Origin of the sequence: Shewanella sp. POL2 (assembly GCF_000282755.1) — a bacterium.
In the GTDB taxonomy this organism is placed as follows: Bacteria; Pseudomonadota; Gammaproteobacteria; order Enterobacterales; family Shewanellaceae; genus Shewanella; species Shewanella xiamenensis.
Genome location: NZ_AKZL01000034.1, coordinates 1 through 48,936 on the forward strand (window position 1 = coordinate 1; position 48,936 = coordinate 48,936).

At 47.0% G+C, this 48,936-nt stretch carries 41 protein-coding genes, 3 tRNA genes and 1 pseudogene; 22 read left to right on the plus strand and 23 right to left on the minus strand.

Annotated features, from left to right (window positions below):
- The first annotated feature begins 43 nt into the window (after positions 1-43).
- The 3 genes from SHEWPOL2_RS10925 to SHEWPOL2_RS10935 all read left to right on the plus strand — a co-directional run bounded on the left by SHEWPOL2_RS10925 (position 44) and on the right by SHEWPOL2_RS10935 (position 432).
- Positions 44-119, plus strand: a tRNA-Ala gene (locus SHEWPOL2_RS10925).
- A 63-nt stretch (positions 120-182) separates the two neighbouring features.
- A tRNA-Glu gene (locus tag SHEWPOL2_RS10930) sits at positions 183-258 on the plus strand.
- A 98-nt stretch (positions 259-356) separates the two neighbouring features.
- Positions 357-432 (plus strand) — tRNA-Glu (locus SHEWPOL2_RS10935).
- 354 nt (positions 433-786) lie between these two features.
- Here the strand turns inward: SHEWPOL2_RS10935 and SHEWPOL2_RS10940 are convergent.
- On the minus strand, positions 787-2,616 hold the full coding sequence (locus tag SHEWPOL2_RS10940; RefSeq protein ID WP_037428204.1) for an ABC transporter ATP-binding protein: 1,830 nt from the start codon (positions 2,614-2,616) through the stop codon (positions 787-789).
- Positions 2,617-2,797: 181 nt separating this feature from the next.
- Between SHEWPOL2_RS10940 and SHEWPOL2_RS10945 the strand changes: the two genes are divergently transcribed.
- From SHEWPOL2_RS10945 to SHEWPOL2_RS10975, 7 genes are all read left to right on the plus strand, one after another.
- Positions 2,798-4,423, plus strand: a complete 1,626-nt coding sequence (locus tag SHEWPOL2_RS10945) for an AlkA N-terminal domain-containing protein (RefSeq protein ID WP_037428206.1) — start codon at positions 2,798-2,800, stop codon at positions 4,421-4,423.
- 107 nt (positions 4,424-4,530) lie between these two features.
- Positions 4,531-5,097 (plus strand): methylated-DNA--[protein]-cysteine S-methyltransferase, encoded by a 567-nt coding sequence (locus tag SHEWPOL2_RS10950; protein ID WP_037428207.1) that lies wholly within the window; start codon positions 4,531-4,533, stop codon positions 5,095-5,097.
- 37 nt (positions 5,098-5,134) lie between these two features.
- Positions 5,135-6,418, plus strand: a complete 1,284-nt coding sequence (locus SHEWPOL2_RS10955; RefSeq protein WP_037428208.1) for a DEAD/DEAH box helicase — start codon at positions 5,135-5,137, stop codon at positions 6,416-6,418.
- A gap of 66 nt (positions 6,419-6,484) precedes the next feature.
- Positions 6,485-6,955 carry a dual specificity protein phosphatase family protein gene (locus SHEWPOL2_RS10960; protein WP_037428210.1) on the plus strand — a complete coding sequence of 157 codons (471 nt, stop codon included), beginning with the start codon at positions 6,485-6,487 and terminating at the stop codon, positions 6,953-6,955.
- A gap of 135 nt (positions 6,956-7,090) precedes the next feature.
- Complete coding sequence (locus SHEWPOL2_RS10965) at positions 7,091-7,990, plus strand: chemotaxis protein CheV (RefSeq protein WP_037428212.1); 900 nt, start codon at positions 7,091-7,093, stop codon at positions 7,988-7,990.
- Positions 7,991-8,159: 169 nt separating this feature from the next.
- Entirely contained in the window at positions 8,160-9,386 is a 1,227-nt protein-coding gene (sstT, locus tag SHEWPOL2_RS10970) for a serine/threonine transporter SstT (RefSeq protein WP_037420273.1), read from the plus strand.
- 77 nt (positions 9,387-9,463) lie between these two features.
- Entirely contained in the window at positions 9,464-9,988 is a 525-nt protein-coding gene (locus tag SHEWPOL2_RS10975; protein WP_037428213.1) for a CIA30 family protein, read from the plus strand.
- A gap of 65 nt (positions 9,989-10,053) precedes the next feature.
- On the opposite strand, the gene SHEWPOL2_RS10980 is transcribed toward SHEWPOL2_RS10975, so the two are convergent.
- Positions 10,054-11,433, minus strand: a complete 1,380-nt coding sequence (locus SHEWPOL2_RS10980) for a Gfo/Idh/MocA family oxidoreductase (protein WP_037428214.1) — start codon at positions 11,431-11,433, stop codon at positions 10,054-10,056.
- Between the two features lie 336 nt (positions 11,434-11,769).
- On the opposite strand from SHEWPOL2_RS10980, the gene SHEWPOL2_RS10985 reads away from it, so the two are divergent.
- On the plus strand, positions 11,770-12,204 hold the full coding sequence (locus tag SHEWPOL2_RS10985; protein WP_037420263.1) for a hypothetical protein: 435 nt from the start codon (positions 11,770-11,772) through the stop codon (positions 12,202-12,204).
- Between the two features lie 133 nt (positions 12,205-12,337).
- Here the strand turns inward: SHEWPOL2_RS10985 and SHEWPOL2_RS10990 are convergent, their stop codons facing one another.
- From SHEWPOL2_RS10990 to SHEWPOL2_RS11000, 3 genes are all read right to left on the minus strand, one after another.
- Positions 12,338-13,009, minus strand: a complete 672-nt coding sequence (locus SHEWPOL2_RS10990) for an RluA family pseudouridine synthase (RefSeq protein WP_037428215.1) — start codon at positions 13,007-13,009, stop codon at positions 12,338-12,340.
- Positions 13,010-13,088: 79 nt separating this feature from the next.
- A complete protein-coding gene (locus SHEWPOL2_RS10995) occupies positions 13,089-13,538 on the minus strand; it encodes a protein disulfide oxidoreductase (protein ID WP_172588067.1) in 450 nt (149 codons plus the stop codon).
- A gap of 124 nt (positions 13,539-13,662) precedes the next feature.
- Positions 13,663-14,277 (minus strand): acyl carrier protein phosphodiesterase, encoded by a 615-nt coding sequence (locus SHEWPOL2_RS11000; RefSeq protein WP_037428216.1) that lies wholly within the window; start codon positions 14,275-14,277, stop codon positions 13,663-13,665.
- A 188-nt stretch (positions 14,278-14,465) separates the two neighbouring features.
- Here SHEWPOL2_RS11000 and SHEWPOL2_RS11005 point away from each other — a divergent pair, with 188 nt between their 5' ends.
- From SHEWPOL2_RS11005 to SHEWPOL2_RS11045, 9 genes are all read left to right on the plus strand, one after another.
- Positions 14,466-14,672, plus strand: coding sequence for a hypothetical protein (locus SHEWPOL2_RS11005; RefSeq protein ID WP_037420254.1), 207 nt, complete (start codon positions 14,466-14,468; stop codon positions 14,670-14,672).
- 64 nt (positions 14,673-14,736) lie between these two features.
- The gene (gene queA / locus SHEWPOL2_RS11010) at positions 14,737-15,774 is read left to right on the plus strand and encodes a tRNA preQ1(34) S-adenosylmethionine ribosyltransferase-isomerase QueA (protein ID WP_037428218.1); all 1,038 of its coding nucleotides are present in this window, start codon (positions 14,737-14,739) and stop codon (positions 15,772-15,774) included.
- Positions 15,775-15,935: 161 nt separating this feature from the next.
- The gene (gene tgt / locus SHEWPOL2_RS11015) at positions 15,936-17,060 is read left to right on the plus strand and encodes a tRNA guanosine(34) transglycosylase Tgt (protein ID WP_011622165.1); all 1,125 of its coding nucleotides are present in this window, start codon (positions 15,936-15,938) and stop codon (positions 17,058-17,060) included.
- Positions 17,061-17,086: 26 nt separating this feature from the next.
- The gene (yajC, locus tag SHEWPOL2_RS11020) at positions 17,087-17,419 is read left to right on the plus strand and encodes a preprotein translocase subunit YajC (protein WP_037428220.1); all 333 of its coding nucleotides are present in this window, start codon (positions 17,087-17,089) and stop codon (positions 17,417-17,419) included.
- Between the two features lie 17 nt (positions 17,420-17,436).
- Positions 17,437-19,287: a protein translocase subunit SecD gene (gene secD, locus SHEWPOL2_RS11025; protein WP_037428225.1), complete on the plus strand. Its 1,851-nt coding sequence runs from the start codon at positions 17,437-17,439 to the stop codon at positions 19,285-19,287.
- Positions 19,288-19,299: 12 nt separating this feature from the next.
- Positions 19,300-20,247, plus strand: coding sequence for a protein translocase subunit SecF (gene secF / locus SHEWPOL2_RS11030; protein ID WP_037420245.1), 948 nt, complete (start codon positions 19,300-19,302; stop codon positions 20,245-20,247).
- A 261-nt stretch (positions 20,248-20,508) separates the two neighbouring features.
- Positions 20,509-20,826, plus strand: a complete 318-nt coding sequence (locus tag SHEWPOL2_RS11035; RefSeq protein ID WP_037420242.1) for a DUF2007 domain-containing protein — start codon at positions 20,509-20,511, stop codon at positions 20,824-20,826.
- A 320-nt stretch (positions 20,827-21,146) separates the two neighbouring features.
- Positions 21,147-22,058, plus strand: coding sequence for a bifunctional precorrin-2 dehydrogenase/sirohydrochlorin ferrochelatase (locus SHEWPOL2_RS11040; protein WP_037428227.1), 912 nt, complete (start codon positions 21,147-21,149; stop codon positions 22,056-22,058).
- Positions 22,059-22,143: 85 nt separating this feature from the next.
- Positions 22,144-22,689: a YaeQ family protein gene (locus SHEWPOL2_RS11045; protein ID WP_037428228.1), complete on the plus strand. Its 546-nt coding sequence runs from the start codon at positions 22,144-22,146 to the stop codon at positions 22,687-22,689.
- 44 nt (positions 22,690-22,733) lie between these two features.
- On the opposite strand, the gene SHEWPOL2_RS11050 is transcribed toward SHEWPOL2_RS11045, so the two are convergent.
- The 17 genes from SHEWPOL2_RS11050 to SHEWPOL2_RS11130 form a co-directional block, all read right to left on the minus strand.
- The gene (locus SHEWPOL2_RS11050; RefSeq protein ID WP_037428229.1) at positions 22,734-25,163 is read right to left on the minus strand and encodes a S8 family serine peptidase; all 2,430 of its coding nucleotides are present in this window, start codon (positions 25,161-25,163) and stop codon (positions 22,734-22,736) included.
- Between the two features lie 585 nt (positions 25,164-25,748).
- On the minus strand, positions 25,749-26,147 hold the full coding sequence (locus SHEWPOL2_RS11055) for a rhodanese-like domain-containing protein (RefSeq protein ID WP_037428230.1): 399 nt from the start codon (positions 26,145-26,147) through the stop codon (positions 25,749-25,751).
- A gap of 25 nt (positions 26,148-26,172) precedes the next feature.
- A complete protein-coding gene (locus SHEWPOL2_RS11060) occupies positions 26,173-26,385 on the minus strand; it encodes a DUF2892 domain-containing protein (protein ID WP_037428231.1) in 213 nt (70 codons plus the stop codon).
- A 41-nt stretch (positions 26,386-26,426) separates the two neighbouring features.
- Entirely contained in the window at positions 26,427-29,669 is a 3,243-nt protein-coding gene (locus SHEWPOL2_RS11065; protein ID WP_037428232.1) for an efflux RND transporter permease subunit, read from the minus strand.
- Between the two features lie 35 nt (positions 29,670-29,704).
- Complete coding sequence (locus SHEWPOL2_RS11070; RefSeq protein WP_037428233.1) at positions 29,705-30,718, minus strand: efflux RND transporter periplasmic adaptor subunit; 1,014 nt, start codon at positions 30,716-30,718, stop codon at positions 29,705-29,707.
- Between the two features lie 187 nt (positions 30,719-30,905).
- Positions 30,906-31,622 (minus strand): SIMPL domain-containing protein, encoded by a 717-nt coding sequence (locus SHEWPOL2_RS11075; RefSeq protein WP_037428234.1) that lies wholly within the window; start codon positions 31,620-31,622, stop codon positions 30,906-30,908.
- Positions 31,623-31,781: 159 nt separating this feature from the next.
- Positions 31,782-32,168, minus strand: coding sequence for a VOC family protein (locus SHEWPOL2_RS11080; protein ID WP_037428235.1), 387 nt, complete (start codon positions 32,166-32,168; stop codon positions 31,782-31,784).
- A 100-nt stretch (positions 32,169-32,268) separates the two neighbouring features.
- A complete protein-coding gene (locus tag SHEWPOL2_RS11085; RefSeq protein ID WP_037428236.1) occupies positions 32,269-33,564 on the minus strand; it encodes an outer membrane protein transport protein in 1,296 nt (431 codons plus the stop codon).
- A 339-nt stretch (positions 33,565-33,903) separates the two neighbouring features.
- Positions 33,904-35,355 carry a sodium/proline symporter PutP gene (gene putP / locus SHEWPOL2_RS11090; protein ID WP_037428237.1) on the minus strand — a complete coding sequence of 484 codons (1,452 nt, stop codon included), beginning with the start codon at positions 35,353-35,355 and terminating at the stop codon, positions 33,904-33,906.
- A 158-nt stretch (positions 35,356-35,513) separates the two neighbouring features.
- Positions 35,514-36,218: a DUF3379 domain-containing protein gene (locus SHEWPOL2_RS11095; RefSeq protein ID WP_037420207.1), complete on the minus strand. Its 705-nt coding sequence runs from the start codon at positions 36,216-36,218 to the stop codon at positions 35,514-35,516.
- Positions 36,211-36,774, minus strand: coding sequence for a sigma-70 family RNA polymerase sigma factor (locus SHEWPOL2_RS11100; protein WP_037428248.1), 564 nt, complete (start codon positions 36,772-36,774; stop codon positions 36,211-36,213). The genes SHEWPOL2_RS11095 and SHEWPOL2_RS11100 overlap by 8 nt, the downstream gene beginning before the upstream one ends.
- A gap of 79 nt (positions 36,775-36,853) precedes the next feature.
- Positions 36,854-38,515 (minus strand): BatD family protein, encoded by a 1,662-nt coding sequence (locus SHEWPOL2_RS11105; RefSeq protein WP_037428238.1) that lies wholly within the window; start codon positions 38,513-38,515, stop codon positions 36,854-36,856.
- Positions 38,509-40,575, minus strand: a complete 2,067-nt coding sequence (locus tag SHEWPOL2_RS11110; protein ID WP_037428240.1) for a VWA domain-containing protein — start codon at positions 40,573-40,575, stop codon at positions 38,509-38,511. Before SHEWPOL2_RS11110 ends, SHEWPOL2_RS11105 begins: the two co-directional genes overlap by 7 nt.
- The gene (locus tag SHEWPOL2_RS11115) at positions 40,575-41,591 is read right to left on the minus strand and encodes a VWA domain-containing protein (protein WP_037428241.1); all 1,017 of its coding nucleotides are present in this window, start codon (positions 41,589-41,591) and stop codon (positions 40,575-40,577) included. The genes SHEWPOL2_RS11110 and SHEWPOL2_RS11115 overlap by 1 nt, the downstream gene beginning before the upstream one ends.
- Positions 41,585-42,178 carry a DUF4381 domain-containing protein gene (locus SHEWPOL2_RS11120; protein ID WP_037428243.1) on the minus strand — a complete coding sequence of 198 codons (594 nt, stop codon included), beginning with the start codon at positions 42,176-42,178 and terminating at the stop codon, positions 41,585-41,587. Before SHEWPOL2_RS11120 ends, SHEWPOL2_RS11115 begins: the two co-directional genes overlap by 7 nt.
- A gap of 60 nt (positions 42,179-42,238) precedes the next feature.
- Positions 42,239-43,222 (minus strand): DUF58 domain-containing protein, encoded by a 984-nt coding sequence (locus SHEWPOL2_RS11125; RefSeq protein WP_037420190.1) that lies wholly within the window; start codon positions 43,220-43,222, stop codon positions 42,239-42,241.
- Positions 43,223-43,317: 95 nt separating this feature from the next.
- Entirely contained in the window at positions 43,318-44,274 is a 957-nt protein-coding gene (locus tag SHEWPOL2_RS11130; RefSeq protein WP_037420187.1) for a MoxR family ATPase, read from the minus strand.
- Positions 44,275-44,546: 272 nt separating this feature from the next.
- On the opposite strand from SHEWPOL2_RS11130, the gene fadI reads away from it, so the two are divergent.
- Together fadI and fadJ are read left to right on the plus strand one after the other, a co-directional pair.
- Entirely contained in the window at positions 44,547-45,857 is a 1,311-nt protein-coding gene (gene fadI, locus SHEWPOL2_RS11135; RefSeq protein WP_037428244.1) for an acetyl-CoA C-acyltransferase FadI, read from the plus strand.
- A gap of 5 nt (positions 45,858-45,862) precedes the next feature.
- Positions 45,863-47,980 (plus strand): fatty acid oxidation complex subunit alpha FadJ, encoded by a 2,118-nt coding sequence (fadJ, locus tag SHEWPOL2_RS11140; RefSeq protein WP_037428249.1) that lies wholly within the window; start codon positions 45,863-45,865, stop codon positions 47,978-47,980.
- A 745-nt stretch (positions 47,981-48,725) separates the two neighbouring features.
- Here the strand turns inward: fadJ and SHEWPOL2_RS11155 are convergent.
- Positions 48,726-48,936: pseudogene (locus SHEWPOL2_RS11155) on the minus strand (hypothetical protein); the annotation flags it as partial.

The following is a 48,936-nucleotide window of genomic DNA, read 5'->3' on the forward strand; positions in this document are numbered from 1 at the left end:
AATTTCTGCGATATACTGAGTTTCAGTTTTGTCGAAAGAGTTTGGGGCTATAGCTCAGCTGGGAGAGCGCTTGCATGGCATGCAAGAGGTCGACGGTTCGATCCCGTCTAGCTCCACCAATTTCGCCATATTAAGCGAGAGCACTGTTAGTCATAATAGTTGTCAAATTAATATGTCCTTGTGTCCCCTTCGTCTAGAGGCCTAGGACACCGCCCTTTCACGGCGGTAACAGGGGTTCGAATCCCCTAGGGGATACCACTCTATCCCTAATAAGATAGAGTGCATCACAAATGACTAACGAGTTGTTTGAGATAAATAGCAAGACCTCAGTTATGAGGAAAAACATAAGTCCTTGTGTCCCCTTCGTCTAGAGGCCTAGGACACCGCCCTTTCACGGCGGTAACAGGGGTTCGAATCCCCTAGGGGATACCACCTCAACTAAGGTTAATCGCTAACGTTAGTTGAAGACAATAAACCATCGAAAGATGGTTTTTTTGTATCTATTATTTTATCGTGCCACAAGCCACAAGCCACAAGCCACAAGCCACAAGCCACAAGCCACAAGCCACAAGCCACAAGCCAAAAGCCACAAGCCAAAAGCCACAACGTTTATTGGTTTCCTCTGTTTCTATTGGGTTTAGACTTGCTTGCTGCATATAGGGATAAAGTCTTGGAACGATGTCTCGCTGTTAGTATGCAACAACGCTATTTAGGACGGGGCAGAACAAAATAAAAAGGCGACTTAATGTCGCCTTTAAAATCAGTTCATTAAGTTACAACTCGACACTATTCAACCCCTAAAAATCCGCCAGTTTGGTGAGCCCATAACTGGGCATAGATACCGCCAGCAGCAATCAGCTCTTGATGGGTTCCTTGTTCAACAATCCGACCTTGATCGAGCACGATTAATCTATCCATTGCGGCAATAGTCGATAATCGATGGGCGATTGCAATTACGGTTTTGCCCTGCATCAATTCGTACAAGCTTTCTTGAATCGCAGCTTCAACTTCAGAGTCCAAGGCAGAAGTGGCCTCATCGAGCAGTAAAATAGGGGCATTTTTTAATAGCACCCTAGCAATCGCGATACGTTGTCTTTGTCCGCCAGAGAGTTTCACGCCGCGTTCACCGACTTGTGCATCTAAACCATGATTGCCATTAGGGTCGGTTAGTTCATTAATAAAATCATGGGCCTGAGCTTGTTTAATCGCATGTTCGAGTTGGATTTCGCTCGCCCCTGGATTGCCGTACAGAATATTTTCACGAATCGTGCGGTGCAGTAGGGAAGTGTCTTGGGTGACCATACCAATCTGTGAACGTAGCGAATCCTGTTTGACGGACTTAATGTCTTGTCCATCGATACAAATTTGGCCTTTCTCAACATCGTAAAAGCGCATTAACAGATTGACTAAGGTAGACTTACCCGCGCCCGAGCGGCCAACTAGACCGACTTTTTCGCCCGCTTTGATCGTGAGGTTGAGTTCGTCGATTACGCCAGTATTTTCACCATAATGAAAGCTCACCTGATTAAAATCGATCCGACCTTGTTCCACTACTAAGGTGTTTGCATCTGGCGAGTCTTGAATGAGTGTGGTCTTGGAAAGGGTGTTCATCCCATCGGTGACTGTACCAATATTTTCAAATAATGAACTGATTTCCCACATGATCCACTGCGACATCCCATTGAGGCGCAGCGCTAAACTCACGGCAATTGCAATTGCACCCACCGAGATAGCATTGTCACTCCAGAGCGCGATTGACACGGCGGCAATACTGAACGCGAGTAAGTAGTTAATGATTTGTACACTGACGCTGATCCCTGTGACGAGGCGCATCTGGCGATAAACCGTGTCGAGGAAACTGCGCATACTCGCTTTAGCGTAATCAGCTTCTTTATCCGTATGGGCAAACAGTTTTACCGTGGTGATATTGGTGTAACTATCAACAATGCGTCCAGTCATCGTCGAGCGGGCATCGGCCTGTTCGGTTGAGACTGTTTTAAGCCGAGGCACAAAGTACCATTGCAGACCAATATAGAGCGCTAACCAAATCAACATCGGGACCACTAGGCGGACATCGGCACTGGCCACCATCACCAGCATGGAGGTGAAGTAGACTAAAATGTATACCAGTACATCGAGGAGTTTCATCACGGTTTCACGCACCGCAAGGGAGGTTTGCATCACCTTAGTGGCAATACGGCCAGCAAAGTCATTCTGATAGAAGGAGACGCTTTGTTTGAGCAGATAGCGGTGCGCAAGCCAGCGGATCGACATGGGATAATTACCCAGCAAGGTTTGATGCATGATTAGTGCATGAAATAGCACTAATAATGGCATCACCAGTAGGACCATTACACCCATTAATATCAGCGTTGAACCTTCATCCTGATAGAGCGTCTCTGGGCTTTTTTTCACTAACCAATCGACTAATTGTCCCATAAAGCCAAAGAGTGAAACTTCGAGCATGGCGATGAAGGCTGTCAACACTGACATTAATATCAGCGGTAATTCATAACCCTTAGTGTAGTGGCGGCAAAACGCATACACCCCCGTGGGAGGCTTGGTTGGTTCGCCATCCGGTAGGGCTTCCACCCAAGATTCAAATCGTTTAAACATGAATTGACTCTATTTTATTGAGAAAAGTAAATGGGGAAAACGTCGAGGTGTCTAGCATATAGGATCTTGCACTTTAAAAGCACGCGATGATCCAGTTCCGTTTTCCGCGAGTGTGCTAGCATAGGGTGACGTACAGTAACCGACAAGTACAAAATTGTGAATAAGATTGTCGGATAGCCAAATGAAGCTGATAGCAGTGAGTCCAAAACCAACCACTAAACCACTAGTCGTGCCGGTAGTAAACGATTTGCAAGAGTGCTACTTATCCGCGACGATTTGCCGCGAGGCTCGCATCAGCCGTGATCCACGTTTTGACGGTAAGTTCTTTGTGGGCGTGTTAAGTACGGGCATTTACTGCCGAACGGTGTGCCCTGCCGTTGCACCTAAAGAAGAAAACGTACGTTATTTCGACTCGGCCATTAAAGCCGCACAGGCGGGGCTGAGGCCTTGCCTACGTTGCCGCCCCGACAGTGCACCAGGCTCTAATCCGTGGAAAGGGACAGGCACAACCCTAGACAGAGCTATAGGTTTGATTGAAGCTGGCGCCTTATCGGGTGAGCATGGATTAACGGTCGAGGCCTTGGCGGACAAACTGGGGATCAGCAGCCGTTATCTAAATAAGTTATTTACCTCTGGATTTGGCACTTCGCCTAAGCAATTTGCACTCTATCGTCAGTTAATGTTCGCAAAACAGTTGTTGCATCAGACGCAGCTGCCCATCACTCAGGTTGCGCTTGCCGCAGGCTTTAACAGTATTCGCCGTTTCAACGAGGCATTTCAACAGACTCTGCAATTAACGCCCACACAGTTAAGAAAATCCAGTCTGAAGTCGACTGCCAAGTTAGAGGAAGAGGAGAGAACTAATAAGGCTAGTCCGCAGGAGATGCCAGCGCACAGTTTGAGTCTATATCAGTATTACCGACCGCCGCTCGATTGGCCGGCGCAGTTAGCCTTTTATCGCCTGCGCGCCGTGGCGGGAATGGAGTGGTTTAGTGAGGGGGCAAATCATGACTCCAACGACATGATGTCCCAAGATACACTTGAGTATGGTCGCACCTTGCAACTTGAGGATATCTGCGCAGTGGTGCGTATCGCCCATGAGGCACATTTGCATCGCTTTAAAATCACACTGACATTAACACCCGACTCGCCCTTGGCCGGCCTACAAAAACTCATCACCCAAGTGCGGCGCATTTTAGATCTCGATGCAGATATGCAGCTGATTGAGCACAACCTACAGCGTTTGACCGATCTTAAGTTAATCCCTAAATCAGGTCTTAGGATCCCGGGAGCAGGATCTTTATTTGAGGCGGGTTGCCGAGCCGTTTTAGGTCAGCAGGTGAGCGTAGTGCAGGCCACTAAGTTACTCAATTTATTGGTCGAAGCCTATGGCGAACGTTTTAGCTTAAACGGGCAAGAGTATCGCTTGTTCCCTACACCGCAGCTGATCCGTCATGCATGCCTCGATGAGCTTAAAATGCCTGGCGCGCGCAAACTGGCGCTCAATGCGCTTGCTGCGTTTATCTGTGAACACCCAGAAGCCACAGCCGATGAGTGGATTAGGGTAAAAGGCATTGGCCCCTGGACCATTGCCTATGCCAAATTACGTGGGCTTGGCGATCCAAATATCTTCCTGCACACGGATTTAATTGTGAAAAAGCAATTACTGGCGACGATGGGTGAGCAGACAGGGTTAGATACTGAAGCGCAAAAACAACTGGATTATTCAGCGATTGTTGAGCGGATAAGTGCAGATATCGCCCCTTGGGGGAGTTATTTGACCTTCCTGCTGTGGTCCAATGCATAGGACATTTCAGGCCATGTTTATTGATTCAGTACCGAGGCTCTATATGAGAGCCACTATTTGAAACACAGTACGAAAACACTGTACTAAAGCCGCTGACGAGAACCACTATGAGCCCGAATTTATCGCAACTGATTAGCGCCCCAACGGCCAAAGATTATCAGCCCTGCGCTGTCGATATTTTAAGTACCCCTGTGGGAGTACTACAACTTAATGCCAATGCCTACGGATTGAGCCATTTAACGGTCGTCGGGTCGAGTCGTACCGAGATCCCCCTAAAGGTCGCAAGTGATGACGAACTGGTGCGGGCTAAAAGTCATATTGATCAGGCAAAGGCGCAGCTTCTGGATTATTTTCGCGGTGAGCTAACCCAGTTCCACTTAAGCTTAGCGCCCAAAGGAACCGAATTTCAGCAGCAGGTGTGGCAGGCCTTGGTGCAGGTCGGTTATGGCCAGAGTTGCAGTTATGGCGAGATCGCCCAGCGTATCGCAAAACCCAAAGCCGTTCGGGCAGTTGGCGCGGCTAATGGTGCCAACCCCATCGCGATTATTGTGCCCTGTCACCGTATCATTGGTAAAAATGGTCAATTAACGGGTTATGCCTATGGACTTACGATGAAACAGCAACTGTTAATGCTGGAATCGACAAGCAAGGGCGCGCATTTTACGTTAGAATAGCGGTCATATTTGTTATTGATGAGCCATGTAATTTTTTATGACCCAAGCTTCTTCCTCCGTTGCCAGCTTTGCCGAACTTGGCATTATTGCCCCCTTATGTAATCGACTCTCTGAGCTGGGTTATGTTTTTCCCACTCCGATACAGGCGGCTACCATTCCTGCCGTACTCAGTGGACAGGACGTGTTAGCAGGGGCGAATACAGGTTCTGGAAAAACCGCTGCTTTTGCAGTGCCGTTATTGCAGCGATTAAGTGAAGCGAAAAGTGATGATAAGTCGGCAGGCCAAGTGCGGTGTTTGGTGCTCGTACCTACCCGCGAATTGGCGCAGCAAGTGGCCGACAGCTTTTTATCCTATGCATCCCACTTCAATGGCCAACTTAAGATAGTCGCGGCCTTTGGTGGTGTGTCTGTCAATCTGCAAATGCAAAGCTTACGCGCTGGCGCCGATGTGTTGGTCGCAACTCCTGGGCGTTTACTGGATTTATTAGCCAGCAATGCGCTTAAGTTAAATCGCGTCTCGGCCTTAGTGCTGGATGAAGCGGACCGCATGTTAAGCCTTGGGTTTACTGATGAATTAAATCAAGTGCTTGAGGCGCTCCCTGCCAAAAAACAAACCTTACTGTTTTCGGCGACATTCCCCGAAGAAGTGCGCGCGCTAACGACCCAATTACTCCATCAACCGCTTGAGTTTCATCTGCAAAGTGAGCAAGAAAGCACCATTGTGCAGCGTGTGATAACCGTTAACCGCGAGCAAAAAACAGCGTTATTGGCCCATTTGATTAAACAGCATCAATGGTCACAGGCGTTAATTTTTGTCAGTGCTAAAAATACCTGTAACCACCTCGCGCAAAAGTTGTCAAAACGGGGAATTAGCGCCGAAGTCTTCCATGGCGATAAAGCTCAAGGTGCGCGGACTCGCGTCCTTGATGGGTTTAAAAATGGTGACATTAGTGTGCTAATTGCGACTGATATCGCAGCCCGTGGTATTGATATTGATAAACTCCCCGTCGTGATTAACTTTGATTTACCAAGAAGTCCAGCCGATTATATGCACCGTATTGGTCGTAGCGGTCGTGCGGGCGAGGTGGGCCTCGCGGTGACTTTAATTTCCCATGAGGAATATCACCACTTTGGTGTGATTGAAAAGAAAAACAAAATCAAACTGGTGCGTGAACAAATCCCCGGATTTGAAGCCAATGCTGAAATACCGCTGGATGTGTTAGCGCAGGAAAAACCTCAGGCCAAGCCCGAAGGCTCTGGCAAGAAAAAGCGTAAACAGTTACCCGTGGCGAATGTTGAGTTTTGGGGTAAAAAGTCTTAATTCCTCAGGTGTGAGTTATGCTTAGCATATCTTCAGGTTGTTTCGAATTGGTTTGGTAGAGGCAGTATGCAGCATTTATTTTGGTTAGTTGAAGGTAAAATCGCGGGCCGCAGTGGCCCTAATAAGGACCCTTGGGATTTAGCAGAGCTTAAAGCATCGGGGATCCGCGCCGTGTTATCCGTTAATGGCGGAGAAGGCTGCGAGCCCGGTAGTTTTCAGCACCATGGTTTGCGTTATGAATGTATCCCGTTTTCCAGAAACGTGCCGCCACAGGAAGGGGATATCGCCATTTGTGTCGCCCAATTACCCAGAGCGCTAGCCTTTATTCAACAATGTGAAGCCGATGATTTATCCGTGTTAATCCATTGCCGTTCGGGAAAAGATCGTACCGGGCTCATTATGGCTTATTACCTCATGGTTAATGGTGCTGCGCCGTTGCATGCCGTTAGCCAAGTGCGCAGCATTCGCGACATTGCTTTTAGCGCTGAGGGGTGGGATCAGTTTGCCTTCGATGTGCTCTATGCTTTGCAGGATTAGTCCTTGAGAAGGGAAGATTGTTCCAAAGATAAAGTAATTGGCTGATTTGATCACATTTGACCTTAGTCATCACTTTTAAGGCATGTTAAGGTTAATATACTGGCAGTTTAATTTGAGTGAGCGCTTAGTTTTATCATGAAAAGTAAGGCAAATCAGTCACAAGGGCTACTCCTTTTTCGGTTATCTCAACATCAGGTATTTGCCTTAGGCACGCTCAAAATTCGTGAATTAGTGCCTTACACGCCGCTGAGTAAGATCCCTAAATCTCATCCGACAATCATGGGTGCCGCGACCATTCGTGGTCATACTATCCCGGTGGTGGATATGGCGGCTGCCATTGGTTATCGGCCAATCAGTGATGAAGAACGTAAACATTGCTATATCATCATTACTGATTGCCAGCGCATGATTATCGGCTTTTTAGTGCGCGCCATTGATAAGATTATTGAGTGCAATTGGCGTGACATTGAAGCGCCATCGGCAAATTTAGGGAGAAATGCCTTTTTAACTGGAGTGACGCGCTACGATAACCAGTTAGTGCAGTTACTTGACGTGGAGCTGTTACTGTCTAAGGTGTTCCCCGATGCACCTGAGGCCAATCGAGCAATCCTAACGGATGTGCAGCGGGAGAAGTTAAAACCCATGCGGATTCTGTTGGTCGATGATTCTAAGGTGGCCCGTAAGCAACTTTCCGATGCGCTCGATTGTATTAATATTCCCTATTTCGTGACCCCTGATGGAAGAGAAGCGCTCTCTATTATGGAGCAGGCGGCTGCCGAGCGTCACCCGATTGATATTTTAGTTAGTGACATCGAAATGCCGGGGCTCGATGGCTATGAGCTGGCATTTGAAGTCCGAGATAATCCACTGTTGGCTAATGCTTATATTATTCTCCATACCTCGTTGTCGAGCGAAATCAGCGTCAGCCAAGCCCATCAAGTGGGGGCAAATGAGGCGCTGACTAAGTTTGATGCCCATGAGCTTGTGGAAGCCATGCTACGGGGGGCTGATTTAGCGGCTAAGCGGTCAAATTAGAGCGTGTTGGATTTTTGTAAGGGTTTTGCAGGGACTGGGTAATTTAATTCGCTTATTTCCCTGCAAAGCTAGACAAGTTCCATCACATCCTATAAAACCTTATTGGCCTCAATTTTGAAGGTGTGGGATGGGGAAACTCAGCCGAAATATAATAACGATAGGTTAAGTAATGAAACAAGAATCATCTTTTTTAGCCAAGTTGGCTAATAGCAGTTTGGTGCTGCAAATTCTCGTCGGGATTATCGCTGGTGTCGCTTTAGCCAGTTTTTCACATGAATGGGCCAAACAAGTCGCTTTTTTAGGTAGTTTATTTGTTGGTGCATTAAAAGCGATAGCGCCTATTCTAGTCTTTATTCTCGTGGCATCCTCCATTGCGAATCAAAAGAAAAATACTCAAACGAATATGCGCCCAATCGTGGTGTTGTACTTATTGGGTACCTTTGCTGCGGCATTAACCGCAGTGATTTTAAGTATGATGTTCCCGACTAATCTGGTGTTAGTTGCGGGTGTTGAAGGCACCAGTCCGCCACAGGGAATTGGTGAGGTGATTAACACCCTGTTGTTTAAACTGGTTGATAACCCCGTGAATGCCCTGATGACGGGGAACTATATTGGTATTTTGGCTTGGGGTGTGGGTCTTGGCTTAGCCTTACATCATTCGAGTGATTCAACCAAACAAGTGTTTGCGGATGTGAGCCATGGTATTTCGCAAATGGTGCATTTTATCATTCGGTTAGCGCCTATTGGTATTTTCGGTCTAGTTGCTGCCACATTTGCTGAAACCGGTTTTGCGGCAATTGCGGGCTACGCTCAGTTATTAGCCGTATTGCTCGGTGCGATGGCTATTATCGCCTTAATTATTAACCCGCTGATTGTTTACGTTAAAATCAAACGTAATCCCTATCCACTTGTGATCCGCTGTCTGCGTGAGAGTGGTGTGACGGCATTTTTCACCCGCTCAAGTGCGGCCAATATTCCAGTGAATATGGCATTGTGTGAAAAGTTAAATCTGCACGAAGATACTTATTCAGTCTCTATCCCGTTAGGGGCAACCATCAATATGGGCGGCGCTGCGATTACGATTACCGTACTGACTTTAGCAGCGGCACATACTTTGGGGATTCAAGTTGATCTGCTGACTGCCTTGCTGCTTAGCGTGGTAGCTGCGATTTCTGCCTGTGGTGCATCTGGTGTGGCGGGTGGTTCGTTATTGCTTATTCCGCTTGCTTGTAGCTTGTTTGGCATTTCTAACGATGTGGCGATGCAAGTGGTTGCTGTTGGTTTTATTATCGGCGTGATCCAAGATGCAGCCGAAACGGCACTGAATAGCTCTACGGACGTGATTTTTACCGCTGCTGCTTGTGAAGCCGCTGAAAACAAAGCTAAACTTGGATAAAGTGTGCTGTTGTTAGTGTAGAAGAAAGTATCATAGGAGCAGTCACTTCGGTGGCTGCTTTTTTTATGGGAGTAGTTATGATCCTTTTCGATTTTAAAGAGTTAAATGCGGCAAAGTCTTGGTATGGCGTTAATGATACTGTGATGGGCGGTTTGTCACGCAGTAAGCTCACCATCTCTCCGTTAGGCTATGGGATGTTTAGCGGCCATGTGTCACTCGCCAATGGTGGCGGGTTTGCCTCGGTGCGCTGTGAGTTTGAACCCAAAAATGTGAGTGAATTCACTGGGATTTATCTCGAACTCGACCGTGATAGAAGCAAGCACTACAAAGTGAATCTCAAAGATGCCGACACGCCGCAGAGTACGGTTTATCAAGCACCGATGCCCGATGCTAAGCATCAGTCTTTTGGCGTTAATGGTGGCAGTATTATTCACTGGCAACGTATTGAAATCCCCTTTACGGCGTTTCATCCCCAGTGCCGTGGCAAGCCGATTGAGCGTGCTGAGATTGATTTGAGCCGTCTCACAAGTATTGGGCTAGTGATTGGTGCGCAGCAAAGTGGTGATTTTGCATTAAAAATTAAATCAATAGGCTGTTATTGAGTCATAAGGGGATAAGCTAATGCTTGTCCCCTTAATCTACAGCTAAACGCTCAACTAAGCGCGATTTAGGCTCCCACAATCCCTAGGGGCTTAGCATGTTCCCATGCGCCGCGGGTAAAGTCGGGGAAGTTTACTGAGTTACTGCGGTTATTGAGTGATTGTTCACTTAAAATATTGACTACAGACCAAGCCGCACCATCATAGACATCCTGATCGAGTGCCTCGCCGTTACGTAGGCAATAGATCATTCGCCAAAGCATCACAAAATCCATGCCGCCGTGACCGCCGTTGATTTCGGCTTCTTTACCAATACGTTGCCACAGTGGGTGATCGTATTTGTCATACCACTTTTGCATGTCCATATCCCACTCGTGGTAACTCTGACCAAACCCCCCATTTTCGATTGCGATACGATTAGGGAAGCCAGCAAACACACCGTTAGTGCCTTGGATTAGATTATGGCGACTGTAGGGTCTTGGGGTGGTGGTATCATGTTGAACCATAATGGTTCTGCCTTTCACGGTTTTAATCAGGCTAGTGCTCATATCGCCATTAATGTATTTGAGCTGATTACGTTCATGATCGGCGGGAAATTCTCGCTTAGCATATAAAGCACGACCTAAAGCTGGCGAACTCATGGAGGTCAGGTAATCGAATCTGTCACCACGGTTGATATTCATATACTGGGAAATAGGCCCTAAACCGTGAGTGGGATATAAATTACCATTGCGTTTAGTATGCCAATAAGTGCGCCATGAGCCGGTTTTATGATCAATTTCTTTCATTTGCCAGCGCAGTTCATGGATATAAGCGGCTTCGCCGTGGAGTAATTCGCCAAATAAGCCTTGGCGCACCATGTTAAGCACCATCAGTTCTTCACGGCCGTAATTGACGTTTTCCATCATCATGCAGTTTTTCTGGGTACGCTCGGCGGTATCGATGATTTGCCAGCACTCTTCGACTGTGAGGGCGAGTGGTACTTCAACAAAGGCGTGTTTACCACTTTCCATAGTGTCGATAGCCATTGGAGCATGCCATTCCCACGGAGTGGAAATAATCACAATATCAATGTCATCACGGTTTAATAGCTCGCGATAGCTCAGATCATTGCCGGTATAGATCGCAGGTCTTGGCCGTTTTTGTTTAACGATATGCTCAACGGCTCTATCAATAACCGCTTGGTGCGTATCGCAAATGGCTTTTAGCTCCACGCCGTCTAAGTGACAAAACTGTTCGACATGGCTAAATCCACGCTCTCCCACACCGATAAAACCAACTCTAACCACCTCCATTTTAGGGGCAATGAGTCCAATAACTGATTTCCCACGACTGGGTTTCGGGGCAACGTTACTGGCGGTAGCGTCGAGGGCAATATTGGCCGTAACAAGGCCGGCAGTGACGGCGCCTGCGGCTTTCAGAAAATGGCGGCGATGAATATTGTGCATAGGCTTCCTGCTTTATTGTTGTTTATTTGTAGGGCGATTTTAATCCATCTTGTTATATCAGAATCTCACTGTAAGTGGACATTAAAAGATGTAACAAGCTCATTCATACGTAATTAAATAAACCGTATTGCAACAGGTTATTTATCTTTACTTTAGCGATAGGTAAATAGTGATAAAGATCGCGTTTTTATTTTCTAATTAAGCTACACTGCCCATTAATTAATCAAGCTAAATTATCTTTTAGTTTTTAAATGTTTAGCAAATTAAATTTAACCAAAAAATTACATTTTTTGATGAGTTTGACGTAATTTGCGACTCGGGGGAGTAAAGCGGTAAATGGGTTCTATGCTTAATGTACTACCACAACTGACGTTCACTTTAGGTGAGTGGGTATTGCATAAGGATATCAGGATGTCTGGGATTGAAAAACGCCGTCGCCTACATTGGCGGGAGACAGATATGCAAAATCGTGAAATTATTGGTCGTTGGTTAGATGAGCGTCCACTGCTAGGTGACAAAATTACCCTCTATAAAGAAGCGGATAAATATTATTTAGAAACTTGGTTCAGTGATGGCTGCCATAGCTTAGATGAAGTCAATTTAACTGATACGCCACAGGGCAAAAAAGTAGAAGATGTGGGCGGTAATTTCTTCGGTGAGTATTTTATGGTAACGCCTAATATGCAACTGCAATTTTGCAACGAACAGGGCAGTTATTTTCAAGTAGATAAATTAGTTGCGGATATTGATTTTAATCAGCGTGTTGCTTAAAACGGTTGTGATTTTTTAATGGCAACTGAGTTGGGCGAATAATATTCCCTCTCAAGCTTATCCCTGTGTAGCGGGATGGTCAGGTTTGGTTAAAACAGAGGTCGCTTAACGTGACCTCTTGTATTTTTGCCGATTATTCATTGAAAGGATGCTGACTGAAAAAATGCATCCTTTTACCCGAATACGGATGGGTAAAGCTCAAGCTTTGGGCATGGAGACACAGCCTCGGTCTGGCCTTGATCACCTCAGCATTACCATAAAATTCATCCCCTAAAATGGGATGCCCAAGGGCGAGCATATGTACCCTAAGCTGGTGGGTTCGGCCCGTTTCTGGGGTTAATTCCACTAAGGTGCTGTTTTCGCGTCTTTCAAGCACTCGGTAATGGGTAAGAGCACTTTTCGCGCCAGCCGTCCCCGCCGCTTGGGTCTTTTGATAGGGTGGATGCTCGGGGTCGGGGGCGATAGCTAAATCAATTATACCTGCATCCAGCTCGACCAGTCCCATGACCTCAGCAATATACACTTTCTCACTTTGTCGATCTTGAAACTGGGTTTTTAAGTGGGATTCGGCTTTTTTATTGCGCGCAAAAACCATAATTCCTGAGGTGGCGCAGTCGAGTCTGTGCACCAGAATCGTTTCAGGATAAAGACGTTGCAGCCGAGTGAGGGCACAATCGAAGGTATGTGCGGCTCTGCCGGGATTAGACAATAAGCCCGAAGGTTTATTAATAACGATCACATCTCTATCTTGATAGCGAAGATCTAACCAAGGGACTGAAGGGGGCTGGTAATCAAATATCTGCATCGTATCCTCATCTTTTGCGTGGCCATACTAGCAAAATATCAGTTACTAAGCAGTATATTCTCAACAATGTCATGGGGCATTAAAACTGCGCTAACCATAATCTAAACTTCATCCCCCAGGTAGACGTTACTCCTGAGGTAACGTAACGAATATTTCCTTGCGTATCGATAACATAAATGGCTGGAAATGCCATCGCGCCCCAGAGAGCACTCTGCGTTCCACTATCATCATTAAGTACCGGAAAGTGATATTGATGTTCATCCATAAAGGTTTGAATCTCACTATCACTACCTGAAGCAACGGCGACTGAAATCACCCGATGATTTTGGCTGATGGTCTCAACCATCGGCGATGTTACGCGGCATACTGGGCACCAGGTTCCCCAGAAATAGACTAATGTTGGCTCAGTTTGGGCTGTATTAAGTGCAAACTTGCCGCCATCAATGGTAATACCGCTTAATACTGGCGCTTGGCCTGTGACCATATCCCGTTGTAAATAGAGGCTTACCCCATAGAGCAGTAGCGCCATAATGGTTAAATCCCTAAGCTGCTTTAGCCAAAATCGAGGGCTTTGCAGTTTTTGTTTCCATCCCTTTGGATGAGGTGATTGCTCCCTTGAGCTTGCTCTTATCACTGAGATGGTCTCCTCGGGATTATTCGGGTAAATAGTCACTCGGAGTTTTACGGCTCCAAATACGGGTATAGGCCATCAACTGGGGGTAGAAGGTACGAAAGGCGGTTTCTGTCTCAATCTGCATTTGGGCTAAAATTTTATCCGCACCGTTAAATAAGGCACTGTGCGGATGACCTTTGGCCCTTTGGGTTAATGCCTGTTGAATGCCCTTAGGTGTGGCGTAGCCGTTTAACCAATCTTGACGGCGCATATCGGCGATAATGTCTAGGCATAGCTGAGGGTGATACACATCGCTTTGCGCGGCAAATTCTGCCAGTTCACTATAGGCTTTTTGGCTAAAATCAGGCAGTGACAGATGATGATATTCTTCCCAGTAGAAGGCTAAATAATAATCGAAACTGATGAACATCAAATCTGCTGCTATACTTGTTAACTGTTTAGGAAACAATGCGATGAGTTCTTGAGTCAACTCATGGGTCGCACAGAGCTGATTGATTTCATGGTTTAACCACAGTCCTTGGCGTAGTGCTTGTGGGGCATTGTCTATCGACGCGGTAATAAAATTGCCTGCTAGATTGGCACCAAGGTGGGTTTTACTGATATCAGCCAGATGTAAGTGTGTAAGAATGTTCATTTTTTGTGCTTGGTTAATCGCGTTGGTTCACGTTATCATGGGCAGGCGCGCTGAGGAAAGTGCAAATAGGCAAAAATCGTGTGCTTTTGTAAGGTAGTGCTAGATTCAGCATTTCTAACAGGAGTGTAAATGCTGATGCTAAAGACAGAAAATGCGCTAATCAACTAACCTGTTAAGGATCATGGACGATGTGGAACTGGTTCATCAAAATGCTTGGTAAAGACGAGCGTCCCAAACGTAAAAAAATGCTGGTTGATATTCCCTATGAGCAACATAGTTTCAGCATCGATCATTTTGCTCGCACTCGGGCTAAATATGATGTGGATGACGCATTGAGCTCAAATACGCTCAATGAGCAGGATGCAGTGACCGATATGGATATCGTGAACAAGTAATCTTGATCTTATTGGCCTCTAACCATAGACTAGCCGCCGTTCTAAGCTATCTAGAGGCCTTTGCATGCGCGTAACAGACTTTTCTTTCGATCTTCCCGACGAACTTATCGCTCGTTATCCCATGGCGCAACGTACGGCGTCACGTCTGTTAACCTTAGATGGCAATACTGGCACGCTCGCCGATAAACAGTTTACCGATTTGCTGGAGATGATTAATCCCGGCGATTTAATGGTATTTAACAATACCCGGGTGATCCCAGCACGTTTATTTGGCCAAAAGGCCAGTGGTGGCAAACTCGAGATTTTAGTTGAGCGTATGCTCGATGATAAACGTATCCTCGCCCATGTGCGCAGCTCTAAATCCCCGAAAGTAGATAGCATTATTCATCTCGACGGCGGTTATGAGATGAAGATGGCTGCTCGCCATGACGCCTTATTTGAACTCGAACTCTTATCCGATCTCACAATTTTAGAAGTGCTCGAAGCAGTAGGGCATATGCCATTGCCACCTTATATCGACCGTCCCGATGAGGATGCCGATAAAGAGCGCTATCAAACCGTGTATAACCAGAACCCCGGTGCGGTTGCCGCGCCTACGGCGGGTCTACACTTTGATGATGTCATGCTTGAGGCATTAAAAGCCAAGGGCGTAAATATCGCGTTTGTGACCTTGCACGTCGGCGCAGGCACCTTCCAACCCGTGCGCGTCGATAATGTGCTCGAGCACAAAATGCATTCTGAGTGGGCCAATGTGCCGCAGGATGTGGTGGATTTAATTGCCCAAACGAAAGCGGCAGGCAAACGTGTGGTTGCTGTGGGCACGACGTCTGTACGTTCACTGGAGAGTGCGGCCCGTGCAAGTGAAGGCGAACTTAAAGCCTTTAGCGGTGATACCGATATCTTTATCTACCCTGGGTATCAGTTCCAAATCGTCGATGCCATGATCACTAACTTTCACCTGCCGGAATCGACGCTCATCATGTTGGTTAGTGCCTTTGCCGGTTTTGATCATGTTATGGCGGCGTATCAACACGCAATCACGCAAAAATATCGCTTCTTTAGCTATGGCGATGCCATGTTTGTGACGAAAAAAGCTCACTAGACCAAGATTTTGTTTTAAAATAGCCGCCCACATTGAGTTTGGGCGGGTATTTTTTTCAGCCAAAGGTTGAACCTTTTTGAACTGTCCCTATCTCTATTGTTAATCAAAATGGCGCTTGCCATTAAAAATGTAGTCAGACTGTTTATCTGGCGAGGTGAATGATGAAATTTGAACTTGACACTACCGACGGCCGTGCGCGCCGTGGTCGCTTGATTTTTGAACGTGGTACAGTGGAAACCCCAGCATTTATGCCTGTAGGGACTTACGGTACGGTAAAAGGGATGACGCCAGAAGAAGTGCGTGCTACTGGCGCCGATATTCTGCTCGGTAACACTTTCCACCTGTGGTTACGCCCTGGCGAAGAAATCATGCGTAAGCATGGTGACCTTCACGATTTTATGAATTGGCAGCGTCCTATTCTGACCGATTCGGGCGGTTTCCAAGTGTTCAGTTTGGGTGACATTCGTAAGATTACTGAAGAAGGTGTGCATTTCCGCTCGCCAATTAACGGCGAGAAAATCTTCTTAGATCCTGAAAAGTCAATGCAAATTCAACATGCATTGGGCAGTGATGTGGTAATGATTTTTGACGAATGTACTCCGTATCCAGCAACCGAAGATGAAGCGCGCAAGTCAATGCAGATGTCACTGCGTTGGGCTAAGCGTTCACGCGACGAGTTTGACCGCCTGGAAAACCCCAATTCATTATTTGGGATTATCCAAGGCAGTGTTTATGAAGATTTACGCGACGAGAGCTTAAAAGGCTTAGTCGAAATTGGTTTCGACGGTTATGCCGTCGGTGGTTTGGCCGTAGGTGAGCCTAAGGAAGACATGCACCGCATTCTTGAGCATGTCTGTCCACAAATTCCTGCTGACAAGCCGCGCTATCTGATGGGGGTCGGTAAGCCAGAGGATTTAGTTGAAGGTGTGCGTCGTGGTATCGACATGTTTGACTGTGTGATGCCAACCCGTAACGCCCGCAACGGCCATCTGTTTACCAGTGAAGGTGTCATCAAGATCCGCAACGCGCGTCATCGTGATGACACTTCACCGCTCGATCCTAAGTGTGATTGTTATACCTGTAAAAATTATTCACGGGCGTACCTTTACCACTTAGATCGTTGTAATGAGATTCTGGGTGCGCGTTTAAACACCATTCACAACTTGAGATACTATCAAATGTTAATGGAAGGTTTGCGCGGTGCGATTGAGACGGGTACATTAGACGCCTTTGTGAAGGACTTCTATACCAGTCAAGGTCGCGAAGTACCAGAGTTAGTCGATTGATTTTTTGCTAATAAGAAGAGAAAACTATGTTCATTTCAAATGCATATGCAAATGCTGCTGGCACTCCACAGAGTGGTGGCACTATGGAATTGATTTTCATGCTGGTGATTTTCGGCCTGATTTTCTATTTCATGATTTTCCGTCCGCAATCGAAGCGTGTTAAAGAGCACAAAAACCTGATGTCATCACTTGGAAAAGGTGATGAAGTGCTGACCAGCGGCGGCATTTTAGGCAAGATTGCAAAGATCAGCGATGACAATGACTACGTGTTACTGAGCTTGAACGACACGACTCAAATTACAATTAAAAAAGATTACATTGCAGCTGTATTGCCTAAGGGCTCTATCCAGTCGTTGTAAGCCAAGAGGGCTCAGGCGTGTTAAATAAATACCCAATGTGGAAGAACATTATGGTGATGTTTATCATCGCCATAGGTTGTTTCTATGCCGTACCTAACCTGTTCGGTGAAGATCATGCGGTGCAAGTAGTGGCGACTCGAGGTGCTGAAGTCACGGCATCTACCCAAGCCAGAGTGAACGAGCTGTTAGCCAGTAAGGGCATTGCGGTAAAGCGTTCTGAGCTTGAAAAAGGCCAATTGTTGGTTCGCGTACAAAACGCGGATCAACAGTTGTTGGCCAAGGAAACTATCGCCGAAGACTTAGGTGATAAGTTTACCGTAGCACTTAACCTTGCCCCTGCAACACCTAAATGGCTCGAGTCTATGGGTGGTAGCCCAATGAAACTCGGTTTGGATCTTCGTGGTGGTGTGCACTTCCTGATGGAAGTGGACATGGGCGAAGCCATTCGTAAGATGGAAGAAGCCAAAGTGGCTGATTTCCGTTCACAATTACGGGAAGAAAAAATCCGTTACGCGGGCATTCGCAACAATGCTCAAGGTATCGAGATTAAATTCCGTGATGCTGAAAGTTTAGCCAGTGCAGAACGTTTCCTAAAATCTCGTAGCAACGATATGGTGTTCACCGATGTGAGCAAGGGTGAAGATTTTGCCCTGCAAGCCGTGATGAGCGAAACCTATCTCAAGCAGATTAAAGAAGAAGCGTTGCAGCAAAACATTACCACTATCCGTAACCGTGTGAACGAGTTAGGGGTAGCTGAGCCTGTGGTACAACGCCAAGGTGCCGAGCGTATTATCGTTGAGTTACCTGGTGTACAAGATACCGCTCGCGCCAAGGAAATTTTAGGTGCAACCGCATCGATTGAATTCCATATGGTGGACGATAAGGCTGACCCTAATGCGGCGCAATCTGGCCGTATACCCGCGGGTTCTGAGGTGTATCAACGCCGTGAAGGCGGTCAAGTGGTGCTGAAGAAGGAAGTGATGCTAACGGGTGATCATATCACTGGCGCACAACCCAGCTTTGACCAATATAGCCGTCCACAGGTAAGCATTAACCTCGACGCTAAAGGCGGTACCATTTTTTCTAACGTGACTAAGGACAATATCGGTAAACCGATGGCGACCTTATTCATTGAATATAAAGACAGTGGTGAACGTAACGCCGATGGCAGCGTCAAAATGCTGAAAATCCAAGAAGTGATTTCAGTAGCGACGATTCAAGCACGTTTAGGCCGCAACTTTGTGATCACTGGGTTAAGCCACGGTGAAGCACAAAACCTCGCGTTATTGCTACGTGCGGGTGCTTTGATCGCGCCAGTATCGATTGTGGAAGAGCGTACCATTGGTCCAAGCCTAGGTGCGGAAAACATCGAAAGCGGTGTGCAAGCCATGATCTGGGGTATGGCAGTCGTGCTTATCTTCATGTTGGTTTACTACCGCAGTTTTGGCTTTATCGCCAACTTGGCCCTAACGGCCAACTTAGTGATGGTGGTTGGGGTGATGTCTATGATCCCTGGCGCCGTGTTAACCCTGCCAGGTATTGCGGGTATGGTGTTAACTGTGGGTATGGCGGTTGATGGTAACGTACTGATTTACGAGCGTATTCGTGAAGAGTTACGTGCTGGTCGCAGTGTGCAGCAGGCCATTCACGAAGGTTACGGCAACGCATTCTCTACTATCGCCGACGCTAACATTACTACCTTCTTAACAGCATTGATCCTGTTCGCCGTAGGTACGGGCGCGATCAAAGGCTTCGCAGTGACCCTGATGATCGGTATTGCGACATCAATGTTTACCGCTATCGTGGGAACCCGCGCAATCGTTAACGCGATTTGGGGCGGTAAGCGCGTGAAGACGCTGTCTATCTAAGGGGAAGCGATAATGTTAGAAATTTTATCTTTAAAACGTACGGTTAACTTCCTCCGTCATGCGCTGCCTATCAGTATTATGTCGGCCATTTTGGTATTGGGTTCGCTTGTTTCTCTGGCGACTAAGGGGATCAACTGGGGCTTAGACTTTACTGGCGGTACTGTGGTTGAGATGGAGTTCACTCAACCTGTTGATTTGAACGTGTTGCGAACAAAACTGTCATCGCCTGAATTAGATGGCGCGATTGTGCAAAACTTTGGTTCAAGTCGCGACGTGTTAGTTCGTCTGTCGGTGAAAGAAGGCGTGAGCAGCGATGCTCAGGTTAAATCTGTGATGACAGCTGCTCAGCAAGTGGATGCAGGCGTTCAACAAAAACGGGTTGAATTCGTCGGTCCTCAGGTGGGTAAAGAACTGGCTGAGCAGGGCGGTTTAGCCGTGTTAGTTGCACTAATCTGTATCATGATCTACGTGTCGTTTCGTTTCGAATGGCGTTTGGCTGCGGGTTCAGTCGCGGCATTGGCCCATGACGTGATTGTGACCTTAGGGGTGTTTTCAGTATTTCAACTGGAGTTTGACCTAACAGTATTAGCTGGTGTGTTAACGGTAGTCGGTTACTCACTGAACGATACCATCGTGGTATTTGACCGTATCCGTGAAAACTTCCTCAAGATGCGTAAGAGCGATCCTGAAGAAGTCGTGAACGTTTCAATTACCCAAACCATGAGCCGTACCATTATCACGACGGGTACGACGCTGGTGACAGTTGTTGCGCTGTTCCTGAAGGGCGGCACCATGATCCATGGCTTTGCGACCGCACTGTTACTGGGTATTTTCGTTGGTACTTACTCTTCTATCTATGTGGCGAGTTTCTTAGCGATCAAACTCGGCATTTGCCGCGAGCATATGATGCCAGTTGAGATAGAGAAAGAAGGTGCAGATCAACCACCGATGATGCCGTAAATTGGTCTCAAATTAATCTATTTTAGATACCAATATTGTTAATAAAAATGCCACTTTTAAAGTGGCATTTTTTTCGCCATGATTACGCGCTTTCGATAATCTGCTATCAAACTCACAACTTTATAGTGACTAATGCTGTAAAACGTAAATGTTAAATTGATTAACAACTGGCGTAAAAAACAGCACTCGACAGGCTCAGTTATTTCACTGTAGGATGTCGGCTGCCGCTATTTTTAAAAGATAAATGCAGTAGGAAGTCGCATGGAAGAACGTAAAACATTAATTGCTGGTGGAAACCTATTACAGGCCCATACATGGAAGGGATTATTAGAAGCCTGCGGTATTCATGTGGAGTTGCGTGGAGAGGCCTTGTTGGGTGGCGTCGGTGAGTTACCTGCCAATCTTCACAATGTTGAGCTTTGGGTTCGAGAGTCGCAGCTGGCTAACGCACAAGCGCAATTAAGCGGCTTGGATGTGGTTAGTCCCCAATGGCAATGTGTACAGTGCCATGAGATGAATGAGGGCAGCTTCGAATTGTGTTGGCATTGTAGTGCTGAGCGTAGCGAGAGCCATAATTAATTTACTCATCAATCCATCTATCGTCGGGATCCATATTCCCGACTATCATTGCATATTTTTATTTAGATAAAAATTTTCTAACTTATTCATATTATTAAGTATTTATTGTTGAGTATCGTGTTAATCTACGCTGACTTATCATTTAGTTAGTACGATAAGATATGCCTGCATTATTCTGTCAGATAATGCGTTTATTCATAATGTTGAGTTAACGCTGTTTAGAATCAGAGCCTTGATTTTTATAGGCCAAAACAGATGTTAACCCTGTGCATGAAAATAATTGAAGTTTGTTTTTACTCAATATTTATTAGGCTTATACGATGCAATATTTCCCGTTATTTATTGATACCGTTAATCTGAATGTTCTGCTTGTTGGGGCAGGGGATGTAGCGAGTCGTAAACTTGCCTTGCTGACGCGTACCGAAGCGAATATCCATGTTATTGCGCCAGAGGTAAATTCTGAGGTGCAAGCCTATGCTGATAAGGGACGGATATTATTGTCACAACGATCAGTCGTGCAGGCTGATATTCAAAATTACGATCTTATTTATCTCGCAACGGCCAACGATAAACTCAATAGTGAATTAGCGACCTTAGCCACTGAGCGTGGTATTTGGGTTAATGCCGTGGACAATCCCGCTTTTTGCCGTTTTATTACGCCGTCCATCGTGGATAGAGGGCGCCTTGTTGTGGCGATCAGTACGGCAGGGGCCGCGCCTGTATTTGCCCGTACCATCCGAGCGAGATTAGAAGCCAGTCTACCGCAATCCTTGAAACCGCTATTTGACTTTGTGGCCGACAAACGTATCGAAGTACAACAACGCCTCACCAAAACCGCGACGCGTCGATTATTTTGGGAACGTTTTTTCGATACCAATGGTGATAGGTTTGATGCACGTACGCTAGAGCATTACCAAAATGCTTTTAACCATATCGTCAGCCGTGGAGAAATCCTGTTATTGGATGAGGCCACCCCCGTCGAGTTATTGCCGCTGGCGGCCATGCCGTTATTGCAGCGCCTCGACTGGATTTATAGCCAAGAGACCTTAACGGATGAATTATCAGAATTAGTTCGCCGTGATGCTAACCGCGGCGGATTACTCGCTCTGAGCGAAATAACTCACGAATATGAGCAGGGCACAAGAATGCTGATTGTTGCCGATACTCAGAAAATTAATCAGCTAAAGGCCCACTTTCCTGTCGCGAAGCATTTACGCCCCGGTGCGATTTAGTCTTCTTTATCGTAGTTTGTTTGAGCTGACGGCGAGTCTTAGGTAGACTCGCCGTTATTTTTTATCATTAAGCTTAGGATGTACTATGGCGCTTAAAGCGATCGTGTTTAAGGTCAATCTTCAGATCGCTGATATGGACCGGGGATATTATCAAGATCATCAACTGACGTTAGCTCAGCATCCTTCGGAAACCGATGGTCGCATGATGGTGCGTTTGCTGGCATTTATCCTCAATGCTTCCGAGACCTTAAGCTTTACTAAGGGATTGTGCGTCGATGATGAACCCGAACTGTGGGATAAGAGTCTCTCAGGGGAAGTCAACCTGTGGATTGAGTTTGGCCAAGCCGATGAAAAATGGCTGCGTAAGGCGAGCGGCCGTGCGAAAGCGGTGCAGCTGTTTACCTACGGCGGACGTAGTGTTCCTATTTGGTGGAAACAGAATCAAGCAGCATTAGAGCGCTATAAAAATTTGAAAGTATGGAATATTGCCGAAGAGTCAGTGACGGCGATGGAGGCGTTAGTGAGCCGCACTATGTCGCTGCAAGCTTCTATCAGTGAAGGACAAGTCTGGTTATCGGATAATGAGCATAGTCTGCTTATCGAACCAGAGATGCTTAAGGATTATCAATAATAAAAGAGCCTGCGATTGCAGGCTCTTGTGTTAATTCGCTGTGATTATTGGAATTTCAATTCCCAGCTATCGATATAACCTACGTCACCACGGCCGCTATCTACCGCTTTGAGTTTCCACACACCGCTCGACTCAACGCCAGTCATATCCACTGTGTAGCTCTTATTGATATTGTCAGTGCCAGAACCTGTTCTATTGTGCAATGTTGAAGTTTGACCACTTGGGCTGATCAATTGCACTTTTAAATCACCGATATAAGGATGAACAATATTAACCACAGCAGTAACCGTTCCTGAATTGCCAGTGCGGGTCACTGTAATTGGGCTCGTGATACCTGTGGTCTTGTTATCAGGAATATTGTAGTTATCGGTATTGGTGTAGCTTGCTGGCGTGGTAGGAGTACCACCACCGCTTTGGGCTGTGTAGCTTGCGGTTAACGATACACCGCTAAAGGCTGAATAGCCTTTCACCATCGCGTAGTAAGTACCTGATTGAACGTTGCTGATTGGGCAAGATTCACTGTTACCACCTTTGTATGGACGGCAATCGTAGTTTGAGGTCGTTGGCGCTGCGCCGTACTGTACGTACAGATCCGCATCACCCGTGCCACCGTTCATCACAAAGCCTAAGTTAGTTGCACCCTGTGGCACTTCAAATGAGAAATGCAGTTCTTCACTGGCGGCGCCGCTTAGACCTGTTTTTGGCACACCGTTCACTAACACGCTGTCAGTTGGTGTAGGGTCAACCGGATCCGTAGGACCATTACAGGACGCATCTAAGAAGGTTTTCGCTGCAACGGCATTGACCAGACCATAACCATAGTAATCATCACGGCCAGCTGTGCCTAAGTCTTCAGCAGTTTGCTTGAGTGCGTTACGCACCTGAGCAGCGCTACATTCTGGGTGATAGCTCCACACTAAGGTTGCCACGCCTGAAACATGTGGAGTCGCCATCGATGTACCGTTGTAGTACTCGTAGTCTTTATTACCTTGGTTGCTTACGGTAACGGTTGCGCCTAACTGGTTACGCAGTGCTAGACCGGTTGCACGGTCAACAGACACCGACACCATGTTGATTTCGCTGTTAGCATCGACCAAGAAGGGGTTTTGTAGTCCAGGTAAGGCAGTGTTACTGTACACGATAACAGCGCTAGCGCCCGCATTCTTACAGGCTTTTACCGCATTGATTTCTGGATAAGAAGTGCCTTGGTTACCCACACGCTCAACTAGACAGACTTTGTTGGTCATATTGCCGCAGTTGAAGGTTGAGCCGCTAACCGTACATTCGGCTAAGGTTGCGGTTGCCGTGCCATTGTATGGATTGGGCGCATAGTTAGTGCCTGATGGCGTAAAGCGATTGTGTGGCACAACGCCGGAGTTAAAGTATGACTGACCACCGATAGTAATATCGGCTAAACGTCCTTCACCGCGTGTAACGGTAGAGAGAATGGCTTCACCAGGACCCGAGATCTCGACTTGGTTGGTGTATTGCGAGAAGGCTGAGTGGTCTTTGTGATTATCAACAGACGCTACTGACATTACCGCATCGTACGAAGCGGGGTAGCTATGGGTATTGTTACCATCGTTACCCGCGGCTGCAATCAAGAGTACGCCGTTATTGTAGTGGGCGGCTAAGGCATTGCGCTCGGTTGTACTTGAGCCTGCGCCACCTAAACTCATGGTGACCACATTGGCGCCATTATTAACACAGGTATCGACCGCCGATACGAGTGAAGATGAGTAACCCCAGCCAGCTTCATTAAATACTTTAATCACATGGATATTGGCATTTTGATTTGGCATCACGCCAATAACGCCGTCGTTGTTGGCGATCGCTGCGATAGTACCGGCAACGTGGGTACCATGGGCATTGTTATTGCCAGGTTCAAACCAATTACCGGTGCCGGAGTTATTGGTACCTGTGACATTGTTACCGCTTAAGTCGCTGTGACCACGGTCATAACCTGAGTCGATAATACAGATGGTGCGGTTACCCGCTTGGCTATCGCTTAATTGGGTCGCACCCACAAAGGTTTGCCCCCAAGGGGTTGTTTCACTTAAAAAGCGGCGTGGCATGTCTTCTTCCACATATTCCACATCGGCGCGGGCTCTTAATGCCTTAATGCCATTGTTATCCAGCTTAACTGAGTAGCTGTTACTGCGGCCGATACGCTTCATTTCTTTGGCTTGCGCCTTGTTCAGCACACTGTGCTGGGCGCTAATTTCAGCCACTTGAGGCTGGTAGTTCATGGTGGTGGGCAATTGGTCGCTGACTTGAGCACTATCGACAGACATCAGAGCGGGAGCATCGGCATTTTTAAATTTAACGATATAGCGCTTAGGTAAAGGAGAGGTCTGTGCTTGCATCGCCGCGTTGAAACCCGGTACGTCGGGGGCAGCATGAACACTTGCTGAAATTGCAATAGCTAAGCTGGATAAACTCAGGGCTATTTTAGTGGTTCGGTTGATTGTCATGTTTTTCTTCCATGTTCAATTTAGAGTTAATCATTATTATTTTGTGCTTTTAAAGAATAACTACGACTCAGATGCTACTCGGTTAGTGAATTTATCTTTCGTGTAAGTATTTGTAAATTAAATGTTAATGGTATGGCGGTTGGTAAAATTGACTGAGGTAATAAACGAATTTATTGAATAAATAATCAATTGTTACAACTTATAACGAATGTGTTGGCACTATTTATGTTTATTTATGTGGAAAAGGTGAATAAGTAAAAGTGAATTCTAGCGGCTTTAACAGCGAATAATGGGCTGAGGTAGTTGTATAAATTATTGAAATTTAAATTTATAATTTTTTGGAATTAAAATGTGAGAAATCTGTAGTGTTTTTCGGTGTTTGATATTGAGTTTAATTCAAGTGATTGATTATGCAATTTTATTGAGTTAATGCGTCGGCGGTTTGGCATTTGCCAATTTATTGGCTTTTATGCATGAGCGCAACAGGATAATCGACTAGTGAGTGGTGGGTGAGATACATGAATCTCGGCAGAAATATAAAAAAGCGCCAACAGGCGCTTTTCCATCGTGAATCGAAACAGCAAGTTACTCTGTTTTAGGCTGAGCGTCGGCTAAGGTCTGATAACCGCCACCGTTATAGGTTTGAGTGTAACCCGCCGCGACTAAGGCTTCGGTCGCGATACTGCTGCGTCGACCGCTGCGGCAATACAACACCACTGGCGCATCTTTGGCGATACCGCGTTTAGCGAATTCTGCGGCGACTTGCTCAAAGGGAATATTAACCGCATTGGCTAAATGGCCCGCGGCAAATTCCTCAGGGGTGCGAACATCAAGCACCATGGCCCCAGCAGCGATTTTCTCCCATGCTACTTGAGGCTGTTGATCTGCCGCATTTGCTGCATGAGGTACTATGGAGAGTGACAAAAGACTCAATAGGGCTACTCCAAGTAATTTTTTACTGCCAAACAGTAACTTGTTAAACACTGACTTTCTCCTTTGCAAATCTGCATTAACGTTGTTTAGCGATTTCAGCTTCGGATTTGATGCCGAGTTTGCGTAATACCATTGCCGCTGGGCAAAAACCCGTGAAAGCGCTTTGGAATAGGTTAGCGCCTACGAAGGCGGTTAACCACAAAAAGTTATGGTGAACAAAAGCGGTTAATACCAAAGACAGTAACACCATAAATCCGGCAAAGGCCATAATGCTGCGTTCGAGTGACATAGCTTGCTCCTAGAGGCAGCGCGATGGCTGCCTATTGTGGGTTAATCGGCTGTTTGAGTTAAGTTTATGCGATTTTTCATCGCCGCGTAGTAAAGCACAGGGATCACGATTAGGGTCAGTAAGGTCGAGATAAAAATCCCGAAAATCAGACTGATCGCAAGCCCGTTGAAGATTGGGTCGTCCAAGATAAACAGGGCGCCAATCATGGCCGCTAAAGCGGTCAGCATAATCGGCTTGGCCCGCACGGCGCCCGAGTGGATGACAGCGCGCTCAAAGGGCACACCTGAGGCGGTTTCCTGATTGATAAAATCCACTAATAATATCGAGTTACGGACAATAATCCCCGCTAAGGCAATCATGCCAATCATCGAGGTGGCGGTAAATTGTGCACCAAGCAGGGCATGACCCGGCATCACTCCAATCACCGTCAGTGGGATGGGCGCCATAATGATAAGTGGCACGAGATAGGATCTAAATTGGGCGACGACCAATAAGTAAATTGCAATCATGCCCACGGCATAGGCGATACCCATATCTCTAAAAGTTTCATAGGTGATCTTCCATTCCCCGTCCCAAAGTACGGCCACTGAGTCTAAGCCTGTTGGTTGGTGGATATAATGCTGATCGAAACCTAAGCCACCGTCGCCGTCGATTTTGCCTGCCATGTCAAACATGCCATAGAGCGGACTGTCGAGCGGGCCTGCCATATCGGCAACCACCATCACCATAGGGATCATATTCTTATGGATAATAGGGGCATCGATTTTTCCGCGCTTGATGGTCACCAGCTCAGACACGGGCACGGATTGCCCAGTTTGGCTTTGTAACTTCATGTTTAGCACTTGCTCTAAATCGATTTTCGCCCCTTCTTGCAGTTGCAGGCGGATAGGCACGGGGTGTTTTTGCTGAGCAATATGCAAGTAGCTTACATCCTTACCGCCCACTGAGGTCGCAATTAAATCAACGATATTGCTATAGGGCACCGCCATCAGGCTAGCTTTCGAGCGGTCGATCATCACCTGCCATTTTTGCTGTGCTGCGGGTAAGAAGATATCAATATCGACCACATCTTGAGTCTCACGGAACAGTGACTGCAGATCATAAGCTGCTTGTTCACGAATCGCAGGACTTGGGCCATAGACTTCGGCCACAATCGGCGACCAGACTGGTGGGCCTGGTGGTACTTCAACCACTTTTATATTGGCTTGATATGGCGCACCTATTTGCTGTAGTTCCTCTCTCACTGAGAGTGCAATGCTATGGCTATCGCGTTTGCGATGCTTTTTATCGACTAAATTGACCTGAATATCGCCTAGTTCTTGGCTATTACGCAGGAAATAGTGACGCACTAAGCCGTTAAAGTTCATTGGCGCATTGGTGCCAGCATACAGCTGCAAATGTTCCACCTCAGGCACAGTGGCAAGGTAACGACTTAAATCCTGAAGTACGCGCTGGGTTTGTTCCACTGGTGTGCCTTCTGGCATGTCCACCATGACTTGGAACTCTGACTTATTATCGAAGGGCAGCATCTTTAACACCACGAGCTGACCTATGGGCAAGGCCACGGCGATACCGATCAAGACAAATACACCCGCAGCGAGTCCAATCCGTGCTTTACGGGCGCCTTTACCTAATAGGAAGGGGCCAATTAGACGGGTAAACAGGCGCACCATTTTACTTTCATTTATCACGGCATCGTCGCTGTGGACAGTTTCGGTCGCTGGGCCACTATGGTGTTTGAGCAGCTTACGGCTTAGCCAGGGCGTGACCACAAAGGCAACCACAAGGGAGATCAGCATGCCCATACTGGCGTTGATGGGAATCGGGCTCATGTATGGGCCCATTAATCCTGACACAAATGCCATGGGCAGCAGAGCGGCGATAACCGTAAAGGTGGCGAGAATCGTCGGGCCGCCGACTTCATCCACCGCAACGGGGATGAGTTCACTAAAGGATTTTTTACCCAGCGCCATATGCCTGTGAATGTTTTCCACTACCACAATGGCATCGTCGACCAAGATCCCGATGGAGAAAATCAGCGCGAAGAGTGACACTCTGTTGAGGGTAAATCCCCACGCCCATGAGGCGAATAGAGTGATCGCCAAGGTGATAATAATGGCGACACCGACCACTAAGGACTCGCGGGCGCCCATGGTTAAAAATACCAATACGACAACGGCGCTGGTGGCAAAAATCAGCTTAAGAATAAGGGTGTTAGATTTATCCGCCGCCGTCTCACCATAGTTGCGCGAAACAGTCACTTCGACATTGCTGGGGATCAACACATTCTTGACCTTAGCAATGCGATCAATCGTTGCATCGGCGATATCAACGGCGTTTTGCCCCGGTTGCTTACCTATGGCAATCGTCACCGCAGGGTAAATATCTGTCTTGTCACTGTGCCAAACGCTTTGAGTGGGAATATCACTCTTTAAACTGATGTCGGCAATGTCAGCCAAATAAACGGGGATGGGTTTACCCTGTTTATCCTGTGAAATACTTACCACGAGCTGTTTTACATCATCGATAGATTGTAAAAACTGACCTGCCTGAACCTTAATCTCTTGATTACCTTGCACTAAAGATGCTGGCATCGAGATGTGATTATTGTCATTCAGGCTCTGTCTCAACTTGTCGTAGGTGAGATTAAAGCTATTCATTTTGGCGGGATCGATGCGTACATTGGCCACTATCTCATGTTGGCCGACGGTGTATATCTCCCGCGTGCCCGGGATACGCTTGATTTCGGTTTCTAACCCTTGCGCAACATGGGTCAATTGTTCGGCAGATACCTGTTTATCCTTGGACCATAAGGTCAGGCTAACAATAGGCACATCATCGATACCGCGTGGTTTAATCAATGGTTCACCCACTCCCGCCCCTTGCGGCAGTTTATCCATATTGGAATAAATCTGGTTGTACAGACTCACTATGGCATCATTGCGGGTTACGCCGACTTTAAAGATCACAATGATCATGGCGCCATCGGGTTGGGAGAAAGAATAGAGCGTGTCTATCCCTTTGATTTCAGAGATCACTTGCTCGGCGGGCAGGGTGACTAAGTTTTCAACTTCGACCGGAGTGGCGCCAGGAAAGGGGATAAAGACGTCGGCAAAAGTGACGTCAATCTGCGGTTCTTCTTCCTTGGGGGTCACTAAAATGGCAAATAAGCCGAGCAACAAGCCTAACAGCGCCAGCAGTGGCGTGATGGCACTGTTTTGGAAGGCCGCCGCAATTCGACCAGAAATGCCAAGTGACGTCGAAGATTCAGTAGCGTGTTTCATTCAACAACCTCATCAAATTGATATCGCTAGGGAATTTATTGCTTTTGCTCAAGCAACACTTGGTAAGCATCCATGGCGATAATATCTCCGGATTTAAGTCCTGCGAGTATTTCTACTTCACCATTGACAGGTTCTGATACTCGTACCTGAGTAAGCACAAATTGCTCACCTTTTTTCAGGTAAACGCTACTGAGTTCATTCATGGTGATTAGCGCTGAAGTCGGTAGTTGGATTTTTTCTCGCTCGCCATTTTTAAATAGTGCCTTGGCCCAAGTTCCGGGTTGCAAGTTGGGTTCATCTTTTGGCAGGTTAATCCGCACTTGATAGCTATGGCTAACGGGATCGGCAAAACTAAAGATGGTGAGATCCTTAGAGAGGATTTCACGACCATCATTTAAGCGGACTATAAATTCGGGGGCACTTTTTAGCTGTTGAATATAGCGCTGCGGCACTTGGGTGATGGCGCGCATTTGGCTGGGTGAAAAACCGGACAGTAGCGGTTGACCGACACTCACGGTTTCACCCAACTCAACTAAACGCTCGGTAACAATCCCGCTAAATGGGGCCGATACTACAGTATATTTAAGCGACTCAGTTGCCTTGATAACTCGGGCCTTAGCCGCACTCACGGCTTGTTCGGCGGCCTTGGCATTGGCGGTCGCTTCATCCATAGCGCCTTTCGAAATCGCGCCTTGGGGGAAGAGTTCTTTATAGCGTTTATATTGGGCCTGCGCCTCCACGTTTAGCGCGGTGGCTTTGGCGAGATCGGCCTCATAGCTTGCCAGTTCAGCGCCTTGCTCTTTACTGGTGATCTCGAGTAAGGCCGCACCTTCAGGTACGACATCATTGACATCGTAGTTGAGCTTAACAATTCGCCCTGAGGTTTGTGCTGATACAGTTGCCGCTTTTACAGCCTCAATATTGGCATCTAAAGTCACCCAATTCGCGTAGGGCTTGCTTATTACTTCGAGGGTTTCTAAAGAAGATGCCTGCGCTGTAAAGGCAGAAAATGCTAATAATGTGAACAGAGTACGTGAGATTGCAGCCATACTAAATCATCCCAAAAATAATTCATGAGTAAATTCTAATGGAGTTGGTTTCAATAGGCAATCAATATTTATTAGAAAAAATTAATGTAATCGATTTTACTAATATAGGGGAAAAGGCGAATGAATCTTCCCATACATCAATCGCCATCGTCATCATTTTTAAGCCGCAATCAGAGCGGCTTAAATATCAGTCGTTTAAATAATAGGTCAGAGTTGAAACAATGCGAATTTGTTTTATATAAGGCGTGCTGCTGTCACGATCGGAAATCGTGAACTGGCCTTGGCTGGCACTCTTAATCTTACCCAGACGCGATTGTGAGTCCTTAGCAAACTTTTCGGCCACTTCCCGCGCATTTTGCGTTGCTTCCTGCACCATGGTCGGTTTGACATCATTGAGCGCCGTAAATAAAAACTCAGTGCGGTTTTCATAGTCTTGGCTGGCGATAGCAATGCCTTCTTTAACTAAGTTTATCATTTGCTTACGGGTGCTTAGCATGAGATCAATTTGTGAGGTATAGACAGAGAGATTAATCTTAGCCGAGTAACGATACCTGACATTGGGGTCGACATAGCCTTGGGCCTGACGGTCTTCGATGGATGGCAATGACACCGTAATCTCACTGTCGCTAAATCCACTTTCTTTAAGGAAGGCGACGACTCTATCGGTTTTTTGCTGAACAGTTTCATAAAGTTTAGCGAGGTTGTTGTCGACCTCAGTAAAGTTAATCGGCCAGATAGCGATATTGGCTTTGACTTCTTTTTCGGCCAAGCCTTTAACCGTGACTGTGCGCTCTAAGGCTTTCATCTCTAATAATGCTGAGCTGGCGCTTTGTCCAACATAAACCATGCCTGCACATAAAAAACCACCGAGCACGATGGTGGGAAGTAGATAATTGCGTTGCATAACAGACTCTCTTGATAGAATTCCTTCAGATACCTTACTTCAATTAGCTAGCTTTGTGCATAGGCAAATGCCTAACACATTCAACTTTATACTAAATGCTCAGGTGTTATTCAGGATTAGCATTCATGCTGTCGTAAAAGTGGCTTGTAAGTTAATCTGTTAGCTCATTGGTGGGATTGCACTAGGTTGCCACAATTCGACTTTATTACCATCGGGGTCAATAAACCAGCCGAAACGGCCGAATTCAGAGTCTTCAATATCGCCGATTTGCTCGCCGCCACCCTGCGTGACTTGAAGTAGGGCTTGCTCAAGATCGTCCACGATAAAGTTCACCATAAAGCTTTTATTAGTGGGGGCAAAATAGGTCGTGTTATCGTCAAACGGTGTCCATACATGGTAACTCGGGATGGATTTATCACTATGATAGAACGCCGCGCCTCCCCAGTTTTCAATAGGGATCTCAAGGTGAGTTTTATACCAGGTTGCTAAGGCAACGGGATCGGTACTTTTGAAGAAAATACCACCAAGTCCAATGACTTTTGCCATAAGGGTTATAGAGTGAGAGGAATATGGATTAACTTTAGGCAATAAATACGCAAGATACAAAAAAGCCGCAAAAATGCGGCTTTTTTGTGTTCGAAACAGCTTAGAACTGGTAGCTGTACTGTACTGAGTAGTACATACCGCTTGATTCAGTTACCGCGTTCACAGGGCCTGTGATTGCGCTGTTTTCAATCAGGTGAACTTCTTCACCCTTAATAAAGGCAATACCAAAGTCAAGGGTGTTTTGTGGATTGATGTGGTAGCTCATACCTGCTGTGTACCAGTTACGGTCAGAGTCTGGGAATGAAATCGAACTAATCTCGTCTACAACGCCTTGGTCATGCATATAACCCGCACGAACGGTAAATTGTTCGTTGATGGTGTAAGTACCACCTAAGCTGAATAACCATGAATCTTTCCATTGGTATTCTTTAAGGGCGATATCACCTACGCTTTTAGTGGCGCCTACAGCTGCAATTGTTGCTGTACCGTCTTTAGCTGTGATTTGATCAAAGTTGCCCCACTTACTGTATTGCGCGGTATAGTGCAGCGCAAATTTAGGCGTAATTTGATGGAAGCCCGCAACTTGGAAAATATCTGCTAGCGGTACATCTAAACTATCAAAACTGGTCGTAACAGGAACCGTACCCACACCAGGTATTGTTGTTGAGGTGATGGTGTTGATATCCCCTTCAACATTGACCGTTGGGCTGAAACGGTAGCTGATACCGAAACGGTTATCTTTATCTAACTCAACAGTGGCACCCACAATACCACCAAATGCCCAGCCGTCTGCGTCTACGTCAACCAGAGGCGTGGTGCCCATATTACGGGTTAAACGACCTTCACCATAGACGGCATCTACACCCGCACCGATACTGAACATATCGTTGATGCGGTATGACACGCTGGCGTTAAAGTTAACTGTAGTAACTTCAGTTTCACCAAGTAGGTCATAAGGTGCTGGTGAGCCTGCTGGCAAACTCTTCGAAAGTGAGCTGGCATCGGTACCTGTGCCGAAGTTAGAGAATGCCGCAAAACCTACGGCTAACTTATCGTCGATTGGGTGGATGTAGAAAATGTTTGGGATAACTTTAGAGCTACCCGCATCATCGATGCTGCCTAAGTCATAGGCGCCACCGGCAAAGTTAACGTCTTTAACGTCAACAGTAATATCGGCATAGGTTAAGCCGAAAGAGATCGCATCTTTATCAAATAATGCCATCGCTGCGGGGTTACGCGATAACACTGAAGCGTTGTCAGCAATAACAGCATCACCTGCAAAAGCACGACCCATACCAGTGGCCGATTGACTGTTTAATTGGAAACCCGAAGCGAAAGTCTGTGAGCTCGCCAATGCAACAGCAACAGCAAGCAACGTCTTGTTGAATGATTTCATTATTATTCTCTCATTATTTTGATATTGGATTTTGTTCGGTCCTAGTTACCAGAACAACGCGCAAATCCTTTTATAGTCTTCGGCATGTTAGGGATTGTGTGTAATCTCAACAAGTCCGACCAGATTTTAAATTTGTTAAATTTCAGTTAATTAAAACTAGGTTGTACTTTAGCTTGAACGAATGGTCTGGCCAGATGCTTGGTATCTATGACTTTTAATTGGTGAGGTGGTTTTAATTGAGGTTAATACTTTGTAATGAGGCGAAGGTTAATAAAATTATACAAATTGTAAAAAGCGTACACTTGTACGCTTTTTACAAGAAGAAGCGATATTCGGCGGTTATAACGCTGACTTAAATTGCTCAAATTCGGCGGTGATTTCATCGCTTGGTCGAGTGAGTTTACTCACAATTACACCGGCGATAATGGCAAACATAAATCCGGGCAAAATTTCATATAAGTCAAAAATACCGCCAGAAAGTTGCTTCCAAAATACCACGGTTAACGCACCGACGATAATCGTTGCGATAGCGCCATTACGGCTATAGTGCTTCCAAAACAGCGACAAAAGCACAACTGGGCCGAAGGCCGCACCAAATCCCGCCCACGCATAACTCACCAGGTTTAATACACTGCTTTCAGGATTCAAGGCGATAACACCAGCAATCACTGCAATTGCAAGTACGCCCATGCGACCAACCATCATAAGTTCACGATCATCTGCTTTAGGGCGTAACCATTTGCGGTAAAAGTCTTCGGTAATCACACTCGAACACACCAATAATTGAGAATCAATGGTACTCATAATGGCCGATAAAATGGCCGCAATCAGTAAGCCTCCTATCCAAGGATTAAATGCCGCCTGAGCTAAGTGAATGAAGACAGTTTCGGCATTTGCGAGTGGTTCATTGGCAAAATACAATGATCCCGCCAAGCCTGTCGCTAGTGCACCGAGCAGGGATAAAATCATCCAGCTCATGGCAATACGGCGTGACACAGGCAGCGCATCGGCACTACCGATCGCCATAAAGCGCGACAAAATATGTGGCTGACCAAAATAACCTAGTCCCCAAGCCAAGAGTGATAACAAACCAATCACGGTAGTTTTATCGCTGATTAATGCCAGCATGGCAGGATCGATAGATTCAATGCCTGCATGACTCTCGGGATGAGAAAATACCGCAAACGGAATGATCAGCAGGGCAATTAACATCAAACAGCCCTGAAAGAAGTCGGTCCAACTCACGGCAAAAAAACCGCCAATAAAGGTATAACCTACGATAATGGCTGAGCCTATTACCAAGGCTACGTTGTAATCTAAGCCAAAGACTTTTTCGAACAGAATGGCACCGCCCACCATGCCTGAGGAAGCGTAAAAGGTAAAAAACACTAGAATAGTGATCGCGGAAACCAGCTTGAGATAGCCCTGTTTATCGTGAAAGCGTTTCTCGAAAAAGTCAGGTAGAGTGAGGGCGTTATCTGCTAATTGGGTATAAATGCGTAAGCGTTTTGCTACAAATAACCAGTTTAGCCAAGCACCTATCACTAAGCCAATACCAATCCACGCTTCACCTAAACCACCTAAATATACCGCGCCGGGTAAGCCTAACAGTAACCAACCTGACATATCGGAGGCGCCAACGCTGAGTGCGGTTACGGCGGGGCCCATTTTGCGGCCACCTAAAATATAATCATCCACAGTATCGGTAGCACGGTAAGCCCAAAATCCGATGCCCATCATCAATACTAAATAGCCAACAAATGTGATTAAAATTGGGGTTTCAATCGTCATATTGTTTTTATCCCATCTTGTTATTATTAAAAGTGGCAAGCATGCTACCAGATGTTTGAGCAAGAACCCATTAGTAGATGGAGATGTGATCGAAATCCGACCTCCGATCGTGAAAAAATATCGGAGGTGGATTTAAGAAAGGTTTATATATTAGTTGGTTAGATAAAGGTATTGTTGATTTCGTCTTTTACAAAGCTAAGGTCTGCTTGATCCTCACCCACAAGCAAAATATAAGCATCGCGGGTTTCAAATCCCATTCCTTTATATTTGCCATCGGCAAAGGTGTTATCCAGCACCATGCGTTTTTCAATCGGCACAATAAACAGTGTGACTTTGCCTTTTTCTGCTTGTAAAACTAAATGCAGACTCTTAACACCTTGAAAATCACAGTAAGAGGTGTAGTAAACTTTGCCTGGTTGTTCGATAAATTTTGCATTTTGAAGGTTTTTCATCGAGGCAAGCTGCGCATTCACTTGGCTGAAATTGACATTCTGATCAACCTGCAACGCCACTCCTTCATGGTAGACATGGGCTAATGCATGCTCAGCTAAATCCACCGGACCTAAACGTAGCAGGCTAAAACTGATGCCCACGATAAAGGCTATAGAGGCAGCCATCGCCACTAAAAAACCCGTTTGACGGCGCTGTTTGTGGTGTTGTTGTAGTTGTTGGCGTAGGATGAGTTTATCGGCTAAGTCTTCCGGTACTTCCACTTTTAAGGCTTGGTTGAGTTTAGCATCGAAGCGTTTAAGCTCAGAAACAAGGGCCTGATGCTCAGGTTTGGCACGCATTTGCTCAAGAAACTCTGGGTCTTGATTATGAGGATCTTCATAAGCTTGACGTCTAAATTTAAGCTCATCCATTGGATTGACCTCTTACCTCTGTTTTCTCAAGTAATTCTTTCAATTGGTTCCTCGCCCGAAATAAGCGCGTCATTACTGTGTTACGATTCAGTTCCAACAGTTCGGCGATTTCATCCCCACTAAAACCACCAATCAATTGCAGTAGTAATGGCTCTCGATATTCGATATCCAGCTTAGCGATTTGCCTTCTCAACCAGTACTGCTCGGTTTGCTCTTCAGTGCTGGAGGCCATGTGATCTTCTAAGCTGTCTTGTTCGACATCGGCGTAATCAAATTGTTTGCGCTCGAATCGACGGGCATTTTCACGTCTTAAAATCGTGATTAGCCAAGCCTTCGCCGCTTTATCATCCTGAAGGGAATCTAAAGAGCGCCACGCCCGCAAGAAGGTTTCTTGGGTTATATCTTCAGCAACCGGCTTGTCACCGCACAACCAAAAGGCATAACGGAAAATATCGGCGTGCAGCGCCTTGACTAGGCTGTTATATCGTCGTTGTTTACTCAGCATGTCAGAAGAGACCGCAGGCTCAACGGATTTCTTTCGCCAGTTAGTAAACATTTTTTTGATTTTTTCTTTTATTTTACGATTCAAAATATTACACCTTATTCATTCGAGTAAGCCGTCGCGCCGTTTAGGATTAGCCGTTTGGATTTAGCGGCCGTAATGGCGTAGATGGCTGCACCATGGTTTTTAGATTGCCGCTTTTTACCGCGCTTAACAATGCTTTTACCGCGTCAGCCAGTTGTGTACCGCTATTGGCTTTTCCGCCGTAGGCCAATGCTTGTAATTGGCGAATAGCCTCTGCTAATTCATTCGATTGCGCGGCAATTTTATCGAGCGTCATAGGGCGAGCGGCCTGCTCACTAAAGTATTGCTGTAATTGCTGCAAAATATCGCTGACATGACCTCTAGCGCAGGCCTGCTCCAAGCCTTTAAGACCATTGCCAAGGACGAGTGGTTGAGGTTGAACCTGAGTGTTAACAGGTGTTTGGCGCTTAAGTGCACGGCGCCAAGCAACCAAGGTCACGCCCCATGCAATCAATGTTACTAGCCATAGCAGGGCAAACAGATTGGCGCTCCAACTACCTTCATTGCGGGTGCTGGTATTTGCTTGCCAGTTGGGTTCGATGGGCGTATCGACCACGGCGCCACCTTTTACTTCAATAGTGCGAGCGGGCAGGGTCGCGATTTCTTGGCGTTTAAGATGTGGATTCCACCAAGGTACTTTCACTTCAGGTAAGGTAAAAGTGCCTGCTTTACTGGGCACAATCGCTGAGGTAATACTGTATTGGGACACTATCTGCGCGTCACGCACAAAGCTCTGGCGCTGGGGTTTTTCGGGATAGGATTTGAGCTCTGGCGGCAGCCCTTGCACAATATCCGGTAGACTATTCTCATCGGCATTGGATGCCAACAAGGTGATTGTGCGGGTAATGGGACTACCAACAGTAAACTCTTTTACATCCTCAGGAAAACTCTCTTTTAATACTACCAAGTCGGCTACAAGCCATTGCCCCTGGAAGCTTGCTGGGGCCGGATTTACTTGAATGCTTAAGGACGGCGCACCTGCTTGCATAGGACGGCTTTCATTAAAGCCAAACATGCCACCGCGGCGTTGTGATTCTACTAATACATCACCAGAAAAGGTGGCGCCTTTAATGTTCACTTGGCCGGGCAAATCGGGAATGATGCCATAGGTGCGCTCAATGACGCGGTAACGACGGCCATCGATGATCTCCGAGCCGTCTTTATCTTCGCCAATTTGCTTAATCTGCGCGCCTTCGATAACGGGAGCATTAAGCACTCCGCGTTGCAGTTCGACCGCAAGGTAGAGCTTCACTTTATAGGTGATAAGCTGGCCGACGTAGGCCTCATCACTCAATACCTTAGCATCGATAAACAGATTCTTAGCCTGCTCAGGTTGCGCACCGGCTTCGACTACTTTGAGGGGAATTTCGGCGGAGCTGACGCCATCAATACTAAAGGATGGAATGGTCAGTTGACCCTTTTGCTTTGGCGCTAGCAGCACTTGCCAGCGGGTTTCTTTAACCGCGTCAAAGTTCATGATCTGAGTGCTGCGGCTCACGCTGGTGCGACCCACAATAAAATCCTTTAGCAGGATGGAGGTGTCGAGTTTACCTGTGTCGACCTCATCGTCGGCACTGACATTGAGCACAAAGTACTCTCCCTCCATTACTGGATTGCGATCGACCGACGCCTCGAGTTTGCTCAGGGCAAAGGCGGGATTGATAACCGCGATGCAAAGAATGAGGAGGATAAAAAATTGTCTGATTACCACTGTTCGTTATCCCTTGATATTTGGCCATTTTGACGGCGTTTTTGATATTCGAGTTGCATCTTGTTTCGCAGCAACACCTGCGGATCTTCACTCACGCCTCGCAGTGCTCGCTGCATCTCCGCGGGCAAAGGTTCACTGTTACTGGGCGGGGCTTCTAGTGTTTCACTGATGGCGGTTTCAGTGTCTTTATCTGCCTGCGACTGTTTCTCTTTATCCGCTTTTTGCGCTAGGGCTTGTTGCTGTTCTTGCTCAGTGTTGGACTTATCATCCGCAACCTTTGCCTGCATTTGGGCTTCGTTGCTGGCTTGCTCTTCTGCATTATCTTCAGCATTGTTATCGGCGCCATTTTGCTGATTGGCTTCTTGCTGTGCCTGCTGTTGTTCATTTTTAGCTTCTTGCTGATCTCGTTGTGCTTTATCAGCATCTTGCTGTTTATCCTGCGCGCCTGGCTCAGCATTATCCTGCTGCTCGGATGAGGTGTCTTGATCCTGCGACGGTTTTTCGTCCGCTTGGTCGGTATTATTTTGCTGTTGGGACTGTTGCTCTTGAGACTGCTCTTGAGCTTGGTCGTTTTGCGAGGATTGCTGATCTTGCTGCTGGTTTTGTCCTTGCTGCTGATCGTTTTGGTTCTGTCCCTGTTGGTTTTGGTCGCCCTGAGACTGCTGATCTTGGTTGTCAGCATTTTGCTGGGATTGTTGCTGATCCAGCAGTTTTTCCGCTAACTCAAGGTTGGCCTTGGCCTGTGGGAAATCGGGTTGCTTGTCGAGCGCTGCTTGGTACCGTTCTTTAGCTTTATCGGGTTTGCCCATTTGCATCAGCGCGTTGCCTTGATTGTAAAGCCCATTGGCTGAATTATCTTGCTCAAAGGTTTTTAGCGCTTGTTCGAAATTGCCTGCCTTATATTGCGCAGCGCCTTGCCATTGGGGCGTTTCAAATTTTTGGGCGGCATTGGCATAATCTTCGGCTTGATAGGCCCGCATCGCTTGCTGCTCTTGGGTGTGCCAGAGCGAATCCCAGGCGCTGGCGTGGGCGTTTTGCGGCAATGCGCCGAATAATAAACCAGTTAATCCCATCAACAGCCAGTTGGCGAGCATACCTTGCTTAAAGCTCAGCAGGGCAGGAATGAGTAAGAATAAGGCGAGGTAAGGGCCGAGATCCTGCCAGGTTTCACCATCGAGATCCGTGGCTTTGGCATCACCACTATCGCTTAACCAATGTTGAAGTTGGACAAGATCCTCACCATCGGCGCGATTGGGGATCATAGTGCCACTATGGTTATCGGCTAATTTCTGCAGCAAGCCAAAGTCGGTTTTCGCGACGACAACCTCATTACTGCTATCTCGTTGTAGTTGACCATCGGGTAAGCGAATTGGTGCGCCTTGGGGGCTACCAAATCCCATAATCGCGAGGCGATATTGGCTGCCTGATAAGGCTGAGTTGGCCTCATCGAATTGTTTAGGCGTGATGCCATCCGTCATCACAATAATATCGCCACGAAGATGTCCACCCTGTGCCAGCAGGTTTTTGGCTTGAGTTAATGCGGCGGCTAAGTTTGACCCTAACACGGGCATAATCTCAGGGCTTAAGGTGGGTAATAAATTGAGTAGTGTGCCCGTATCGCGGGTTAAGGGGCTTATGGTAAAGGCATCGCCGGCGAAGGCGATGAGCCCGGTTTCCCCTTCTTTTAGGCCGCGTAATAAATCCGTCGCCCTAAACTTGGCTTGGGTTAAACGGTTAGGTGCCAAATCGGTGGCAAACATGGAGACGGACATATCCATCACCAGCACTCGGCCTTGCTCCGCGGCGAAGACGGGCAAAGATTGTTTATTGAGGGCGGGTCCCGCTAACGCTAACACGGCGATAAACCAAGAAAAGGCCAAGATATACAGCGGCCTGCGGGACTTTTGCGCACCTTCTGTGACTAATATTTTGGCCAAATGTGGCGCAATATAACGATTCCATGCACTGTTAGTTGCATGCTGGCGCCAAAGCGTCCATAAAATAATCCCTAACGGCAATAGGGCGAGTAACCATTCAGGACGAATAAAATGCAGGCTCATTAACGGACATTCCCCCGCGGTGTGGCTGATAAAACAAGGGTTTTAGCGCGAGTAAAAAACGGTAACTGCGCTAGTGCAATCCAGAGACTGGTGAGCAGTGCTAATGCGAGCGGCCAGTAAAATAGCTCCGCTTGAGGGCGATAACTGAGTTGATCGCGGCTAACGGGTTCAAGTTTATCGATTTCTTGATAAATCTGCTCTAACTCCTGACTATTACGGGCGCGGAAATAGCGGCCGTGGGTGACATCGGCAATCTGCTGCAGTTGGTTTTCATCCAAATCCATTGACGGATTGACGCGCTCACGACCAAAGAGGGTGCGTCTTTCCATGACATCGGCGCCCACGCCAACGGTATAAATCGTCACTTTACGATTGGCGGCAATTTGGGCCGCTTGCTCAGGATCGATATTGCCGGCGTTGTTTGAACCGTCAGTCAATAAAATCAATACTCTGTTACTCTCATCCATTTTATCGAAACGTTTTACCGCGAGTGCAATCGATTCGCCGATCGCCGTTTGTTTACCAACGAGGCCGATTTGGGCCTCTTTTAAAAACTGGGCAACGGAACGTCTATCTTGAGTCAGTGGTGCCTGTAAATAGGCGTGATCGGCAAATAGAATCAAACCGATACGATCGCCTTTGCGGCGTTCAATAAACTCACTGACCACGTGTTGGATGAGGGTAAAACGGTCGACCACTTTGCCGTCGATCACCATATCTTCAATCTGCATACTGCCGGATAAATCCACCGCCAGCATGAGATCGCGACCTTGGCTAGGGAGCTCAATTGGATCACCAAGCCATTGTGGACGGGCGATAGCAAGCACTAACAAGCACCACATTAACCAATAGCGTTTACGGCTTTGGCGGTTGTGGCTAGTGATATTGGCCTTGCCCGTTTGACTAATACCGGGCAGTTGCAGGCGCGCACCTTCGGCATGTACTGATTGGCGACGCCAAAAAATAAAAGGTAAAGGCAGTAAAATGAATGCAAAAGGCCAGGCTAAAGTTAACATTGCTCCTCCGCAGGCTTTGCTGGAGCCGGTGTTAATGCTGCTGACGTAGCCGGGTTTGGGTTTGTAGCCGCGTGCATTATCGGTGCGCTTAATTTGGCTTTTGAGGCAAACCAGCTGCGGGCGAGGGCCTGTAACTCACGGGCCTCGTCGGCGTTTAGTGGTTTAGCCTGATGGCGCTTTTCCAATAAGGGTCCAATGCGGCCGCGCTGTTTTGCGGGCAAATGGCTATCTAACCAAGTTGCCCAAGCGGGGCCGTCGAGTTTCGCTATTTCTTCCCTTGGTAAGTAACTCAGTGCAGTTCGTTTTAATAGCTGATTGACTTCCGAGGCGTACTGGCTTGAATTGGGGTCAAGTGCTGCAAACAAACCTTGGGCGGCTTTTTTCGGCGCTAAGTAAGCGGCGCGTTTTTTAAGCCAAAGGATCGCGCTGATGATTAGCACCAGCAGGATAGCAAGTACTAACCAATAGCCTACGGCCCATGGCCAAGCACCAATAGGATCGGGGAGAATAATATCCTGCAAATCCGCCAACATGGGATTTGGCGTTACAGCCTTATCCGAGGCTGGCGGTAAAGTTTGTGGGTTCACGCTTTGGACTCACTTATTCTTTCTGTTCATTGTCAACTGAATTGCTTCTCTGCCATGTGGTTACTGCAGCAATGCTAATTGCTCTGCAAGCGGTAAGCCTGCATCGATAAATTGGGTGTGTACCCTAAGCTTTTGCATCATGGTAATAAAGTCATTCTGTTGCTGGTGTTGCAGCGCAAGCCACGCCTGATAGCTATGGCGAGTCAACACTAAGTCTTGCTCCCCATCTCGGACGGGTAAACTGAACTGTTTAGGCAAATTCAGGTTACCTTGCCTCAAAGGGTCTGTTATCAAATACGCGCCAATATCACAGTGGCGTTTGAGTTCTGTCAGCGGCGCGATACATTGCGGCGTAAAATGGCTGCCATCGGTGATGATCCAAATTAATGAGCCCGGTTTAGCGATGCGTTGCAACCGCTGGCAGGCGCGCAGGATATGATCAGGATCGCGCGGATGACTGCCGAGCTGATTGAGTTGCTGCTCGTGCACTCGGCGCAGGCCTGAGATGAGCTGCAATATCCCTTGGCGGCGACTGCGGGGTTTTAATTCAAGGTGCTCCGATTCGCAGGCGATTAAGGCGCCGAGTCGGTCGCCGTGGTTAATTGCGTTCCAGCCAAGCGTGGTAGCCAGATGCCCCGCTTGAACCGACTGTAACAGCAAACTCGAGCCAAAATACAGACTCTGGCTTAAATCGAGCAGCAGCAGAATAGGGCGCTCGCGCTCTTCGATAAAGAGTTTGGTGTGGGTTTGCCCAGTGCGGGCGGTGACGCGCCAATCTATGGTGCGGACATCATCACCTTGCTGATAATGGCGCACTTCGGCAAATTCCATCCCGCGGCCTTTGATTAGACTGCTGCGATGACCTGCCAGATTGGCGCGTGCCCGGCTGTGACGCTCTGGGATCGCCCGAGCTATGGTCTGGCAGGCGAGCAGTTCTTTCTCGGTTAAATGCAACCCGTCGGCAAACAAGGGCAAACCATTAAGAGGTAAGCCATGTTGTGCAACATCATTATGTAGGGATGCGTTTAGCGCACTGTTATTCATTCAAAGTCACTCATTTAAAGCCATTTATTTAACTTAACGTTAGTTTGTTCGCCACCTGAACACATAGCTATGGGACTGTTTTATGGCGTTCAGGTCTAAGGCACGGCGACTTGAGTCAAAATATGGTTAATCACTTGGTCGCGGCTGACCCCTTCGGCCTGCGCTTGATAGCTCAGCAGCAGTCTGTGCCTTAATACATTGGGCGCAACAGCTTGAATATCCTCGGGAGAGACAAAATCGCGCTCGTGTAACCAGGCTCTGGCGCGGGCGCAGCGTTCAAGCGAAATCGTCGCACGAGGACTCACACCGTACTCTAACCATTTGGCCAGTTCGTCGCTGTAACGCGCGGGTTGGCGGGTTGCCATAATAATTTCGACTATGTATTTCTCTAGCGGCTCAGCTAGATAGATTTCCATTGCTTCATCACGGGCGGCAAAAATATCCGCTTGAGCAATCGGCTCTGTGGTTGGCAACTCGTGGGTGAGTGCTTCCTTACGGGATTGACGCAAGATTTCGATCTCAGTGTCGCCACTTGGGTAATCCAAATTCAGGTGCATTAAAAAACGGTCGAGTTGAGCTTCAGGCAGCGGATAAGTGCCTTCGTTTTCCAAGGGGTTTTGCGTTGCCATCACTAAAAATAACGGTGGCAATTTATAACTATTTTTCCCCACAGTCACTTGACCTTCGGCCATAGCCTCTAATAACGCCGACTGCACCTTAGCGGGGGCACGGTTGATTTCATCGGCGAGGATCAGGTTATGGAAAATCGGACCAGCTTCAAATTCAAAGGTACCGGTTTGGGAGCGATAGATATCCGTTCCTGTTAAGTCGGCAGGCAGCAAGTCGGGGGTAAATTGGATCCGGTGAAAATCGCCTTCAACTCCGTCGCAAAGGGCTTTAACCGCGCGGGTTTTGGCAAGTCCTGGTGGACCTTCTACTAATAAATGGCCATTGGCGATGAGGGCAATGAGCAGATTTTCGGTCAGTACTGGCTGCCCTAAAACAACCTTATTTAGGTAAGTGCGTAATGCATGGAAGCGACTCAAAGGCATGATGCTACTCGTTTTTAGGTTGAAAATATCAATTGAAAATACGTGTGTGGGCTTAAGACAACGAATATGGTAAAGAATTCCCTAAGGGTTTGGCTAGTGTTAAAAAAACAAACAGGTGTTTAAAACTTGCTGACAAGAAGTTAGAATCAGATCACACTTTAATGGTCAGACCTGTTATTAGGCTTTTTTGGTGCCAAACAGCAGGGCAAACATGGAAATCGATAGCGCCGCCTGAAATCTCTCAGCGATAGCGCACATAAAGAGGGTGACAAATGAGTGATAGACAACAGGTAACTAATGCAAAGGGTGAGCGTATCGCTATTGTGGCGGGCTTAAGAACGCCATTTGCGAAACAGGCGACCGCATTCCACGGAGTATCGGCGCTCGATATGGGTAAAATGGTGGTTAACGAACTGCTTGTTCGTAGCGAACTGGATCCTAAATTGATTGAGCAACTCGTGTATGGTCAGGTGGTACAAATGCCTGCGGCACCGAATATTGCCCGTGAAATCGTATTAGGAACGGGTATGGATGTGTCTACCGATGCCTATAGCGTGACCCGTGCCTGTGCGACCAGTTTCCAATCCGCGGTGAATGTGGCCGAGTCAATCATGACCGGCAATATCGACATCGGCATTGCTGGCGGCGCCGATTCCTCTTCTGTATTACCTATTGGTGTGTCTAAAAAACTTGCTCATGCTTTAGTCGATCTGAACAAAGCCCGTACATTTGGCCAAAAATTACAGATTTTTCGCCGTTTAGGCATTAAAGATTTATTGCCTGTGCCACCTGCCGTTGCCGAGTATTCAACGGGTTTGTCCATGGGACAAACCGCCGAGCAAATGGCCAAGACTTACAACATCAGCCGCGCCGACCAAGACGCGCTGGCGCACCGCTCCCACACGCTGGCGAGTGAAACTTGGGCTTCAGGCCATCTGCGTGAAGAAGTGATGGTGGCCCATGTCCCACCCTACAAACAGTTTATTGAGCGCGATAATAATATTCGTGAAAACTCCGATTTAAGCTCTTACGCCAAACTGCGTCCCGCTTTCGATAAAAAGCATGGCAGTGTGACTGCAGCGAACAGTACGCCGCTGACCGATGGCGCCTCGGCGATCATTTTGATGAGTGAAGGGCGTGCTAAAGCCTTAGGTTATCAACCAATTGGTTATATTAAGAGCTACGCATTTACCGCCATTGATGTATGGCAAGACATGCTAATGGGCCCATCTTATGCGACGCCATTGGCATTAAAGCGCGCCGGCATGGAATTAGAGGATTTAACCCTCATCGAAATGCACGAAGCTTTTGCAGCGCAAACCCTAGCGAATATGCAGATGTTTGCCTCCAAAAAATTTGCCGAAGAAAAACTTGGCCGCAACCGCGCCATTGGCGACATCGATATGAGCAAATTTAACGTGCTCGGTGGTTCCTTAGCCTATGGCCATCCATTTGCGGCTACAGGTACGCGTTTAATCACTCAGGTTTGTCGTGAACTTAAACGTCGTGGCGGCGGAACGGGTCTGGCAACGGCCTGTGCTGCGGGTGGTCTTGGTGCTGCAATGATTGTGGAAGTGGAGTAATGGCGATGGAAAAGACATTTAATTTAACCCGCCGTGAAGACGGTATCGCCATTCTAACGATGGACGTACCCGGCGAAACCATGAATACCCTCAAGGCAGAGTTTGGCCCTGAGATCAGTGAGATCCTGTCTGAGATTAAACGTGATAGTAGTATCCGTGGCCTAGTGCTGATTTCGGGTAAAAAAGATTCATTTGTTGCCGGTGCTGATATCTCTATGCTCGATGCTTGCCAAACGGCGGGCGATGCCAAAGCCTTATCCCAGCAAGGGCATGTGGTGTTTAACGAGTTAGAAGCCTTAAATATCCCTGTGGTTGCAGCTATTCATGGCGCCTGTTTAGGAGGCGGTTTAGAGCTTGCGCTTGCCTGTCATCAACGTGTATGCAGTGATGATGGCAAGACCATGCTGGGCGTACCCGAAGTGCAACTCGGTTTATTACCCGGTGGCGGCGGTACTCAGCGTTTGCCTCGTTTAGTGGGCATTACCACTGCGCTAGATATGATGTTGACTGGCAAACAAATTCGTCCTAAACAAGCGTTAAAGATGGGCTTAGTCAACGACGTAGTACCACAGACGATTCTACTTCAAACCGCGGTGGAAATGGCGCTTGCGGGTAAGCGCACGGCGAAACCAGTTAAAAAATCGCTGGTCAATCAATTACTCGAAGGCACAGGGTTTGGTCGTAACATTATTTTCGATCAAGCCGCCAAGCAAGTCGCTAAGAAAACCCAAGGTAACTATCCTGCGCCGGCAAAAATTATCGATTGTGTGCGCCAAGGTATGGCGAAGGGGATGCAAAAAGGGCTTGAGGTGGAGGCCAGCCATTTTGCTGAGCTGGTGGTGTCGAAAGAATCAGAGGCGCTACGCAGTATTTTCTTTGCCACCACAGAGATGAAGAAAGAAACTGGCGCCGAAGGGGCAACACCACGTAAAGTCAAAAAAGCCGTGATCTTAGGGGGCGGTTTGATGGGCGGTGGTATTGCTTCGGTAACGACGACTAAGGCTAAAATTCCTGCGCGGGTAAAAGACATTAACGAAAAGGGCTTAAGCAACGCGCTTTCCTACGCCTATAAATTATTGGATAAAGGTGTTAAACGTCGTCATATGACGCCAGCTGCACGCGACAATTTAATGGCGCTGATGACTACAACCACTGAGTATAAAGGCGTTAAAGATGCCGACATCGTTGTGGAAGCGGTATTTGAGGATTTAGCGCTCAAACATCAAATGGTAAAAGACATTGAGCGTGAATGCGGTGAGCACACGATTTTTGCGTCTAACACCTCATCGTTACCCATTGGTCAAATTGCACAAGCGGCTAGCCGTCCTGAAAATGTGATTGGCTTACATTACTTCTCGCCAGTAGAAAAAATGCCGCTGGTGGAAGTGATTTCCCACGCCAAAACCTCCCCAGAAACCATTGCCACCACGGTTGCCTTTGCCCGTAAACAGGGTAAAACACCAATCGTAGTACAAGATGGTGCGGGGTTTTATGTTAACCGCATCCTCGCGCTTTATATGAACGAAGCCGCACAATTGCTGCTAGAAGGGCAAAGTGTTGAACATCTCGATAAAGCGTTAGTGAAGTTTGGTTTCCCCGTTGGCCCTATCACTTTGCTTGATGAAGTCGGTATTGATGTGGGCGCTAAGATCTCTCCCATTCTTGAAAAAGAGCTTGGCGAACGTTTTAAAGCCCCAGCTGCTTTCGACAAGCTGTTAAGCGACGATAGAAAGGGTCGTAAAAACGGCAAAGGTTTTTATCAGTATGGTGTTGCCAGCAAGAAAAAAGCCGTCGATGAAAGTGTGTATGGCGTATTAGGCATCAAGCCTGGTGTCGATAAAGAAATGAGCGCGGTAGCGGAACGCTGTGTAGTGCAAATGCTCAATGAAGCTGTGCGCTGCTTAGATGAAGGTATTATTGCCTCACCGCGCGATGGTGATATCGGCGCTATCTTTGGCATCGGTTTCCCACCATTCTTGGGTGGCCCATTCCATTATATCGATACTTTAGGCGCGGATAACTTAGTCAAAATACTTGAACGTTATCAAACGCAATATGGCGATCGATTTGAGCCTTGCCCACGCCTTAAGGCGATGGCGGTAGAAAAAGCTCGCTTCTTCTAACACTTAGAAGTTTTGGTCAAAAAAGCGGCAATGTTATGCCGCTTTTTTATTGCCTCAAGGCTAAGTTTTGCCTAAAAAACGTTCACATTTATTGGGTGGATCTTGTATTATTGCGTCCTATTACGGCAGTTGTGCTGTTATACCGTATGTGCATATCTGATGTTGATTAATGCTTATAAGTAGCCTCGCTCGGAGTCCATTTGTATAGCAAACTGCTATTTTTGGTTTTCAATATTAGGACTTAGTCGATTAAAGAGGTTGCTGTGGGATTGATGTTTTATATAGTTGCTGCCTTGTCGGTGAGTTGTTCGTGGTGTTTTGGGATTGCGGCTTTTAGAGCTGGGTTATCGGTAAGCTATTGGGCTGTAATGGGATTTATACTAGGGCCCTTAGCATTTCCACTCTTTTCCTCCCATAAGCGTATTGCACTAAGAAGAGTGTGTCAGAGTTCTGACGGAAGTCTAACCGCTTAATATAGATATGATTTGTCGTAAATGTGACTAATAAAAAAGGAGCTTGATGCTCCTTTTTTATTGGTCTAGGCCGCGCGCTAGCTGAGTAGCTCTAGACTATCTAAACGATAATGTTTCCACATTTAGATGGAATTAATTCCACCAACCCTTTGCTGGGATCACTTCAAGGTGGTTTAAGCCTTCTGGTAATTTTACTTTTTTACGAACAGGCTTTGCGAAACCAAGTGCTTTTTTGATTGAATTTAACATATCTCTCTCCTTAGTTCAGAAGATTAGGCAAGATCAATATTTATGAATTTGACATTTGGAGCACCTGCAAGCTGAACAGGCTTGAATTTGACATTTGGGGCACCTGCAAGCTCAACAGGCTTGAATTTCACATTGGGGGCACCAGCGAGTTCAACAGGCTTGAATTTCACATTGGGGGCACCAGCGAGTTCAATAGGCTTAAATTTCACATTGGGGGCACCAGCGAGTTCAATA

Excerpts from the sequence above, each read along its gene's own strand:
- SHEWPOL2_RS10940 (WP_037428204.1), bottom strand. The coding sequence starts at position 2,616 with ATGTTTAAACGATTTGAATCTTGGGTGGAAGCCCTACCGGATGGCGAA.
- SHEWPOL2_RS10945 (WP_037428206.1), top strand. The coding sequence starts at position 2,798 with ATGAAGCTGATAGCAGTGAGTCCAAAACCAACCACTAAACCACTAGTC.
- SHEWPOL2_RS10950 (WP_037428207.1), top strand. The coding sequence starts at position 4,531 with ATGAGCCCGAATTTATCGCAACTGATTAGCGCCCCAACGGCCAAAGAT.
- SHEWPOL2_RS10955 (WP_037428208.1), top strand. The coding sequence starts at position 5,135 with ATGACCCAAGCTTCTTCCTCCGTTGCCAGCTTTGCCGAACTTGGCATT.
- SHEWPOL2_RS10960 (WP_037428210.1), top strand. The coding sequence starts at position 6,485 with ATGCAGCATTTATTTTGGTTAGTTGAAGGTAAAATCGCGGGCCGCAGT.
- SHEWPOL2_RS10965 (WP_037428212.1), top strand. The coding sequence starts at position 7,091 with ATGAAAAGTAAGGCAAATCAGTCACAAGGGCTACTCCTTTTTCGGTTA.
- sstT (WP_037420273.1), top strand. The coding sequence starts at position 8,160 with ATGAAACAAGAATCATCTTTTTTAGCCAAGTTGGCTAATAGCAGTTTG.
- SHEWPOL2_RS10975 (WP_037428213.1), top strand. The coding sequence starts at position 9,464 with ATGATCCTTTTCGATTTTAAAGAGTTAAATGCGGCAAAGTCTTGGTAT.
- SHEWPOL2_RS10980 (WP_037428214.1), bottom strand. The coding sequence starts at position 11,433 with ATGCACAATATTCATCGCCGCCATTTTCTGAAAGCCGCAGGCGCCGTC.
- SHEWPOL2_RS10985 (WP_037420263.1), top strand. The coding sequence starts at position 11,770 with ATGGGTTCTATGCTTAATGTACTACCACAACTGACGTTCACTTTAGGT.
- SHEWPOL2_RS10990 (WP_037428215.1), bottom strand. The coding sequence starts at position 13,009 with ATGCAGATATTTGATTACCAGCCCCCTTCAGTCCCTTGGTTAGATCTT.
- SHEWPOL2_RS10995 (WP_172588067.1), bottom strand. The coding sequence starts at position 13,538 with ATGGCGCTACTGCTCTATGGGGTAAGCCTCTATTTACAACGGGATATG.
- SHEWPOL2_RS11000 (WP_037428216.1), bottom strand. The coding sequence starts at position 14,277 with ATGAACATTCTTACACACTTACATCTGGCTGATATCAGTAAAACCCAC.
- SHEWPOL2_RS11005 (WP_037420254.1), top strand. The coding sequence starts at position 14,466 with ATGTGGAACTGGTTCATCAAAATGCTTGGTAAAGACGAGCGTCCCAAA.
- queA (WP_037428218.1), top strand. The coding sequence starts at position 14,737 with ATGCGCGTAACAGACTTTTCTTTCGATCTTCCCGACGAACTTATCGCT.
- tgt (WP_011622165.1), top strand. The coding sequence starts at position 15,936 with ATGAAATTTGAACTTGACACTACCGACGGCCGTGCGCGCCGTGGTCGC.
- yajC (WP_037428220.1), top strand. The coding sequence starts at position 17,087 with ATGTTCATTTCAAATGCATATGCAAATGCTGCTGGCACTCCACAGAGT.
- secF (WP_037420245.1), top strand. The coding sequence starts at position 19,300 with ATGTTAGAAATTTTATCTTTAAAACGTACGGTTAACTTCCTCCGTCAT.
- SHEWPOL2_RS11035 (WP_037420242.1), top strand. The coding sequence starts at position 20,509 with ATGGAAGAACGTAAAACATTAATTGCTGGTGGAAACCTATTACAGGCC.
- SHEWPOL2_RS11040 (WP_037428227.1), top strand. The coding sequence starts at position 21,147 with ATGCAATATTTCCCGTTATTTATTGATACCGTTAATCTGAATGTTCTG.
- SHEWPOL2_RS11045 (WP_037428228.1), top strand. The coding sequence starts at position 22,144 with ATGGCGCTTAAAGCGATCGTGTTTAAGGTCAATCTTCAGATCGCTGAT.
- SHEWPOL2_RS11050 (WP_037428229.1), bottom strand. The coding sequence starts at position 25,163 with ATGACAATCAACCGAACCACTAAAATAGCCCTGAGTTTATCCAGCTTA.
- SHEWPOL2_RS11060 (WP_037428231.1), bottom strand. The coding sequence starts at position 26,385 with ATGTCACTCGAACGCAGCATTATGGCCTTTGCCGGATTTATGGTGTTA.
- SHEWPOL2_RS11065 (WP_037428232.1), bottom strand. The coding sequence starts at position 29,669 with ATGAAACACGCTACTGAATCTTCGACGTCACTTGGCATTTCTGGTCGA.
- SHEWPOL2_RS11070 (WP_037428233.1), bottom strand. The coding sequence starts at position 30,718 with ATGGCTGCAATCTCACGTACTCTGTTCACATTATTAGCATTTTCTGCC.
- SHEWPOL2_RS11075 (WP_037428234.1), bottom strand. The coding sequence starts at position 31,622 with ATGCAACGCAATTATCTACTTCCCACCATCGTGCTCGGTGGTTTTTTA.
- SHEWPOL2_RS11080 (WP_037428235.1), bottom strand. The coding sequence starts at position 32,168 with ATGGCAAAAGTCATTGGACTTGGTGGTATTTTCTTCAAAAGTACCGAT.
- SHEWPOL2_RS11085 (WP_037428236.1), bottom strand. The coding sequence starts at position 33,564 with ATGAAATCATTCAACAAGACGTTGCTTGCTGTTGCTGTTGCATTGGCG.
- putP (WP_037428237.1), bottom strand. The coding sequence starts at position 35,355 with ATGACGATTGAAACCCCAATTTTAATCACATTTGTTGGCTATTTAGTA.
- SHEWPOL2_RS11095 (WP_037420207.1), bottom strand. The coding sequence starts at position 36,218 with ATGGATGAGCTTAAATTTAGACGTCAAGCTTATGAAGATCCTCATAAT.
- SHEWPOL2_RS11100 (WP_037428248.1), bottom strand. The coding sequence starts at position 36,774 with ATGTTTACTAACTGGCGAAAGAAATCCGTTGAGCCTGCGGTCTCTTCT.
- SHEWPOL2_RS11110 (WP_037428240.1), bottom strand. The coding sequence starts at position 40,575 with ATGAGCCTGCATTTTATTCGTCCTGAATGGTTACTCGCCCTATTGCCG.
- SHEWPOL2_RS11115 (WP_037428241.1), bottom strand. The coding sequence starts at position 41,591 with ATGTTAACTTTAGCCTGGCCTTTTGCATTCATTTTACTGCCTTTACCT.
- SHEWPOL2_RS11125 (WP_037420190.1), bottom strand. The coding sequence starts at position 43,222 with ATGAATAACAGTGCGCTAAACGCATCCCTACATAATGATGTTGCACAA.
- SHEWPOL2_RS11130 (WP_037420187.1), bottom strand. The coding sequence starts at position 44,274 with ATGCCTTTGAGTCGCTTCCATGCATTACGCACTTACCTAAATAAGGTT.
- fadI (WP_037428244.1), top strand. The coding sequence starts at position 44,547 with ATGAGTGATAGACAACAGGTAACTAATGCAAAGGGTGAGCGTATCGCT.
- fadJ (WP_037428249.1), top strand. The coding sequence starts at position 45,863 with ATGGAAAAGACATTTAATTTAACCCGCCGTGAAGACGGTATCGCCATT.